Here is a 57,671-nt window from a genome sequence, read left to right as displayed (position 1 = left end):
TTTATTTACATCAATAAAAAAGAGCACATCCCACAGAATGTGCTCTTTCTATACTCTTTATATTACTTTTCGTTCTCTTCTTTTTCTTTATCAAACCATAACAGCTCATCGTTATCAACTTCACCATTATAATTGATTAAAATTTCTTCTCCTGCTTTTATATCTTTATAAGCATAGAAGTTAAATGTATGATTCTCAAAAACGATGTCATACGTTGCATTCGGTGTATATGAATGATTAAATAACATACCATATCCTAAAAGGATTGCCGTATGATTGATTCCATACTCAAATGCGTAATCAGCAAGTAACGTTTTCTCAATATGTTCATGCTGTTCATTCGGATAAGAGATAACTGGTGCTGCGTGTATCAACTCACCCTTTTTAATATCACGAGTTGCAAATACACCTCTATTAAATTCTCCATCACTAAGTTCAGAAGTCTTAACTTCGATCATATGCGTCACCTATATAATTCTTTCTTTGAAGTATTTTATTCCGCTATTTGCGGATAGCTTGATTGGTGAGGGCTAATAATCAGTATGTACTAGTCTCACTTTATCTCCTTAAGCTTGGCAGAAAACGCGCAGAAAAGCAATTAAATTCCTATCAAGTATTCGTTTCAATGAAAAAAGAGCACATCACTCGTGCTCTTTCTAAGCAATATTACTTTTCTAAAATATCTTCTAACAACTTCACTTGCTCGCTAACAGTTTGTAACGTCTTCACTGACGTATCATTTCGATGTTTTTCTTCTTCCACACTCGCTAGCACTTCTTCTGTAGCTGTAGAAGTTTGCTGAATTACGTTAGAAGCATGCGTAACATCCTTTACAATATTCGTCGTTTTAACTTGGAAACTTTCTTGATGAACAACAACCTCTCGCATTACTTTATTAATCGCATCAATAAACTTCCCTAAATCAGTTACATTTGTTAAAACACTTGCTAACATCTCGTTACATTCTTCTTGTACTCTTTCTGACTTCTCTACTTGCACTTCTACCTTACTTGCTTGATTACTAAACTCCTTCAAAATCCCTTGAATTCTTCCCGCAGAACGATTTGATTCTTCAGCAAGCTTTAACACTTCACTCGCTACAATAGCAAAACCTTTTCCATGCTCGCCTGCCCTCGCAGCTTCAATATTTGCATTTAAAGCTAGCAAACTCGTCTGACTTGAAATATTCGTTATTACATCTACAATTTCATTAATTTGTTTCGATTGCATCATTAAATCTCTAAATATAATTCCAGACTGTGAAACAACATCATTTAAACTTCTCATGTTAGTTTCAAAATTTCTTAGAGTATGTACACTACCTTTTGAAATTTCTAAGCTTTCATCCACATGAGCCGATGCAGTTCTTACTTGAGAGATGATTTGCTCAATATTTCCCTCCATATCATTCAATACTTCTACCGAACGATACATCATCTCTGATTGTGATTGCGTACCAACTGCCACCTCTTCAAAGGCAAAATTAATTTCACTCATCGATTCCATCGACGTGTTCATATTTTGTCTTAAATGATTGAAATTACTATCTAGTTTCACAACTGTTTCTTCAATAAGTCTTTGCGTCTCTTCTAACTCCTGAGCTTTTCTCATTACTTCTTGCTTCTCATCACTTAAACGAAGGAGCAGATTAGAACCGATTTTCGTGACGCCCCACATAGCGATTGTTACAATCGCTAACAAACTTGCGAAATTAGCAGCTTCAGATGAGGCTGTATAAGCAAAAAATTGCTCCGGCCAATAGCTACAAAGGATAAATGTGATCACAACAGCTACCCCGCCAATAATTAAAATGAGGCGCTCGCTTAAATAAATAAGTGAAACAGCTAATGTAAAATAGACCATTTGAAATACAGCCGGGCTTTCATTAAAAGCTTGTACCATAATGTAAGACATTGTAAGCAACATAAATGTCATGATATATTTATACGCTGATTCCATACTTTTTATAAAAGTAAAAAGCGTTCCAAATGCAACGACAGAAATACCACAAATCCAAAATGCTATGGCTCTCTCTGTAAAAATATATCCATAATACCCAATTGCGATTATCCCAAGGAAGAAACTACAAATCGTTATAAACAGTAATAAATGATTTTTCTGTGATTCTTTCTCAAGGTTAGAAAAACAAGTCCTCTTTAACCACTCCATATGAAGCCCCACCTTCTACTTATACATATCAATTACTTCAGTTTAAATACCGCACTTACTGGGTTATGATCGCTATTTTCAAACTTTAAATCTTTCCCTTGTACATTTACAATCTCTACATTCGGTGAAACGATAAAGCCATCAATAATAGTGACGAAATTTTCACCTTCTACATATTTCTTTACATCATCTCTTACAGTCATAACAGACGGATCTACAGCCCATTTAAAGCCACCGTCTGTAAAGTCCTTCGGTAACTCTACTAACCACTCAGGACGCTCTTTCACGAACTTCGGATCACTTAATTGAGCGTTCGAAACCAATTGATTCCAATCTCCACCCATTATTACGTAATCACCATTTTCATAATGCTTGTTCATATATTCTTTTAAATACTCTACTTGCTGTTTTCTAATTTTCCCGCCTTCATCATAAGCAGACAAATGTAAATTTACGAGTCTAACATGTTTTCCATTATTAACAGGAATTTTATATTCCACAATTGCTCGATCTAAATCAAACAAACGCTTTGGCCAAGGCTCCATTCCAGGCAGCTGGAACCTCTTCGCTTCTTGAACAGTGTATTTAGAAAACGTACTTAATCCAGCCTCCGCATATCCCATTGGATTTGTTATTGGCACTGGAACCCATTTCGTATCGTAGTTCTTGCCAAATGACGAAACATAATCAGGTAATCCTTTTTTCAAAAATTCATGTTCATTTACATCAAATGAACGAAGTGACTTTATATCAACTTCTTGTAATAGTGCAAAATCACTATTCTCATTTTGTAAAAACGAAAGCATATTCTTTAAATTAGTTTCCGTTTGCTCTTTACTACTTGAACCAGATCCCTTTCCACCATCCATAAAGAAATCTTGATCCTTATCTAACCCAGCATATCCAATATTAAATGTTGTAACTTTAAACTCATTTCCAGTCGCTAATACGCGCTCCTTATTATTCTCTACCTTCAAGCTTATAACATCAGCAGGCTGTTCTTTAGTAAGTGTCATATAAGCTAGAAATCCTCCTACAATGCCCGCTACTACTAAAACACATGTAAATACGATTTTTAAAAATTTCTTCAAATAAATGACTCCTTTTCACGCAAATTTATTTTTCTTTATTTTCAGTCAAATAAAACAAAACGACACACATAAGAAACATTTTATCATAATTAAAACCGTATATCACTATATTTAGTTGATAAGTAATCGATCCCATTTTAATTACTTAAAAAGCCTTCAGACATCAAAAAAAGAAAAGTTACACCCTCCTCCTCACTGGAAATTAAACGGTATATTTAGTACACTATATGTAATAATCATAGGCGATGGAGTTCGCCATAAACGCTGCTTAGCTAATGACTCCTACCAGTATGGATACTGGTAGGAGTCTATTTTTTTGAGCAAGCTATTTAAAGAGGTGAGAAAATTGATTTATATTATCGTTGGCATTGCTGGTATATTAGGAGCTCTTTCTCGTTATTATTTAGGTCTTAATATCAACACATTTTGGCATCATTCATTTCCATTGGCAACATTACTCATTAACTTAATCGGTTGCTTTTTCTTAGCGTGGCTAACTACTTATATCGCTCGGCTAAACATCTTACCTTCAGAGGTTATCACAGGCATCGGAACTGGATTCATCGGTTCCTTTACGACTTTTTCAACATTTAGTGTAGAAACTGTGCAATTGATCAATCATTCTGAGTGGAGCATAGCCTTCTTATATGTATCATGCAGCATACTTGGTGGCCTCATTATGTCTGGCCTTGGCTATACACTTGGAGATTTCTTAATTAAGAAATCTCTTACAGAAGGTGATTACTCATGATAGAAGCTTTATTAGTCGCAACAGGAGGATTTTTCGGTGCGATTACACGATTTGCAATTAGCAATTGGTTTAAGAAAAGAAATAAAACACAATTTCCAATTGCTACATTCCTTATTAATATAACAGGGGCATTTTTACTTGGGTATATAATTGGCAACGGAGTCACTACAGGCTGGCAACTATTATTAGGTACTGGATTTATGGGCGCATTCACTACATTTTCTACGTTTAAATTAGAATCTGTTCAGCTTCTCAATCGTAAAAAACTATACATCTTCCTTTTATATTTAAGTGCTACTTACATAATTGGTATCGCCTTTGCCTTCCTTGGAATGAAGTTAGGCGGAATATAAAAAAGCGACTCTATTGAGTCGCTTTCTTTCATAAGAAATATGTCCCGCCATATGGAATGGAAAATAAACCAGCTGGATGTACATCGTAATGTATAATTTGCATCGGAAGTTGTGAATACGGCATATACTGAATTTGCATCATTTGTGCAAAATATGCTTGTTGCTGCATTTGAATAGCTTGATTCACAGCATGAATTGTCCCTTGTGCCCCAGCCAGCGTAATAGCAGCTCCTACTTGTCTACCATTATAAAAATAATGATTCATCATGATTCATCTCACTTATTCTTTTTCTTCCATATGGTATGTTTCTATTTCATAGTGAGTGTTTTGTCCCTATCTATTGCCCTTTTTCAGCTTTGAAGTAATAAATCCAAATAGCAATATACCAATACCACTAAGGAACAATATATAACTTATCGGTACTAGGAAAAAGAAAGGTTCTTCAAGAAATCCATCCGCTCCTACTTTACTGTTTGAAGCATGTATCGTTAAAGAAATAATCGCTAAAATCATGAAAGAAATAGCTACTACGTATTTATTTTTCATTTCACATTCTCCTCTACTTATGTAATTCCCCTTAGATTCTTACCATCATATTATCTAAAAAAGAATTAACAGTCAATAATTATTTATTGTTAAACAATAAATAATTATTGACTAAACAAACAACAAAAAGGTTTGCAAAGCATCTTAAATCACTTCGCAAACCTTCTAAATTATAAATATTTACACTTCAAACCTCTTGCTTAATACAATATACATTGCGCAAAATAGCACGAATATCCCAGCATAAATTAACAAAATCTCTACACTAAACATATCCGACAACGGACCAAATATTATCATTCCTAAAGGAAGCGCGCATGAATTCGCAATTTGTACAAGGCTAAACATCCGTCCGTGCATTGATGGTTCTACTTTCTCCTGCAATAACACAGTAACTGGTGTATTGAAGCACGGCATTGTTATACCAATTAAAAAATTAAAGACTAAATACATAATAAATATCGGTGCTATTCCGAGTCCAATCATAAGCAGTCCATATAATGCACAAGCTAGCGCTGTTGTATGCATACGATTACGAAAACCACCCCACGCTGCAATCAATACGCCACCAGCTGCCGCACCCGCACTAAAGGTCATCTCACTAGCAGTAAGTCTCCACATTTCGGCCCCGAAAGAACGAGTTACCATTAAAGGTGTTAAAAAAGCAGCTGGACTTATTAAAATCATGACGATAATCAATAAAACGATTAGCCTTTTAATAAATACATTTTCTTTTAAATAAGTGAACCCTTCTTTAATTCCTTGTAGATTAGATTTTTGCTTACTTTCTACATTCACATGTCCTTCCACATGAATGACAAACATAATACTAATTCCAATCATAGCTGTAATAACATCAATAAAAAATGTTGTTTCAATGCTGGCAATAGAAAGAATCGCAGCACTTGCTGCTGGAGAAAGAAACATAATTAAAGATGTAATACTGCTATTTATTCCATTTACTTTCATAAGATACTCTTTCGGAACGATTTGCGGAATTAATGCATTCACAGCTGGCGTTTGTACTCCTGTTCCAGCTGAACGAATGAGTAACACAATAAAAAGTAACCAAATACTTTTATATCCTGTTAAAAATAAAATTGCTAAGACTAACGTCGCAATCGCTATAATTCCATCCGATAACATAATCATCTTTTTACGGTCATAACGATCAATCCAAACACCTGCAAACAAAGATATCGCAATTTGTGGTAGAAAACCGCAAACAGTTGAAATAGTCAACATCACTCCTGATGATGTTGTAAGGGTGATATACCATATAATCGCGTATTGCACGAGAGAGGAACCGAACAACGAAATAGTTTGAGCGGTCAAAAATAATATAATTTTCGTTTTCCAATTGTTTTCACTCATATGTTTCACACCCCCTTAACTAATCCCGTCTCTATATGAAAGATGCTATCTGCCCAATCAAGATAAAAACTTGCTTCGTGAGATACGAGTATAATGCTGCCCTTAAACTTAATTAACGCCTTTTGCAAAGCTTCCTTCGCTTCTGCATCCAAATGATTTGTCGGCTCATCTAAAATTAAGAAGTTACAAGGTGATAGTAATAATCCACACAGTTTCACCTTCGATTGTTCACCACCACTTAACGTACGAATTTCTTGCGAAACGTGCGTATCCTTCACTCCACACGCAGCTAAATGATGGCGTATTTCCTTCATATTCAGTTTAGGAAACTGTTCTGAAATAATTTGAAGCGGCGTTAAAGAATCATTGCTCCAATTTAAATCTTGCTCATAATATCCAATCTTTATTTGCTCTGAAAAGTGAAACTCTCCAGAAATACTAGCAATATTTCCAACGATTGTTTTTAATAAAGTAGATTTCCCTACTCCATTGAAACCTGTAATGACAAGTTTTTGCCCACCCATTACTGAAAAATTCAACTTTGGTAAGAGAGCGAAGTCGTAACCAACTTCAAGATTATTTACTTCAAGAACTGTCTGAACTGAAATGGGAAGTTCCTGAAAATGAATAGACGGTTTATGAGTAAAACTTGGTGGCGCAATTCTTTCCATACGCTGTAATTGTTTTCTACGACCTTGCGCTATTTTTGAATTCACCCCAGCAATATTTCTACGAATATACTCTTCCGTTTTTTCAATTTTCTTTTGCTGTGCATAATATTGGCGAATATAATCTTTTCGCAAATGCTCCTTTTGTCTTACAAAATCTGAGTATTTGCCGTAATACTTCTTAACTGTTCCGAACTCTACATCACATATGCAAGAAGTTACCTTTTCCAGAAAATCAAAATCATGTGATACGACAATAAACGCTCCTTCAAAATTCATTAAATAATTAGCAAGCCACTCCACATGCTCCTTATCGAGAAAATTCGTCGGTTCATCTAGCAATAAAATATTAGGCTCTTCTAATAAGAGCTTCGCTAAAATTACCTTTGCACGCTGCCCTCCGCTTAATTCACCAATCACACGATTCATCCCAATCACATCAATACCTAAACCGGCTGCCACCTTATTCGTAATACTATCTACTGAATAAAAATCACGAGCCTCGAGCAGTCCTTGAATTTCTGCCGCTTTCAATAGTTGATTTTCATCTCCAGTCATCGCACTTTCTTCATATAACTTGTTCATTCTCTTTTCCATTGCATACAAATCATAAAAGGCTCTCTTTAAATATTGTGAAATGGTATAAACCTCATCAATTTCTGCGTATTGATCAAGATGTCCAATTTGAATATTAGGTTGCCACTTTATGTCTCCCTTATCAGGAATATTTTCCCCCACCAATATTTTCATTAATGTGCTTTTTCCTGCACCATTCTGTCCAACAATTCCCATATGCTCCCCTTTATGCAAATCAAAAGAAGCATTTTCGTATAATACTTTATCTATAAAACTATGTGATAAACTTTCCACTTTAAGTAAACTCATTTTTATTCCTCTTTTCCTGAAATTAAAAAAAGCAGAGAGATAGCGTCATTCGACACTAGCCCTCTGCTTCGTGGTTTTTCCTATACTACTCCAATTTATAGTAAAGACTCATCGGAATAATATACACAAAGGGCCATAGACAAAGCATTGTCTATGGCCCCTTAATCTATTTTATACACCAGCTGAAAAACCATAACGAAATAAGCATAGATACACTATACTTTTTTAGAAAAGTTATTCAGCCGATGAATATAGGGGATTTATACCCCTTGATTAAGCTCCGTACAACGCTTCACCGTATACATTTGTGCGGAGCAAAGTTTTCTAATGAGTTTTACAAATTTTATATAAAGCATATTATGCACCTTCCTTAATACTTAAAAAGGATTTTAGCATACGGTTTTACGAAGCGTCAACATTACTTCCGAATCTTTCAACTACTTGTTTTCAAAATATTGCTTCTGAAACATACACATTCTTATCGCATTATGATAGTTACCATCAACGAAAAACTCATCGATAAGCTCACCTTCTACCATAAACCCAACTTTTTTATAAACATGTACTGCCTTTTCATTTTCCTTATCCACAACTAAATAAATCTTATGCATATTTAGTACGGAAAAAGCGTAATCCATTGCTAAACGCGTCGCATCCACTGCATAACCATATCCTTGATAATTCGGATCAATAATAATTTGGAATTCTGTTCTACGGTGAATATAATCGATTTCTACTAACTCAACTAATCCAACCATTTCATTGTCTTTCTCAACGATAAATCGGCGTTCGCTTTGATCATGTATATGTTTATCATATAAGTCTTGCAGCTCCACAAATGCCTCATACGGCTCTTCAAACCAATACGACATAATATGCGCATTATTATTCAGTTCGTGTACAAACTTTAAATCTTCTCGTTCTAATGGACGTAACTTCAATTCCTGATTCATTCCTATAACCTCCAAGTAAAAGAAACCTCTTCACTTAATTTCTCAATTTTTTTCGATTTCAAACGCCCTAATTTCATTGTAAACTTTCAAGCAACTTGAAGGTCAAGATGTAAAAAAGTAGTGCTGACTTATGTCTGCACTACTACTCTTTTCTCAAATCTCTCATATTTGATATGTATAAAGCAATAACTAAAACAAGAATTGCTCCTGCGTATAATAACGTCTCCATCGGTTCCTCATGAGACACAATAATTAATCGAATTAAGGCCGTAATTCCGATATAAATAAAATAACGTAACGGGAAATGATAGTTCGATTTAAAATACTTAATAATTAATGCAATGAACTCGAAGTATAAGAAATAGACGATGATACTTTCAACCAATTTATAAGACGTATACTCTTTTGCCGAAAAAATATACTGCACGAACGTAATTGTCTCATTCACTAAGAAAATTGATAACACAATGGATAATATAATTAAGGCTATATTTAATATCCATTGCAAAACACTAGCTATAACATGATCGATATTAAATGACTTCATACTCTCTTTAGACTCCCCTTCGTATAAGTACTTATTTATTATAGCAAAATTACGATTGGAAAGAAGTTAAATCATATATTCGTCCTTTGTTATTGCCAGTGAAGGTGATGTTCATTGTTTGGAGGAGTCTTTTAACCGCAGAACTAGATTCCATATTAAGAAATTCCCTCAATTCGCTATTAGTAGTTATCACACTAAACAGAAGTGTGTAATCTTGTACAGCACGTAAATGAGCATGTTTAGACATACTATTGCAATTTGAACAACGCCATCCCTGTCTTTCTTTTAACATTGCCATTGTAAAACATTCCTCACACTGTACACCCTTTAGCAATTCCTCTTTTTTAATTTTATATTGCGCAAGAACATTTTGACGTTGCGGAATGTGCTCATTCATAATCTGGCCTATAAGTCCATTTATATTATCAATCACTTTTTCTTTATATTGATTTTTAATCTGTTTTATTCTATTAGGTAAATTTGCACTGTGGATAATTTTACTAGACAGTATTTCATCTGAAGTTTTAATAATTGTACGAGGGGAACTAATTACAACGAGGGCTTCAATCGGAATATTATGTAAATCATGTAGATTCAGCCATTTTCTCAGTTGCATCTCTTGCCGTTTCAGTTGTAAAAGCGGATCTGGGAATCCTTCTTCCGTATTACCATCTACTATTCGAATAAGTTGATTGAACTTTGTATCAAAAATTAATGTACCAATAATATTTTTTATTTCAAAAAAAAGAAGAAAATAAGATGAAACTATGAGGGTATCAATTTGGAAATAATGTTTTTGATCAAATAACCTAATATCATGTAAAATATGGTATTCTGCTTCGGATAGAAAACTCAGCGGATACTCAATCGCCTGCTCTCCTTTATAGCCGGCCATAAATTTCGCTAGACTTTCAACCACCACATTCCTTTTTGGATGATGAGCAGGCAATCTTCTAAGTAAAGCTTCTAATTGCAGCAAATATACGGGCATTTTCCGCTCTTTCACAATCATTTTTATCCCCCTCCAAAATATATCAGCGATTTTTCAAATATATCAGCACAACTCCAAATATATCGGCGATTTTCGAAATATATCGGCGCAACTCCAAATATATCAGCGATTTTCGAAATATATCAACTTACCGACAAAAACCGACACAACATACACACATAAAATCTTATACACAGTATAACATCACATCTAAAATCTCAATGTAAGCATAATGTGTATACCCCAATGTGATTACGCCATTTTCAAAATAAGAAATTTACATTCCCCCCATGTAAAAGACCTTTTTATAAGTATGAAAAAAATTTAGGAATTAGTTTATCTTTTTTTAATGTTTTATTTAGAGGCAGTTTATAGTCGGGGATTAACATAAGAAACGTAGCAATTAAGTTTATATATGACGCACTGCTACTATAATCGCTAACCGTACTACTTGAAATCATAAAATAAGGAGACGATAAAACATGAACAAAAAAACAAAAGCACTATCATCCGTACTGCTCGGATTCACATTAGCATTAACAGGGTGTGCTGGTACTAAAGCTGAAGAAAATCATGGGAAACAAAAGCAAGAACAAGTTGCTAAAGAAACAAAAAAGGAAAATAAATTAACTAAAGGGCAAAAAATGGCTAATATTCTTAGCGAGACAAATTGGCAAGGTACACGAGTGTATGACAAAGATAAGAATGACTTAACAAAAGAGAATGCAAACTTCATTGGTCTTGCAAAATATGATGCGAAGTCCGGCAGATATGAATTTTTTGATGCTAAAACAGGTGCAAGTCGTGGCGATAAAGGAACTTTCTTTATCACAAATGATGGGAAAAAGAGAATATTAATTTCAGAATCAATGAAGTATCAAGCTGTCGTTGACATGACAAAACTAAATAAAAATGTATTTACTTATAAACGAATAGGGAAAGACGCTAACGGTAAAGATGTAGAAGTTTTCGTTGAACATGTTCCATATAAAGAAAAAGAACTTTCTTTCACTGATCCGGACAAGCAGCTGAACACGACTACAGGAGATATTGTTAAAAACGTTGATGGAGATAAAATTTTAGGCGGTACCCTTTGGCACGGAACAAAGGTATTAGACGAAACTGGTAACGATGTAACACAGTTTAATTCGAATTTTATAAGTCTAGCAAAATTTGATGACAAATCTAATAAATATGAGTTCTTCAATAGCGAAACAGGTCAAAGCCGCGGTGATTATGGCTACTTCGATGTTGTACACGAAAATAAAATAAGAGCCCATGTTTCAATTGGAAATAACAAATACGGTGCTGCTCTTGAACTTACTGAACTAAATAAGAATAAATTTACGTATAAGAGAACTGGTAAAGACCAAGCTGGTAAGGATATAACTATATTCGTTGAACATGAACCTTATAAAGGTGATATGAAACCACAATTTAGCTTTTAAAAACGTTTGATTAAAGATCCTGTACTGAGTTACAGGATCTTTCTTATTAAGCAAGAGAACAAAAAGACGAAAAACATGTAGCTTTTCGTCTGCACAATATTCCCACCTTATAGTTGATGATTTACAAAACTTAAAAACATACCGATACAAAATAAAATTTGTGACCAAGTAAAAAGCGCCCTACTTATAGGGCGCTTGTTTTATACTTAATGACTAATACTAGCTGTTGGGTATAATGTTGTTCCTCCAATTGAAACTTTTATTTCATTTGTTAATGGAACATTTTGTTCATTAATAATTGTTCTCCACCATTCCCATGCAAGACCTGTACATTCTCTTGCTACAATTTTTATATTTTTTGAATTTGGTGGGAGTGGGATAACTGTAGAGTAATGAGCCGTTTTGTCTTTTCCGCTACCATCCCACGTTTTATGTGTTAGTACTTCGTTACCCTTTTGGTCAAATGTGAATTCATCCCAAGATACATCAAATTGAGCAACGTAAGCACCGTAATGATCAAGTGTCATTTTAGCACTTGAATATTCTGTAGTTGTCGTCTCAATATAATCTGTATTGTTATGAACAGCAGCAGTTGAATTATCTTTTAAGAAAGTGCTTGTATATGAAATTGGGTATGCTGGATTTTTAAGACTTAATTCAGCATTATCTTTAATGATATTTCGGATTTCATTGAAATCTTTAGTAACAACCTTGTTATGCTCTTTCGCATCTCCGCCTAATACTACAGCAGTAAAGGTACTTTCTTCAAAAATATCTTTATACTGTCCACTTGTTTCAACGCTGTTATTCTTAAGTAAGGCTTTAAAAGCAGCTTGTACATCTTTGCTCTTAGATGTTGTTTCTAATTTTACATAAATCGTTCTACCATAAGCTACATTTGAAACCATAACAGGTGGAGCCGAATTACTTACGCCTTTTCGAGTTAACTCGTCAAAAGTAACGCTATTATCAAAAAGGTCGGATGGATTGTTAGGTAGTTCAGCACTTACCGTATAAAATATTTGCTTATACGCCGCTACCATCACTTTTTTCTCTCCATTTGCAACCGCATTAAAATCAATGTTTAGACTGTTATCAAGATATTTAGCGTTAACATTAAGAGCACTTGCTATTTGTGATTTACTATAAACCATAGATTCCGTATACTGCATTCTTGCAGGTAACGTATGTGTTGTAGAATACTTTTCATTCCAAGTAGATACTAAATCGTCTACTGCTCCAGCTACATTACCATATGTCGGATTTTGGACAGTGATTGTATTTTCTTTTCTCATGCCCGGTAAGTCTATACTAATATTCAAAGGCTTTCTCTTAGCCACTAATAAACTTGGTTGATTGTCTGCAAAAGCTTTATTTGCAAGTTGTACAGCTCCTGGATACGTGCGATTCACTACAGAATCAATAATTGAAATATCGACTGGTGACGTTGTAAGTGATTTTTTCTCGCGTTCCACTACTACAAATTTACCATTTGAATTGATACTTTCTTTCGGAACAAAACTTTCTACTTTATCACCATTTACAGCTAAAACCTCTTGATTATTATATTTAAGATTTGCTATACCAGTATCAATGCCACTAGCATTTTTGGTTACATCAGTTGCATTACTTGCTTGTGTTTCTGCGAAGGAAATAGATGAATAATTAATAGTGCATAAACTAACTAATAAACATGCAAGGAACTTTCTTCTTTTAGTGTTTTTCTTAATATTCAGAAAAATCACCCCGTTCTTTTTTAGTAAAATATGATAATGATCGATAAATGATAGCTAACTAATAAACTTACATAAATGCTTTTAAAAGTTCTTGAATTAACGGGATTACGCCACCTACAAATTTTAAAACTGTCATTGCGATTTCCATATTATTTCCTCCTTTTTATTGCTACGAAAATGTGATTTATCTTTATGCCCTCATTATAGTGACCCCTTACACTTTTATCAATACACTCTGATATGCAATATTACATATCAAAAAACAAGCTGAATTCTTTTAAAAAGTTATACAGGGATATTTTTTTCGTTTAGTACATACTTGAAAAGGTGAAGCATTCTTTTGCATTTTATGAGTAGTCACATAAAAAAGCTGCTGCCTATAAAATACAGACAGCAACTTCAACTAGAGTAGCTTGCATAATCTACACAAGCTACGGTATTTTTTCACATTTTATAACTAATAAACTGCGATTGGCCCATAAGGACCATTAATAATTTCTATTTTTGTTTCAAAAATATCTGTCAAAAGTGTTGAGTCCATAACCTCTTCTACTGTTCCAAAAGCAGCAATTTGTCCATCTTTCATAGCACAAATTTTATCCGAGTATTTAGCTGCAAAATTTATGTCATGCATAACAGTCAAAATTGTTCTTCCAAATTCATTAGCTGCACGTCTTAAATGCTCCATCATTTGAACAGAACGAGCAACATCAAGGTTGTTCAGAGGTTCGTCCAAAAGTACATATTCCGTCTCTTGGCACAATACCATCGCTACATATGCCCTTTGTCTTTGACCACCAGAAAGCTCATCTAAATATCTATTCTCTAAACTAGTTAAATCTAAGAAATCGATATATTTAGAAATGATAACCTCATCTTCTTTAGTCAATCTTCCCTTTGAATAAGGAAAGCGCCCAAATCCAACTAATTGTCTAACTGTAAGCCTAGTTACAAAATGATTTTCTTGTCGCAATATAGTCAAAACTTTTGCTAAGTCTTTTGATTTGGATTCAGAAACATCCATATTTGCTACCTGAATTTGGCCTTCATCCATATCTAAAAGTCTACCAATCATCAAAAGTGTCGTGGACTTTCCAGCACCATTTGGCCCAATTAAAGAAGTAAAGCCCGCTTTTGGTATTTCAATATCCAAAGGTCCTATTTTTACCTTATCAGTATAGAACTTTTTAACATTATCAATTTTTATCATAAAGCCCTCTTCCTTAAAACTATAGTTAAGAATATAATTCCACCAAATAATTCAATAATAACTGAAACTACACCTTGAGCATGGAATACATGATACATTAAAAAGTATGCGCTCGTCATTATTAAAAATCCTATAGCAAAAGCCATTGGGAAAATATATCTATGATCATAAGTTGACGCCGCCTGATAACTCAAAGTTGCTACTAAAAAGCCGTAGAAAGTAAGTGGCCCAATTAGAGCGGTTGAAATGGACATCAGAATAGCAACTAATACAAGTGTATAAATTACACTAGGTTGATATTTAACTCCAAAAGAAGTAGCAACATCCTTTCCTAGTGACAAAACATTCAAATTCTTAGAATGAGCAAAAATTAATACTGCTACAATTATGATCATCGGAATTACAATAGGAAAATATGCAGGATCTGCATGATTAACAGAACCAAATAATCTTGCTTGTAAAATATCAAATTCTGAAGGCGCAAGTAGTTTTCTCATGAAAGTTGACACAGAATTTAGCCCGGTACCAATAATAATTCCAACTAAAAGCATAAGTTGTAAATTCCCGTATTTACCGGAAAGTAACCATCCATAAAGTATCAAACTCATGAAGACCATAACAACAACTTGGAATAAAAATGATCCAATTCCATTAAAATTTATTAACGCACTAGCACCAAAGAAGAATACTGTACTCGTTTGAATTGCTGAATAAAGTGATTCGAAACCTAAAAGTGAAGGAGTAATAATTTTATTATTCGTAATAGATTGGAAAGCAACTGTCGACAAGCTATGGCAAACCGCAGCAATAATCATTGCAACAATAGCTACTATCCTTCTCTTAACGACTGGGATAAAAGAAGGTGAATCTATCGGAACTGGATTGTTATAAACTAAAAGTCCATATGAAGAAAGAAGACCTAAAGCAATCAATGTTATGAGTAAAATCCAATAACGTCTTGCTTCCTTCTTAGACCGAAAAGCGCTAGCTGATCTACTTTCATTATGAAGGCTAGAATCGATTTCGACATTTTCTTTTTTTCTATATTCTAATGTGATCATCGTAGCCTCCTTGGTTTTCTTTGTCTCAATAAAATAGTAATAAACACGACTGCTCCCACTGTTGCAAGTATTAAAGAAACAGGTAATTCAAAAGGCTGTATAATTGTTCGAGAAATGATGTCACAGGCAGTTATTGATCCCATTCCGATCACACAAACCCAAGGTAAATTACTCCTAAGATCATCACCTCTAAACATTGAAACGATATTTGGCACAATTAATCCTAAGAAAGGTAAGTGTCCAATAACAGCTGCAACAATTCCAACTGCAACAGAGATAAGAGCAGTCCCAAAAAGAACAATTCTATTGTAATTAACTCCAAGACTTGTTGCGACATCTTCTCCTAGTCCAGCTAAAGTCAATCTATTAGCATACATAAAAATAAGAAAAGTAATGATAACAATCAGCCATAAATATTCATATCTTCCCACCTGAATGTTAGCAAATGAACCTACAAACCAAGTTTCAATACTTTGCGTCTTTTGAAAAAGGAGTCCTAAAAAAGTGGACACTGCAGAAATTACTGCTCCAAGCATCAATCCGATAATCGGAACAATTAAAGACGAACGAAGCTTAACTCTTCTTAAAAATAGAAAGAAAATCATAGTTCCTATAAAAGAAAAAATGATTGCACCAGTCATTCTTTGAACTAAAGTTGGGGCAGGAAATAATAAATACACAAAAAGCAGGCCTAAGCCTGACCATTCAATCGTCCCCGTTGTAGTAGGTTCAACAAAACGATTCTGTGTAATTAATTGCATTACGAGTCCTGCCATCGCCATTGCAGCTCCAGTAAGCATTAATGCAACTGTTCTCGGAACACGAGTGATGAAAAACATCTCCATTCCGTCCTCTTGTCCACGTATATCATAAACTCCAGTAAACAGTGATATAATCCCTAAAATTATAACAACTATAACCGCTATTATAAAAGGTTTTGTCCATATTTTATTGTGATTATAAAACTGGGGTTGAGAAATATTCTCAACCCTAGAAATCATATTTTTTGACACTGTTTCGTACCCCTTTACACTACTTAGCTAAAGTTTTTGCAAGATTTCCAAATAACTCTATATAAGTTTGAATTGATTCATTTGTGTAAGTATCTTCTGGTGCATAAACAACTTGTTGTTTAGAAACAGCAGTTGTGTTTTGAAGAGCTGGTGATTTAGAAATAACATCCTTAGCAGGTGTTGACTTAGCTGCATCAGATGTTGCAGCATCACGATCTAATACGAAAAGCCAATCAGGATTTGTTTGTGCGATAGCTTCAACAGAAACATCATCACCTTTATGACCTGCAGTAGAATTCGAAACTTCTAATGCTGGAGTCCAACCGAAAATTTCATACATAGGTCCCCAAACGCGACCAGAGTGCGGCGCAGCAAAGCCAATATTTCCACCAGTAACGATAACACTCATAACTTTATCTTTTCCGTTATAAGCAGATTTTGCCTTTTCAATAGATTTATCGAAATCAGCTACTAATTGTTTAGCTTCTTTATCTTTAGCAAAGATTTTACCTAAAGTAGTTGTAGAATCTTTAAGTCCTTTTACTAAGTTTTCTCCAGGCTTAGTAGCCTTCTCAGAAACATCAAAATTAAGATCAATAACAGCTGCATTTGGCACTAATTTTTTGATTTCTTCATAATGATCAGCAAATCTTTGACCAACGATTACAAGATCAGGGTTTGCCGCTGCAATAATTTCTAGATTTGGTTCACGGTGATTCCCAATATTTTGAACTTTTTCATCCTTTTTATATGCTGAATCAGCAGGCATGATATCCTTTGGAGCAGCCGCTAATTTAATTCCCCAATCAGATAAAGTTTCAAAAGTTCTGTTATCCAAAGCAACTACATTCTTTGGGTTTACAGGTACTTTAACAGTTCCATGAGCATCAGTGATTTCAACCGTTTTTGGCTTATCACTACCATTATCTTTATTATTAGCCTTCGAAGTTTCTTTACTTGAATCTGAGCAAGCCACTAACATTAAAGTAAAAATTGCTAGAATACTCACTAATTTTAAAAGCATAGATTTTTTCATATGTATACTCCTTATAGTGTGATTTATTTCGAAAATGATGACATCCATAGATTGAATTAGAAAGTAACTTTTATTCAATTGAATCGCTATTGATAATCATTTTCATTTGAACATCCTGTTAATTAGTATAGTCATTAATTCTGTGAAAATCTTGTGAATCGTATCAATTCATAAAATCAAGCATAAAAAGTAATATGTGCGGTCAGGACTGTTGATTAGCCTTCATTAAATACTTTCTCAACGAATACGGGACAGAGACCTTCCCTTACAAAATACGCGCAGTAATAGCTAATATTTCACAGAAACTACTTTATTATCTTATTTTTATCATTCAACCATTGAATAGCCTCTGCCATGTATCGTTTGAATATATCTATCTTTCTTCTCGCACTTTAGCTTTTTTCTTACATACCCAATATATAAGTCTACTACATTCGGATTTACTACTACGTCATATCCCCAAACTTGATTCAAAAGCATTTCACGGCTTAATATCGTATTTTTATTCTTAATTAAAAATACAAGTAAATCGTACTCGCGCTTCGTAAGCGAGAGATTTTTGCCACCTTTTTTCACAATATTGCTAGATGCATCAACAAAGAGATCTTTAAACTGAAAAAAGTTTGTCTCATTTTGCTGGTTATAGTCACTTCTTCTTAAAATAGCTTGAACTCTCGCTACTAATTCTTCCTTCACAAATGGTTTTCTAATATAATCATCTGCTCCTGCTTGTAACCCTGCTATGCAATCCTCGCTAGAAATATTGTTGGTCACAATAATGATTGGTGTCGTTTTAACAAGTCGTATTTGTCTACAAATTTCTGGTCCCGATATACTTAATGAATCCCAATCCAATATGATAATATCCCAATCTTGCTCATATGCTATATTTAAACCTTGGTTTTCATTGTGAAGTTTTAAAATGAAATGGCCCTCTTGCGTTAAACCGCTTACGATTTTCTTTGCTGAAGACCGTTCATTTTTAATCACCAACACCTGCTTCACCGATGGTTCACCTCTACTTCAATATAAATTATTTAGATAAAAAATTATCCCGAAAAAACAATTTAAGATTTATAAATTTAAAACCCCTAAATAATCCATTAAAACAGTTTATTAGGAGAACTCTATATAATCTTACAATAGGTATGGATAAAAACACAAAACATATGGAGATTCAAATAAAATGAAGTATTAATTAATCAAACAGAGATGTTCATCCCCACTAATTATCAGTCCTCACCAATCGGGCTTTGACGGGATAAAATTGTGATCATTAAGGGATAACACACAAGATACATTGAGGATGTAAGTGAAAGAACCAAAGAATTAGATACATTCTATTTTTAGAACTATAACCTTTCCAGAAACAAAAAAGAACCATAACCTCGCCAACCTGGCAAAGTTATGGTTCATATCATACAATGTCATTTTACCTATAAGTTGGCCGCAGTTGGAAGCATAAGTTGGCCAGAAAACACTTATTTTTGTAGATAATCATCTAATTATTCAACCGAATCGGAAGCATAAATTGACCGTGTGTTAATTATTAACCCATAAGCTTGCCGTGTGTTTTATTAATGTAGCTTTGGAATAATGTTTGGCCAAATTGATACTAATAACCTTAATAAACGAGCAAATGGAAGTGACGCTTTCGTTAGTTAATAGGTCACTTTGCTCTCTTGATATGCTTTCTTTACCCGTTCAATTTGAGCGAGGTGTCCTTGTATATATTGAAGATCTTTCAAGGGCTAGAAGGGGCACCTGTGCTGGGAAGTGCAAAGTAGATTCCAGTAAAAGGATAAAAAGTGTACGGTGCACTTTTTAAAAAGGTTTTTTGTAATCATTTTGCAGCACGTTAAGGTATTCATAGTGCTGCAAATATCTATTTTCTATTTCGCTACAAATATCACCGTATTATCGAAAATTAATTTGCAACACAATATATGCAACGTTATGGCGCCATAAAAATCAAGCCCAAGTGGAGTGTTGCATAAATGTTAATTTTTGCAACTGTCGATGCATCACGTATTACATTTTCTGTAAATTACTTTACACTTCACGGCACGGTTCCTAACGCTTCCCCTAGGGGGAGCGTTAGGAAAATGCGGATTTACAACGTTAAGCCCATTTTTAAAACGATTCCCTAATACAAAATATTTCTCAATACTTATTTTATTTAATCCTTCATATATTTGAGTTGAATCATTGTTATAAAAAATTAATATAAATTTATTAAGAAAAGAGGAATTAATATGCCGGAACAATTAATTGCAACTGTTTTATCACAAACGTCTCCTTTAGAAGGACAAAGCAATCGTTCAAGTGGAAATTTTAGTACGGAATCTCTTCCAGTTGGAACACAATATTTAAAATGGGTAATAACTGATGGAGGAAACCCAGATATTATTAGTTTTAATGTTATGAAGGATGTATCTAGTGGTACGGATCCTATCATTTTTTCCGCTGTATTGAATGGTAATAGAACAACTGTAGAATCAGCGAGATCACTTTATATCGCTAATCCTAGAAACGCTGCAGACCCATTCAATGTAAGTGTATATGCAATTTATTAGAATATCGAAAAAAACGAGGGGGCTGTCTGGACAGCCTCCTTGTTTTTTTAAAATTTTGACCACTAATAGGGGTCACCTTACATGCCCATCAACTTAAGAATTTTCACTACCCCCAAGTGTCAAAAAAAGTTATCCTTTCTAAAAAGCTAGCTAGAAAGGGTGACATTTTTTATGAATCTTTCGATTCAAGATGAATTACAACTATTTTCTGAAGAGCTGTATCGTCATTTAACTCCCTCTCTTTTGGAAGAACTCGCAAAAGAATTAGGGTTTGTAAAAAGAAAACGAAAGTTTTCAGGAAATGAATTAGCTACCATATGTATCTGGGTAAGTCAACGTACAGCGAGCGATTCTCTCGTTCGACTATGCAGTCAATTACACGCAGCCACAGGCACTCTTATGAGTCCAGAAGGACTCAATAAACGCTTTGATAAAAAAGCAGTTGAATTTTTGAAATATATTTTTTCTGCATTATGGAAAAGTAAACTTTGTAAAACATCAACTATTTCAAGTGCAGCACTCATGTATTTTCAACGCATTCGTATTTTAGATGCGACGATTTTCCAAGTACCAAAACATTTAGCTCATGTATATCCTGGATCAGGTGGTTGTGCACAAACAGCAGGCATCAAGATTCAATTAGAATATGACTTACACAGCGGACAGTTTCTAAACTTCCAGGTAGGTCCAGGAAAACATAATGATAAAACATTTGGAACAGATTGCTTAGATACCTTACGGCCGGGTGATCTGTGTATTCGTGATTTAGGCTATTTTTCATTGGAAGACTTAGATCAAATGGATCAACGTGGAGTGTGCTATATATCAAGACTTAAGTTAAACCATACCGTCTATACGAAAAATCCGTTTCCGGAATACTTTCGAAATGGGACAATCAAAAAACAATCACAGTATATCCAGGTGGATTTAGAGAACATTATGCACACGTTAAAATCAGGACAAACATATGAAATAAAAGAGGCGTATATTGGCAAGAATCAAAGATTAGTTACAAGAGTAATTATCTACCGATTAACAGAGGAACAAATACTGGAACGTAGAAAAAAACAAAGCTATACCGAAAGTAAAAAGGGAATTACGTTTTCAGAAAAAAGTAAACGATTAACAGGTATCAACATATATGTTACGAATACGCCTTGGGAGATGGTTCCGATGGAACAAATCCATGATTTTTACTCCCTTCGCTGGCAGATAGAAATCATATTTAAAACGTGGAAATCTTTATTTCAAATTCATCACTGGCAAACTATCAAGCAAGAGAGATTAGAATGCCATGTGTATGGAAAGCTCATTGCCATTTTTATCTGTTCTTCTACGATGTTTAAGATGCGCCAACTTTTGTTGCAAAAGCACAAAAGAGAATTAAGTGAATATAAAGCAATTGGGATGATTCAAGATCATCTATCCCTGTTATATCAAGCAATACAGAGAAACACCCAAGAAATAGCAAAGGTCTTAATCCGCCTGTTTACCCTACTACAGAAAAATGGCCGGAAATCTCATCGATATGAGAAAAAGACAGTCTTTGATATTATGGGTGTTATCTATGAGTATAGTGGATATAGAAAACAAAAGAAAGTTGCATAAGTTAAAAAATGAAACCCGTTAGGGTTTATTTCGTATACTCATTTTTAATGGAATTATATTATTTCAAAGTTTTTTCATTTTAATCAATGGAAAGCCGCGGCGTTTCTATCCTTAAGTTGATGGGCATGGGGTCACCTTATCAAAAAAAGAAAATTGTACGTTATGACACAATTTGGACACTGCTGATTTTTTAAATGTTGATAGAACCACTATTTATCGCACATTAAAAAGAAATGGTTATTAGAAAGATGATTAATAAATTCTATTTATATCTATATAGGTGATGTACACTCATGAAAAAATATAAGTTTTACTAAAAGACTTTATAACAATAAAAGGAGCTAAACGATATATGTTTGCTCCTCTTATTTACAAATAATTTAATGATAAAGTTTTCTAATTAGTTATTGTTCTTACTAGTGTTTGATTCGGGTCTCTTACAGTCCAAGAACTTGAAACAGCTGAACCGTCTGTTCTCTTTAACGTATATTTTGTCACCAGTTGATATGCTGTATATCCTGTATCTTTACCAGATATACTTGTAATAGTCTTCTCCTCTGTTGATTCCGTTGATTCCGTAGAAGTTGTACTAATTTCTGTTTGCAATGTTTTTGAAATACCATATTGAAGCGACGCAGATACGGCCTTAAATTTAAATCCTAAATCTGCTCCAAAGTTCATAGAAAGCGTATCAGTCATCCTTTGTTGATCTTCAGTACTTACACCTGTTGTAACAGTATACTTACTAGAGCCACCAGCAGGAATAATTTCTGAACGTACTTTCTCCCAATATTCTTCTTTTACCAAAACATAATATGGTGAATTGTGTATTTTGGTATAGTCACTTGCTTGATTATCATTTACCATAATACATGGTATTGAAGTTGCACCAACAACAACAGAACCTGAAGTTTGAGGTAACTGTTGATCAATAGGCCCAGTTGGATTATACTCTGGAGCATTTGGTCTAGATCCTATAGTTGGTAAGGTTGGTAGTTGAACACTAGCACCAGCATCGGAAATTTGGAATACCCTATCTGGATCATAAGGATTTGAATCATCCAAATCTACATACTCTGCATTCCCATTTCGTGCATAAGATGCAACTTTCCCAGTTGCTTGGTGCACAATTTCATAATAATTATTTCCCTGGTTTCGTAAATACCATTGTTCATTAGAAGAACCAGTCCAACTATATTGAGTCAATATATTGGATCCACTTTGAACTGTTACAGGTTTTCCACTATTTTTATTTACAATTGCATATAATCCTCCATCAAGTGGAAAAAATGTGAATTTTTCATTTTCATTATTGCTTCCACCCCATAAACGAATTGTGGGACCATTATTAGTAGATGCTCCCTCTACATTCCACTTTAACCATGTATTAGCTTTCAAATTAATATTATAATATTTATTGTTCTCTGGAGTTGCTGCTTGACTTTCCGGAGCCCAGATAGATAAAGCCATTGCTCCGACAAATAACCCTGTTATAACTTTTTTTGGTAACGGCAATCTCTTAATCTTCTTTTTTTTCATAAATAAATCCCCCTTATTATGATTTGGTACACCTTAAATATACATCCGAACAACGAAACATGAAATATATGGAAAATTTATAAATAATAAATGTAATATTCTGTTATTTTTTTTACATAGAGCGAGTAGTTTGCGACTTCTTATTTCAGCAATTGTATTATGGAATACGGTATACATATCACGTGCAGTAGATGCTTTACGTGTAAAAAGCGTGGACATACCAGAAGAATATTTACAACATTTCCCTTCACTTGGATGGGAACATATTACGTTGAAAGGTGATTATGTTTGGAACTTAAATGAAAAAACAAATTTTAATAATCTAAGATCATTACGAGAGAAAAATTATATAAAAAAGGAGTAACGTAATTAGCTAGTTCCTTAACGTACAAGGTACCGGTTAATTTGTTTCTAAAATTTGTCTAAACGTACAATTTTCTTTTTTTGATATGGTGACCCCTAATACTTGAGCAATAAAAAAGTTCTCCTTGTTTTTGGGTGGAAGAGGACCATTTAGGGATAGATGGAGCTACTTTGCACTTCACAGCACGGTTGCTCCCTCTACCCCTTCAAATGAAAATAACCTAAATCTCGGATACATAATTTATTTATTGTTAAAATGGTTCTTTGTCAGGTTTATCCAAACATATATAGAAATATGAAAAAGTAAATTTTAATCTGACCAAAGGAGATGAAGAGATTGTTAAAAAAAGTCGGTATAGGAGTCTTTTCTACAGCAATTGTATTAAGTGCCAGTATAGGTTTTTCAGGTATTGTATCAGCAGATAGTTCATCTGCAAATGAACAAGTTAAGAATGGAGATTTTGAGGATGGGCTAAATAACTGGATTTTATCTAATCCTAATTCTTCTACCGAGAATATCGGCACTTCTGAACCAGGCAATCATTATCTCAAATTAATACATGCCGACACAGCCTATCAGCCTGTTACTGTAAAGCCGAATACAGAATATACATTAACATTTGATATAGCGGGAAGTATAGGTTCTCCATCAGAAGTAACAGTAGGTAATCTGAATGCCCATCAAGAAATCATTCCATTAACAAAAAAGCAATATTCAGGATTTAAGCCGGAACATCATGAGATGAAGTTTAAAACAGGGGAAGATGTGTCAAACTTTGCTGTCAAACTTGCTTCTACAGCAAATGGGAGGGTTAAGTTTGATAATGTACAATTAAATGAGAAGGAGAACCCTTATATTTTAAATATTGATTTTGACCACAATTCAAGTTTAGAACCTTTTAAACCAGCATATGGCTCTTTAATTTACAATATTGAAGAGCATGCAGGAGTAAATAATTCTAAAGGACTTCATTTTAGTTCAGGAGCTGGTCATCTTAAGGGAGACGTAACTTTGAAGCCTAATACTACATACATCATGTCCGCATCTGGAAAAGTATCGGGTCCTGAAAAAACCTTATTTGTAGGAGCACAGTCTCCTGGGGGAGAAAACACATTTGTTATGACGTTTACTTCCACACAGTATGAACAAAAATCGGTTGAATTTACTACTCTAAATACTAATAATCCATATAAGGTCATCTTACAAATTAATGGATATGTTAACATCGGTGATGCCTATCTTGATGATATCGTACTAGTTGAAAAGTAGCCATAATTAAAAATATATTTCTATCATTGACACATGAAAACAATTCTAGAAATGAGTCGCCATATGCCCATCAACTTAAGGATTTTATAACGCCCCAAAACGAAAAAAATGTACATTTTTTTCGTTTTGGGGTATTTGCTATTCTTAGATTGATGATGATGTGATGCTATCCCTAAAAGTCGCGACTTTATTTAAAGGCGACATTAAAAATATTCTTCAAATCCTGGAAGCATAAGTTGGCCGTAAACTAAAAGAAGCATAAGTTGACCAAAACGGCCATCTTATGCTTCCTGTTATAAAAAATAAAAAAACCACCAAATATGTATTGGTGGAGACGGTGGGAGTCGAACCCACGTCCAAAAATATCGGCACTTAAGCTTCTACGAGTGTAGTCGATATATTAGCATTTCGCGAACTCTTCGGCCTATCGACAGGCTTCCAAGTTGCTAGTCTGGTTGTTCTCTTCCTTTGTCCTCAGACGGCGAACTCCGGCGTAGTCCACTTAGTTTGAGTCCCTTACCCTACCACATGGACGATGGAGGGAGGAACCTTTAGTGCAATTAAGCAGCTAAAGAAAGATTGTTTTGTTTGCCAATTATAGGCTTTGACGTTTTAACGAGGCCGATCCCCTCGACTCGCAACCTAAGCTCGAACTATCCCTGTCGAATCCGTAACGTCCCCATGATAAAAATGGAGCATACGAAGAAAATATCGTGATAGCTACTAAGAGCTGTTTTTCAATGTGCAACAATCTTACATAAGTTATTATAACATACGCGCTCCATTTTACAAATGTAAATATCTGTATTACATCTTTTGGCGATCACGGAACGCGCGTGCAATTTCACGTTTAGCTTCTTTCTCTTTTAAATCGTGACGTTTATCGTATTGCTTTTTACCTTTTGCTAAACCAAGTGCCATCTTTGCAAATCCATTTTTCAAATAAATTCTAAGTGGAACTAATGCGTAACCTGTTTCTTTCGCAGCGCCCGCTAGCTTATCAATTTCTTTTTTATGCAGAAGTAATTTTCTCGTACGAAGTGGATCATGGTTGAAACGATTCCCTTGTTCGTACGTATTAATGTGCATATTATGAACCCATACTTCACCATTATGTACACGTGCAAACGCATCTTTCAAGTTTACGCGTCCAGCGCGAATTGACTTAATTTCCGTTCCTTGAAGGACAAGCCCTGCTTCGTATGTTTCTTCGATGAAATAATCATGAAATGCTTTTTTATTCTGTGCAATAACCTTACCTGTACCCTTTGGCATATAACGTCCCTCCTCTATTTTTACTATTGTAACAAATGTTAATAAAAAGCGAAAGTGGCTCGCTCTCAAGCCACGAAGAAAAAAGAAAACGGCCCCGCTTTTCATCAAAGCGAAGCCACTCTTTTCTTACTTACGCTTTTTCTTTTTCTTCTTGAATCCTGGTACGTTTTCGAAGAATGCTTTTTTCTTCTTACCGTTACCATCTTTTTTTCCTGGCTGGCTAGCAGAAGCGGATGCAGATGCAGATCCTCTTCCTTTTCCTTTGCCACCACGGTCAAATTTTCTACCTGTGCCACGTTCACCGCCGCGCTCATTACTGCGCTCGCTACGTCCACCGCGTTTCTTTCTGCCTGTTCTTGGCTGTTCGATAACGACTGGACGATCTTTGAACTTACGGCGAGGTGTGCCTTTCATGCCAACGATTTCAAAGTCGATTGCACGCTCGTCTTTGTTTACGTTAATAACGCGAATTGTAATTTCATCACCGATGCGGAATACGTTTCCTGTACGTTCTCCGATCATAGCGAAATGTTGCTCGTCATAACGGTAGTAATCATCCGTTAAGTAGCTAACGTGTACAAGACCTTCAATTGTATTTGGAAGCTCTACGAATAAACCGAAGTTTGTTACAGAACTAATCATACCGTCATACTCTTCACCGATCTTATCAACCATATACTCTGCTTTTTTCATCTCATCTGTTTCACGCTCTGCTTCAACAGCACGGCGTTCCATATTAGAAGAGTGCTCTGCAATCTCAGGTAATTTTTCACGCCATTTTGCTTGCGTTTCATTGTCGACTTTACCATTAATAATGTATTCACGAATTAATCTATGAACGATTGTATCTGGGTAACGACGAATTGGTGATGTGAAGTGTGTGTAGAACTCAGTTGATAAACCGAAATGTCCTAAACTATCCGCATCGTAACGAGCTTGCTTCATAGAACGAAGCATAACTGTTGAAATAACTACTTCTTCTGGCTGTCCTTGAACCATTTCAAGAATTTGTTGCAGCGCACGAGGGTGCACTTCATTCGCACGTCCTTTTACCGCATATCCGAAGTTCGTTACAAACTCGAAGAAACGCTCAAGCTTATCTTCTTTCGGATCTTCATGGACACGGTACATAAACGGTACGTTCATCCAGTGGAAGTGCTCTGCTACTGTTTCATTCGCAACAAGCATAAATTCTTCAATTAACTTCTCTGAAACAGAACGATCACGCATAACAACATCAGTCGGTTTTCCTTCTTCATCCACTAATACTTTCGCTTCTTTAAAGTCAAAGTCAATTGCACCACGGCGCATACGTTTTTCACGTAAAATTTGTGCCAATTGACCCATCTCTTTAAACATCGGTACGAGCGGCTCATAACGCTTAATTAACTCTTCGTCCTCATCTTCTAAAATGCTTCTTACGTCAGCATACGTCATACGCTCTGTCGTTTTAATCACACTTTGGAAAATCTCGTGTTTAACAACATCACCTAAGTTGTTGATTTCCATTTCACAAGATAACGTCAGACGGTCTACTTTCGGATTTAATGAACAAATACCGTTAGATAGACGATGCGGAATCATCGGGATTACACGGTCAACAAGATATACACTCGTCGCTCTTTCCGCTGCTTCAACATCAATTGGAGAGCCTTCTTGAACGTAATGACTTACATCCGCAATGTGAACGCCTAGCTTGTAGTTACCGTTCTCAAGCTTCGTTACTGTAACAGCATCATCTAAGTCTTTCGCATCTGCACCATCAATCGTTACGATCATTTGATCGCGCAGGTCGCGGCGATCTTTTAAATCTTCTTCTGAAATCGTTTCTGGTACACTGTTTGCATGCTCCATCACTTCCTCAGGGAATGCTAAAGGTAAATGATGTTTATGAATGACAGATAAAATATCTACTCCTGGATCATTTTTATGACCTAGAATTTGAATAACTTCACCTTCTGCACTTAAACGATTCTCTGGATAGCTCGTAATTTTCACAACTACTTTATGACCTTCTACAGCACCCATCGATGCGCTTTTCAAGATAAAGATATCACTCGTCCAGCGCTTATTGTCAGGTATAACGAATCCAAAGTTTTTCGATTCTGTATATGTACCAACTAGTTCTTTCGTTCCACGCTCTAAAATGCGTACAATTGAACCTTCTTGACGCGAACCGCTCGATTGAGAACTAAGGCGTGCTAATACTGTATCGCCATGAAGTGCACCGTTTAATTCTGTAGGCGGGATGAAAAGATCATCGTCTCCCGTTTTCTTCTCGTCTGGTACAACGAATGCAAAACCACGTGCATGTCCAATTAACTTACCTCTTACTAAATTCATCTTTTCAGGAAGACCGTAACGGTTGCTACGAGTACGAATAACAAGTCCCTTTTCTTCCATCGTTACAAGTGCCTTTACGAAATCTTTAAAGCCCTCAGAACCTTCAATCCCAAATGCCTCTTCTAACTCTTGTATCGTTAGCGGTTTATACGCTTCTTCTCTCATAAATAATAACAACTTATCAATATGTTCTTGTATGATTTCTTCCAAGCAAAAATACCTCCTTTAAAACCTTATATTATTTAGTGTATCCGAAAGATAGGGGATGTATAAAGTGAAACTTCAATACTCCCCTTATGATTTTTACAGTTTTCACAAAAAATTCCTTATGAAAAAAAGAGGCAACTAGATCTTACCAATCTAGTTGCTCCAAGAAGTTATATACATCCTCATGTAGCTCGTCACGTTGTTTATCAAGTGTAATGACATGCGTAGAGTCTTCATACCATTTAATGTCTTTTAACGTAGATTCTACACCGTTATAAATAATGTTAGCACTATCTGTATTAATCATTTCGTCATGACGTGCTTGTACAACAAATGTTGGCGCATAAATCATATCCACATTGTTACGTACGTCAGCAATTAATTGTTGTAATGCTTTTAATGTATTCATCGGTGTCTTTTGGAATTCCAACATTTCTTGTTCAATTTGTTCAGGTGATTTTTGCTCACGTTTTTTATATTCGCGGGCATATGCCAATATACCTTGGTACATCGTTTCTTCGCTCTTAATATACATCGGTGCACACATTGGTACTACACCTAAAACCGGTACTGTATAACCTAATTTTAAAGAAAATACGCCGCCAAGTGACAATCCAACAACAGCAATTTTCTCAAAACCTTTATCTTTTAAAAGCTGATATGCCTCCGTTACATCTTGCCACCAATCTTCAGGCCCTGTATGAACAAGCTCTTCTGGTGGTACACCGTGCCCTTTATAAATTGGCGCATGACAAGTATAGCCTTTCTTTTCTAAGAAACGCCCTAACATACGTACATCAGCTGAGTTCCCTGTGAATCCATGTAGTAATAAAACAGCGCGGTCTCCACCCTCAAATGTAAATGGTTTCGGAGATGCTAATTTCATCATGTATTTCTCCTCTTTCTCTTCTGTAATCTAGTCGTATTCTTTCTATATCTAGTGTACCATATTTGTATTTCTATAATCTAATTAGAAACATCTTTCAAATAGCAAAACAAAAAAAGAAGAACCATTAGTACCATTCACTAACGCTTCTTCTTTCAATTCTATAAATTGAAGTACGTAACACCAATTGTTAATACAAAGAACAATACAGCTAAAACAATTGTAATACGGTTTAATACCGCTTCAATTCCACGTGCCTTTTGCTTACCAAATAATTGCTCCGCACCGCCTGAAATTGCACCTGAAAGGCCTGAGCTATTACTAGATTGCATAAGTACCATAACAATCATTAAAATCGATACAATAATAAGTAAAACTGATAATAACGTATGCACTTGGCGTACCTCCTACAAAGATTCAGTTATTGTAACTGTAGCATAAATTCTATAGAAAAGCGAGAGCTATAGAGGCGCTCTCGCTTTTCTTCTATTACATAAACATCATCGCAAATAACGGTCCAAGTAAACATGTCAAAATTGCTGTTAATGTCATTGTTACCGATCCAATAACACCTTCATGTTCGTTATTTTTCATCGCTCTCATAACACCCATAATATGAGAAGCACATCCAAATCCGATACCTTTACCAACTGAGTTTGTAACACGGCTCCATTTTAATAAAAGAGGTCCTGTAATCGTTCCAGTAATACCTGCGATAACAACGAAAGCTGCTGTTAAGGAAGGTACACCACCGACTTGCTCAGAAACACTCATCGCAACTGGCATTGTCACCGATTTTGGTAATGACGATAAGATTAAGCTTTTATCCGTTCCCATAAGTGAAGCAATCGCAAAATCACTAGCGATTGCAACTGTTGTACCTACTAATACCCCGCCAGCAATCGGTACAACATATTTTTGCAGAACATGACGTTGTTTATAAAGAGGAATTGCAAATGCTACAACACCGGGTCCAAGTAGCTTTGCAATCCAGCCACCACCACTTTCCATATAATGTTGATATGGTATATCAAGCACGATAAATAGGAAAGCCATTAATCCAGTTGCTACAAGCATTGGAATGGTGAATGGTGTTGGAAATAATTTATAGATTTTTTTAGATAATTGATATAATAGCACCGTAAAAAGAACCCAACCGATTCCGATTAATATTTGGCTCATCGCGACTCTCTTTCCTTCCTATTCGCAAGATATTGTCCTGTATGTCCTGCGACAATAATAATTAAAAATGTACTCGCTACAACTGTAATGAAAAGAGAAATTCCTTTACTCATAAAAAAAGCACCGTAATTCATTAGGCCAAGCGTTGGCGGAATTAATAAAAACGGCATAATAGCAACGAGTGTTTCTGCTCCTAAATCGAACCATTTCACTGGAAGAACTTTTAGGCTAAGTAAAACAAGTAAGAGGAACATTCCAATCAAACTTCCTGGAATCGGAATATTTAACATTTCTTGCACCCAAGTTCCAACCATATAAAACACGTAAAGAGCAGCAATTTGGACAAGAATCTTTGTAAATTTCATGTTCATCATCCCTCATGTTTATACGATCTTCTGTTAATATCTTTATCATAGTATAAATTGTAAAAAGCTGCAATTTATCAACTTGACAGCAAAAACAGCCTATGTTATACGCTTACAACCTTGATATGACTGCATTTCTAAACGAAAATTACGTCAAAAACCTTGACCTAATATAAAAAGTTTTTATTTTCTGAATTTAAAAGACTATTATTTCAATAAAATAATCTTTTTATCCTTAAACTTACATATATATAAAGTGAAACTTTAATCATTGAGGTTTTCCTCATCCCCATTAATTATTAGCCCTCACCAAGCGGATTTGTACCGGATAAACAAGATAGGTGGTGAACATATGCCCAAAAAAGTTCTCATTTTTTGTGATCCTGGGATTGATGATACGATGGCTCTCCTCTTAGCATTCTTTATCGATGAAATAGAAATCGTCGGTATCGTTGCTGATTACGGCAATGTTCCAAAAAAAACGGCCGTAGAAAATGCTCATTTTTTTAATAACGAAACAAAGAATAGAAATATCAAGATATTCGGTGGTTCAGAACGTCCCCTTACTGGTGCCTCACCTGCGTTTTTTACGGATGTACATGGGAAACAGGGGCTCGGTCCAATTATTCCAAAGGTGAATGTGACTAACGGAGAAATGGAGAATTTTTTTGAAGTCATTCCTCTTATTGAACAGTATAAAGATGAATTAATCATTGTGAGTTTAGGAAGACTTACCTCCCTAGCAATTTTGTTTATCATGTGCAAACAGTTAATGAAACAAATTAAATCTTACTACGTAATGGGCGGTGCCTTTTTACATCCTGGTAATGTTACCCCTATTTCCGAAGCAAACTTTTATGGCGATCCTACTGCTGCTAATATAGTCCTTCAATCCGCAGTTAACATGTACATATACCCATTAAACGTCACTCAATACTCCATCATTACACCAGAAATGGCAGAATACATTGAGGCAAAAGGAAAAGCTCCACTTGTCAAACCGTTATTTGATCATTATTACTACGGATATTATAAAGACGCCCTACCACATTTAAAGGGGAGCCCCTTCCATGACACAATGCCAATACTCGCTTTATTTGATAACTCTATGTTCACGTATCATAAATCACCTATTGTTGTCATGACAGAATCCTCTGCACAAGGAGCAAGCATAGGGGAATTTCGTTCTCTAGTGAACCAGAAGCCATTTATTGATTGGCCGGTTCATCAAATCGCAATTGATTTTGACTATAACCGCTTCTTCAAACATTTCATGTCACTTATGACGGGTGAACAATTTTAGCATAAAAAAACAGACCGTGATTTCTCACGGTCTGTCGTTTATTTCCTACAATTATCGTTTGATGTTATAGAAAGATTTGATACCATCGTAAACAGCGATTTCGCCTAGTTCGTCTTCGATGCGTAATAATTGGTTGTACTTAGCAATACGGTCAGTACGGCTCATAGAACCAGTTTTGATTTGGCCAGCGTTAGTTGCAACTGCGATGTCAGCGATTGTAGCATCTTCAGTTTCACCAGAACGGTGAGATACAACTGCTGTGTAACCAGCACGTTTAGCCATTTCGATAGCTTCGAAAGTCTCAGTTAAAGTACCGATTTGGTTAACTTTAATTAAGATTGAGTTAGAGATACCTTTTTCGATACCTTCAGCAAGTTTTTGAGTGTTAGTTACGAATAAATCGTCACCAACTAATTGTACTTTATCACCGATACGCTCAGTTAATAATTTGTGACCATCCCAGTCGTTTTCGTCTAAACCATCTTCGATAGAGATGATTGGGAAGTCTTTGCAAAGCTCTTCATAGAAATCAACCATTTCTGCAGAAGTTAAGCCAGTACGGCCTTCGCCTGCAAGGTCATATTTACCAGTTTCTTTGTTGTAGAACTCAGAAGAAGCAACGTCCATTCCTAAGAATACGTTCTCGCCAGCTTTGTAACCAGCTTTTTCGATAGCTTCGATGATTACTTCTAAAGCTTCACGGTTAGAACCAAGGTTTGGAGCGAATCCACCTTCGTCACCTACTGCAGTGTTAAGACCTTTGTCATGTAATACAGCTTTAAGTGCATGGAATACTTCAGCACCCATACGGATTGATTCTTTGAATGTTGGAGCACCAACTGGTAAGATCATGAACTCTTGGAAGTCAACGTTGTTATCAGCGTGAGAACCACCGTTGATGATGTTCATCATTGGAGTTGGTAATTGTTTTGCATTGAATCCACCAAGGTAACGGTATAATGGAAGACCTACGAAGTCAGCTGCTGCGTGAGCTACTGCCATAGATACACCAAGGATAGCGTTAGCGCCTAGTTTACCTTTGTTTGGAGTGCCATCTAATTCGATCATAGCACGGTCGATACCAGCTTGGTCAGTTACATCGAAACCAGCGATTTCTGGAGCGATAATTTCGTTAACGTTGTTTACTGCGTTAACAACACCTTTACCAAGGTAACGAGATTTGTCACCGTCACGTAATTCTACTGCTTCGTGCTCACCAGTAGATGCACCACTTGGTACGATAGCGCGTCCGAAAGCGCCGCTTTCTGTGTAAACTTCTACTTCTACAGTTGGGTTACCACGAGAGTCAAGGACTTCGCGAGCATAAACATCAATAATTGTTGACATAATAAATTCTCTCCTTTTTATATAAGCAAATTATTTAATAATTGTTTTACCTGTCATTTCTTTCGGTTGTTCCACATTTAAAAGTGTAAGCATTGTTGGAGCGATATCTCCTAAAATACCACCTTCACGAAGCTCTACATCATTTTTTGTAACGATGAAAGGAACCGGGTTAGTTGTATGAGCTGTCATAGGACCGCCATCAGCAGTTAACTCCTGATCAGCATTACCATGGTCAGCAGTAATAAGTGCTACACCATCTTTTGCAAGAATCGCTTCTACAACTTTTCCTAAACATTCGTCAGTTGCTTCTACTGCTTTAATTGTTGGTTCCATCATCCCAGAATGGCCAACCATATCACAGTTCGCAAAGTTAAGAATGATAACATCATGTTTATCATTTTCGATTTCATTTACTAAAGCGTCCGTTACTTCGTAAATGCTCATTTCAGGTTTCAAGTCATACGTTGCAACCTTCGGTGAGTTAATTAAGATACGCTCTTCTCCTGGGAATTCAGCCTCACGACCACCGCTAAAGAAGAATGTAACGTGCGGATACTTTTCAGTTTCCGCGATGCGAAGTTGCTTTAATCCCGCTTGCGCAACAACTTCACCTAAAGTGTTATCAAGGTTCATTGGCTTGAATGCCACGTAACCATCTACAGTTTCACTGAAGTGTGTCATACATACGAATTCTGGAATGTGAGGTACTTTTTCACCACGATCGAACTCACGGAAGTCTTCGTTTGTAAATACACGAGCAATTTGAATTGCACGGTCTGGACGGAAGTTATAGAAGATAACTGCATCATCATCATTGATTGTTGCAACTGGCGTGTTATCTTCGTTAACAATTACAGACGGCAATACGAATTCATCATAGATACCGTTCGCATAAGAGTCTTCTACACACTCTTCTGCTGATTTATAAGTAGGGCCTTCACCATTCACCATAGCACTGTAACATTTTTCTACGCGATCCCAACGCTTGTCACGGTCCATAGAGTAATAACGACCAGAGATAGTCGCGAATTGTCCTACTCCTGTTTCTTTAATTACTTCATTCGTTGCATCGATATAACCTTTTGCTGTTTGTGGTCCAACATCGCGGCCGTCTAAGAATGCATGGATATAAACTTTCTCCACGCCTTCTTTTGCTGCTAAGCGAAGAAGAGCAAACATATGGTTCATGTGACTGTGCACACCACCGTCAGAAAGTAAACCGAATAAATGAAGTGCAGTACCTTTTTCTTTTACACTTTTAATTGCATTTTGAAAAGTTTCGTTCTTATCGAACTCGCCTTCACGAATTGCAACGTTAACGCGTGTTAAGCTTTGATATACTACGCGGCCAGCACCGATATTTAAGTGACCAACCTCAGAGTTACCCATTTGACCTTCTGGAAGACCTACTGCCTCGCCACAAGCTGTAAGCGTTGTGTGAGGGAATTTGTTCCAGTAACCATCAAAATTAGGTTTCTTAGCTTGTGCTACAGCATTCCCGTAAGTTTCTTCACGAAGTCCGAAACCGTCAAGAATGATTAAAGCTGTTGGCTTTCTCATTTTACCGCCCCCAGAAGACCTAAGAACGAAGCAGGCTCTAAGCTAGCACCGCCAACTAAAGCGCCGTCGATGTCAGATTGTGCCATATACTCTTTAATGTTTTCTGGTTTTACGCTACCGCCGTATTGGATACGAACAGCTTCTGCAGCTTCTGGAGAAACAGCTTCTGCAACAACTTTACGGATGTGCGCACATACTTCGTTTGCATCTGCAGAAGAAGAAGATTTACCTGTACCGATAGCCCAGATTGGCTCATAAGCGATAACAGTTGCCTTAACTTGCTCTTCTGTTAAACCTGCAAGTGCTTTTGTCACTTGACCTGCTACTAGATCAAATGTTTTTCCGCTTTCGCGCTCTTCTAAAGTCTCACCACAACATACGATTGGTGTTAAACCATGTTCAAATGCTGCGATAGTCTTTTTGTTTACTGACTCATCTGTTTCAGCAAACATTTCACGACGCTCAGAGTGGCCAAGTACTACATAGCCAACTTTTAAGTCGCTAAGTGCTACTGGGCTAATTTCGCCAGTGAATGCACCATTTTTTTCGAAGTGCATGTTTTGTGCACCTACTTGTAAGTCAGTTCCTTCAGTTGCTGCTACAAGGCGCTCTAAGAATAGAGCTGGAGAGCAAACTACTGCATCAACAGCTGAAGCTGCTGGGATTTGACCTTTAACTTCCTCTACGAAGCTAACTGCTTCAGATAGAGTTTTATTCATTTTCCAGTTACCTGCGATAATTGGTTTACGCATGCTTTGCACCGTCCTTTTTCTTTGGCTGCTACTTATTTGTCGTTAAGACAAACTACACCTGGAAGCTCTTTACCTTCCATGAATTCTAATGACGCACCGCCGCCAGTAGAAATGTGGCTCATTTTATCAGCCATACCGAATTTTTCAACAGCTGCTGCAGAGTCACCACCGCCGATAACAGAGTATGTATCTTCTGCATCTGCTAATGCTTGTCCTACTGCTTTTGTACCTTCTGCGAATGGAGTCATTTCGAATACACCCATTGGTCCATTCCATACAACAAGCTTAGAATTTTTAATTACATCTGCATAAATTTCACGTGTTTTAGGACCGATGTCCACGCCTTCCCAGTTAGAAGGGATAGAGTCGATACCAACGATTTTAGTTGTTGCAGTTTCAGAGAATTCCTCAGTGATTACAACATCAACTGGCATGTAGAAGTTTACGCCTTTTTCTTTTGCAAGTTGCATAAATTCTTTAGCTAGTTCGATCTTGTCGTCTTCACATAGAGATAGACCAATTTCATGACCTAAAGCTTTAACGAATGTGTAAGCAAGTCCACCACCGATGATTAAGTTATCTACTTTGTCTAATAGATGACGAATTACACCGATTTTATCTTTTACTTTCGCACCACCGATGATAGCTGTAAATGGACGTTCTGGGTTAGAAAGTGCTTTACCAAGTACATCTAACTCTTTTTCCATTAATAGACCAGATACTGCTGGTAGGTAGTCTGCGATACCTGCTGTAGAAGCGTGAGCACGGTGAGCTGCACCGAATGCATCGTTTACGAAGATGTCAGCAAGTGCTGCAAATTCTTTCGCAAGTTCTGCATCATTCTTTTCTTCGCCCGCATAGAAACGTACGTTTTCAAGAACTAATACGTCGCCTTCGTTCATTGCTGCAACCATTTCTTGTGCAACTGGTCCGAATGCTTCGTCCGCTTTTTTAACGTCTTTACCAAGAAGCTCGCCTAAACGTGCTGCTACTGGAGTTAAACGCATTTCTTCTACTACTTGACCTTTTGGACGGCCTAAGTGACTTGCTAAAATAACTTTCGCACCTTGCTCTACTAAATATTGAATTGTAGGAAGAGCTGCACGGATACGAGTTTCATCTGTAATTTTGCCTTCTTTCATAGGTACGTTGAAATCAACGCGGCAAAATACACGCTTACCTTTTAAATCTACGTCACGAATTGATTTTTTGTTCATTGGATTTCCCTCCGACTACTAGTTAGGATTGACAAAACCCACTCAAAAGCTTAACACATTTGCTTTTAAAACGAAAGAAGAGAGAGAGGGAACAAACCCTCTCCCTCGTTTTGTCATTGATAACTTATATAATTAAGAATTAAAGACCTTTTGAAGTCATGTAAGCTGCTAGGTCTACTACGCGGTTAGAGTAACCAGTTTCGTTATCGTACCAAGAAAGTACTTTAACCATGTTACCTTCCATTACCATTGTAGATAATGCATCGATTGTAGAAGAAGCTGTACATCCGTTATAGTCGATAGATACTAATGGCTCTTCGCTGTATCCAAGGATACCTTTTAATTCGCCTTCAGCTGCTGCTTTGAATGCTGCATTTACTTCTTCAACTGTTACTTCTTTGTCAAGTTCAACAACTAAGTCAACTAGAGAAACGTTAGCAGTTGGAACACGTACAGCGCCACCGTTTAATTTACCTTTAAGTTCTGGTAATACTAATGCTACAGCTTTAGCTGCACCAGTAGATGTTGGGATCATGTTTTCAGCTGCTGCACGAGCACGACGTAAATCTTTGTGTGGTAAGTCTAAGATTTGTTGGTCGTTAGTGTAAGAGTGAATTGTTGTCATCATTCCGCGTTTTACGCCGAATTTTTCGTTTAATACTTTAGCGAATGGAGCTAGACAGTTTGTAGTACAAGAAGCGTTAGATACTACGTTGTGGTTAGCTGCATCGTATTGTTCGTGGTTAACACCCATAACTACAGTGATATCTTCGTCAGAAGCTGGAGCTGAGATGATAACTTTCTTAACTGATCCACCTAAGTGTTTCTCAGCGTCTGATTTTTTAGTGAAACGGCCAGTAGATTCTACTACTACTTCTACTCCGTAGTCGCTCCATGGTAATTGAGCTGGGTCACGCTCAGCGATAACTTTAATTTCTTTACCGTTAACAACGATGCTGTTTTCGTTAGCAGATACTTCTGCATTTAAAGTTCCGTGAACTGTGTCATATTTTAAAAGGTGAGCTAATGTTTTAGCATCTGTTAAGTCGTTGATTGCTACTACTTCTACCTCAGAGTTGTTAAGAGCTGCGCGGAATACGTTACGTCCGATACGTCCAAATCCATTAATACCAATTTTAGTCATTTGAATTTCCTCCTTGGGGGATTATATTAAAGGGTAAAACCCTTTGTTAACTGTTTTGCTGCACCTTCATCTGTAATTAGAATTGAAGTGTGCCCTTGTTTAATTACAGCCTGTATTGCTTTTGCCTTTGAAGAACCTCCAGCGACTGCAACAACGTGAGATACATTTTGTAAGTCCTCTAGTTGCATACCAACCGTTCTTACTTTATGAACAACATTTCCTTCTTCATTAAAGTAGTAACCGAAAGCTTCGCCAACTGCTTCGCTTGCCTGAATCTTTAACCAATCTGCTTCTGAAGTACTTCTGCGACGTGCCATTGTTAACGCATCACCTATTCCATGAATGACGATATTGGAAGATCGAATCAACTCAAGAACTTCTTTCACGGAAGGCTCTGTCACAATAGACGCATATGCTTCGCTACTAACATGGTCTGGAACATACAATAAGCGATAATTACTCATCGTATTTTGCGCCATCTTGGCACAAATGGTATTGGCTTCTAATTCAACACCTTCTCCAATTCCACCACGTGCTGGGACAAATAGCATATGTAAATCTTTGCAATCAAGTTGCATCATGTCCGCAGCAGCAGCTAGCGTAGTTCCTCCAGCCACAGCAACGATATTATTCGCTGTCAGACGGTCTTTTATACAAGTCACACAAGCACGGCCCATCTCCAGTTTGACCCAAGGTGATTCATCACTATCACCAGGGACAACGAAAACTTCATCCAAGTCTAATGTTTCCTTAAGTTGCTTTTCTAAAACCTTTAACCCGGAAATTTCTTTCATAAAGTCTTCCAAAGCAAGAACTAAAGCTGTTCCTTCTTCTGTCAAAGTCATTCCAGAAGAAGCGACGTGAACTAAGTTTTGTTCTTTCAAAACTTGAACTTCACTTCGCAATACTCGTTCTGTCATACCGAGACTTGCTGATAAGTTTCTTCTTCCAATCGGCTGCATGAGCCTAATGTATTGAAGAATTTGCATTCTCGTTTGCATAACAGGTAGCAGATCAGGTAATAATTTTTTTGTATTCTGAATCCATGAGCGCATATCTTTTCTCCTCACTACATCGGTTCATTTTCCCTCGTGGTCACTTTACGTCCCGTAGTGACATTTTGTGTCCCACATAGGTTAAAAAAATAATCCCTGCTACGTGTATTATTGTAACAGGAGATAGAAACTTATTCAACTCTTAACTGCATTCTTTATATAGTTTATTATGACACCTTTGTGAATGTTACCATATTCTACTTGTTTTCCGTCCATTTCTACAACCGGAATCATTAAGTGATATTTTTCTAAAAGGTCATTATCTTCATATATATCTATTTCCTCGATTTGAAAAGAATATTCACATTGTACTTCCTGTAAAACTTGTTTCGCCTTCACGCAAAGGCCACAATCTTTTTTAGTATACAGTACAACTTTCATCTTCTTCACCTATCCGATCGTTTTTCGTAATGACGAAGCTGGGATATGCATTTGTTCTCTATACTTCGCCACTGTTCTTCGAGAAATAACAATTTCATGCTCTTCTTCTAATAATTTTGAAATCTTTTGATCTGAAAGTGGCTTTTTCTTATCCTCTGCCCCAATTAGCGTTTGAATAAATTGTTTTACACGTTTTGTAGAAACTGCTTCATCTTCAGTCGTCGAAACGGCATTGCTAAAGAACGATTTCATCTCAAATAAACCGTGTGGTGTTTGCACATATTTATTTCGCGTCGCACGACTAATTGTCGATTCATGCACACTTAACTCTTCCGCTACCTCTTTTAAAGCGAGAGGTCTTAAATACTCTGGACCTTTCCAGAAGAAATCACGTTGTTTTTCCATAATAATAGTCATTACTTGCAGCAATGTCTGTTTTCTCTGCTTCAAACTGCGCATAATCCACTGCACATGCTGATACTTTTCTGATACGTAAGATGCTACTTCACTTTCACTATTATTAAGAAGCGCACTATATTCAGAATGAATTTCAATTCTCGGCATATTTCTCTCATTCATTTGTAAAACGAGGCGATCGCCATCTTTTTTCACCGCCATATCAGGTACAATGTAAAGTGGTTTATCTGAAGAAAACGCAAGACCTGGTTTTGGTTGTAATGACGTTATACAATTTACCGCACTCTGCAATTCCTCATTACTACATTTCAACACTTGAACGAGCTTTCGCCAATCTTTCTTCACAAAATAAGCGAAATGATCTTCTACAACCTCTTCTGCTAATCCATTACGTCTTTGTAAGCGCTTCAATTGTAAGGTTAAACATTCCTGAATATTACGCGCCCCTACCCCTGCTGGCTCCAGTGATTGGACAAGCTCTACAGAACGGTCGACTACATGAATATGTGCAGAAAGGAGCTCTGCTAACTCTTCATTCGTTTCTTGTAAATATCCATTTCCATCCATGTTCATAATAATGAAAGAAGCTACTTTTCGCTCTTCTTCATCTATTTTATAATACTGTATTTGATTTAATAAATGTTGCTGAATCGTTGTAGAATCCACACTGTAGATCTCCATCTGATTCTCGACTTGTTTGCTGGTACTTTTACTGTTGTTAGAGCTCTTTTTCTTCTCCCTCTCAAAACCACCTAACTCAATAAGGGGATTCTCTAACGATTGCTCATACAAAAACTCCGATAATTCTTGTACATTATACTGGAGCATTGTAATCGCTTGCCTTAACTCTTGTGTCATTGCCAAACGTAAGCTTTGTTCTTGTAAAAGACTTGCCTTCAAACTAATCTCCCCCTTGTTTCTATTGTACAATAAGTTTGGTAAAAGGAGAATCCTCACGCAGACACCCATTCCAAAATATTATTAATTTATATGTATTAATGAGATTTACAACTTACAACCGAAATTTGAATAATATTGAAAGAAAATAATAAAATTAAAAATTATTATCAAGTACTAATAGTAAATCTTATTACTAGATGTAACAAGAGGTAAATAAAAAAAGTCCTAACCTACAAAACGTAAGTTAGGACTTTTTGACGCGCCCAGAGGGATTCGAACTAATAGCAAAACACCCCTTTTATATCAAGGCTCCTTTAGATTTCCAGAAGTAATCGTGCAAAATTCATGCAAAATTATTTCAGCGTGCAAAATCTACACAAAACAAGAGAGCACAGCGTGTATGTAAAGTGCTACGAACACTCTATATACCGTCCACCTGATTAGGCCAGGTAAACACTTGCTATACTCTCATGAGCTATTTTACATCATGCAGGGTCTATTAAGCAACGTTTACCAAATTGGTGACGTTGCTTTTTTGTTTCCAAAAAGGAGACAAACCACTATGGAAAAGAAACAAGGAATTACAATTATTGCAGGTAATGAAACATATAAAAATCTAGCAACATTCAAAACTATTGATGAATTAAATAAAACTGTTCGGGCGTACAAAGAGAAATTCGCCGATCAGTTAAACAAAACTCAATTAACTGTATTAAATAAATTACACAACTATTCTTCTAAGTTCTTTGGCGTATCTTTCAGAACGAAAAAACACATCGCTGAAGACCTTAATATTAGCCGTAGAACGGTTATTAGAGTATGCCTACACCTAGAATCTTTAGGTATTATTAAACAGCTAGAAATGAAGCGTAAAATCGATATGAGACAAACATGTAACGCTATTGTTATTCAACCAATCATTGTGGAGGAACAGGTTGTCACACAAGCACCTGTTAAAAATGAAAAAAAGTGTCACACCAATAAAACAAAACCTGTTTCCTTAAAACAAAATATAAAAGATATAAACAAACGTAATAGTAATGAGAATAGCAATACTCCAGAAGAGAATATGGAACAAGCTGACTTTGTTGCTCATTGGGTACCAGAGCGTTTTATTTCTTTAGTTGGCTCTTTCTACAGTGAATCTAAAACAATTCAAGAACTGTGGAAGGTCGTAAGACAGTGTAATAAAATTGTTAACCATACAACAGGTGATACAGCATTTACTAAAGAACAAGAGTTAACTATTGGCTTAAAAGCTATTAAAGAATTTGTTATGAAAATTAAATCCCGAGTAAAAATGAAAAAGGGTAAATTCGCTTATTTCAACGGGATTGTAAACAACTTAATGGACAAGTTCTACTTCGATAAAGAATTTATGGCCATATAAAAAACACCTAGCTAAATTAACTAGGCGTTGCGATTTTTAAAATATCCATGAATTGAATTTTATGTATTGCATTCGGTCCATCACTCACTACAATTCTATTCAGTTGTTGTTCAAGTTTGATTATTTTACCTCGGATAACATCTGGTTCTTTATATTTTCGATACACAGTAAATACTAATTCTGTATCATCTTGTACTGCCAATTGAATTAATTCAGCAGCCTCTTGTTGTTCGAATTCATCCATGTATGGTCTAGGTTCTTTTTTAGTAGCCTTTTTCTTTGGTGGTTTTGGAATTGCTGTTGACATATGACCTCACCTCATTATTTATTTTTAAGCATATTGGTATGTATTTCTTACTTTATCAACTGATAGTATATTAGCCAATTTCAGCATTCTAACTTGTTGTTTTTGCATGCAATACACTAATACACGATCTTCATATATCTTCCTAACAATTACAGTTCTTTGAGAGAAATCTCCAGAACTCTTTAAATAAATTAATTCGATTGGTATTTTTTGATTGAACGAACACTTAAGTAAGTGATTCATAAGATGACCTCCACAAGAACATTTGTTTGTATAAATTATAGAACAACTGTTCTGTTTCGTCAATATATTACAAACTAACATTTACAGTTGTTGTATGAAATTGGTATGATTTAGGTATAAATCTATGGAGGGAAACTATATGAAAAAACCGTTTTATAAAAAATGGTGGGTTTGGATTATTGCTGCACTAATAATAATTTTTGTTGCTGCTGGTGTTAGTGGTAATAAAAAGGATGGCACTAAACCTGCGGTTGCAGAAAATAAAGAGGCTAAATTAACAGTAGATGAATACACAAAAAGAGTAGAAAAAGCATTGAAAGAGATGGGAGAAAAAACAAAGCTAAAAATTAACTCAACTGAAATTTTAAAAGACGGGAGAACGTCTATTGGTTTATCAGACAATATTATTATTGTTTTAGAAACTGATAATAATAAAAATATAAAAAAAGCTTCATTAGCAATGACTCCAAATGCTTATTTTACTGAGATGGAAGACTTTAAATTCGCTTTCTTATTATTAATAGGAACGATGGATGATTCACTGAATTTTGGAGAACGCAATTTAGTTAAACAAGAACTTGGCCTTAGTGACGAAATAATATTTAGTAAAGATCATACAAAGGTTTATCAAAAGAATAAAATAAGGTATACATATAAAGGCAGTATAAAAGAAAACTTTATTCTACAAGCGGAATTGCGAAAGTAGGTGTTTAAAATAAAAAGAGATTCTAACGTTATGAAAGTTGTTAGCTCTATATTCAGGGGATTTCGTTTAATTAGCAGAATTATAAATCCAATATTAAAGGCATTATCTAAAAGTAAATTTTAATTACATAGAAATGACTCATTTAGCATATATTATTTATGCATCTAGAGAATCACCACATTTTTGACGCCTTCTTACCGGAGAAGGTGTTTTTTTGTTTTCACAGCATGTTAGGCACTTTAGAAGCATATAATAAACTGCTCCTGGCATGATGCCATTTTATATACAGAAAAACACTCCCGTTCACAACAGCAGGAGTGTTTTTCTCATATTTCAGTCTGTTACTACATAAAATAAAATCACACGTGTTCCTCTTGTATAGTAAGCATCCCATGTAGCCAGAGTACTCCTCAAGAGCACTCTGGTTTTTATTATTCATTTTAATAAAACTATTCTTTTGTACAGTAATATGTTTTATTTTTCAAACTTCACATATTCACCAGAAACCCATTGGTCGCCTCCAACATTATACCAACCGTCTCTATATCCCCACGTTTGATATTTTTCCCCTTGATACACATTTTTCACGATGCCATAGTTAGTTCCTGGACCTTTACGAACACGTAATACATCAGTTGTAATAGTCACTACACCAATGCCATCATTTAAAGATTTAGAAGGTGCTGGTACTTTTTCTCCTGTATAACGAATGTATGATGAATCATTATAAATCCACTGATCGCCACCAAGATTTAACCATCCATTTGATTGTCCCCATACTTCGTAGGACTCACCTTTACCTAATTGACGAATAACCCCGTATCCAGTACCTGGACCTTCACGGAGATTAACTCCATTTCCTTCAATATTTGCGACACCTGTTTCATTATTAAAAGGTGAAGTTGGCTTTGAGGTGATTAAACTACTACCTCCATTGTATGCATTTTGGACTCTTTCAATAAAGTTATTCCAACGTCCTTCCGCCAACATACGATGAGGACAGTACTTCCCACTCCACGATTGATGTGTACGGACTTTATTAATTGGAACATTGTACTGTTTCATTAGTTGAGCTACAAGGATAGCTGCATTGTCTTCCGCTTTATAATATCTATCTCCGCCGCTTAAAGAGTAGCAAATTTCAACCCCAATAGATTTACGATTACCATTCCCGTTACCGTCGCCAGTATGCCAGGCGTTACGCTCTAAAGGGATTCCTTGTACTGCTTCTTTATCATCTACCGCGATATGAAACGACACTTGGTTGTCATTACGAATCATATAAGATACTTCGTTTTCTGCTGTAGCATCGTTGTAAGTATTGTGGACTGTAATAAATTCCGGATTCATTGTATAAGGACACTTTATACCATATTTACTTGGGTCAACTAATTTTTTTCTAATTTCCATTATTGAACATCTCCCTTTTTCTCTTCTTGTTTTTGTTTACCACCTAAAATTTCGACTGCATTTGTTAAAGCTGAAGGCAAAGGTATTCCCATACGCCCTGCATTTTCTAAAAGTGAAAGCAACTCATTTCCAATAAAGAAAAAGATCGTCGCTTCACGAATGGCGCTATTGCTTCCTAGTGCCGAATCTAGTTGAGCTGCCGCTCCTACCAAAAGAAAAAGCACCACCTTTTTGGCGATGCCTTTGAAACCCACTTTACTTTTTAATTCTCCGTTATATCCTGCTGCAATCATGCCAGTTAAATAATCAATAACTGCCATCGTCACTAAGATTTTCAATGTTGTATCCCATCCTCCCAAGAAATACCCGCAAAAGCCACCGAAAGTGGCAATAAAGGTTTTTAATAATACATCAATACGATCCATCTTTTCATCTCCTTTTTTAGCAATAAAAAAAGACCAGCTATTGCTGCTCCTGCTCTGTTTGTATGTTATTTTCATTAGTTGGTGTTGGCGGTTCTTGAGATGGATAATTCCCTGTAAGTGATGCATAACACTCTAAACAAATATTCTTTTTCGCAAATCCCATATCTAGTGGGTACAAACGTGCTCCGCGTTTACATATTTCACATAGCGTAGCAATTCGAAACTTTACTGTCCCATCCATCTCTCTCCATACTTCAACCCTGCTAGTACCTTGTAGAATACCTGCATTATTTAACATATCAGCAGGTATTTGAACAAAAACCCCTGTCTCTGTGCGCTCTGCATCCACTAGCCTCCCCATAAAAGGAAAGCTTTCACCTGCTTGAAGTGGCATCATTTGATTTTCATTCATTCTTACTTCTCCTTTCTATCCAAGTGCGTTAAATTTCCAACCACTTGGAGTACTCGCATAAAAACCCGATCCCATATTACCGTCTGTAAAGCGAATATGACCCCATTGTTGAAATCCACCGCCACCTAAGTTAATCCCCTGCATTGCTCGTATATTCCGATAGATTTTAACTTCTTTTTCAGTACTTATATCAAACGTTTGTCCGTCTGGTGCTGGAGCTATATTGTTATTCACACCACCTACAGCAATTGCGTTAAACGGCTGAATGCCATCTGCTCTTTCTGCTGCAGCACGATCCCAATTATACATAGATGCATATTTGCCACTGTATAGCGTTACACCACTTACACAAATCGCTGTCCCTTGTCTCATATCAGCATTTCCAGAACAAACTTTAATAATCAATGCGTGTTGTTGCGGAATATAGTTTGTTGGCACTTTGAAAGTAAAAGAATACCTTCTGATTTCTCCGTAGAATGTAGACGGCTCAGGGAAGTCCATCTTTTGTTCACTCAATATGTCGTAACTTACGTTATCTCGGAATTTAACGCAGCATACTTGTAAGCGCGGCTTCCCTGTTTTACGTACCCCATTTATCATGGCTGTTCTAAAATGAGCAGATAATGTGTATTCATTTCCAGGATGTATCCCATTATTCACAATTGCTTCTGGATAGTTATACATATCTACCCTTGCAGCATTCACCATCTGCTCGTAATCGAATATATGTGTATTCTTTTCTATTACGACATTTCCCCAGGACTTCCAAGTAAGACCGTATCCACCTTCAAACCCATAATAATCGTTATGTCCAATGTTTTTCTTTGTAACACTAGAAAAGTCTGGATCTGCTATTAAGTTTCGTCTTGATACCGCAGTTGTTTTTGTCCCCCATTCATCTTGGAATAGGAAGTCTAGCATTTTAACAGTTACACCATCTTTATCAATGGTTATCTTATCACCATCAATTCTAATAAGATTCGTATCAATGCCTTTTGCAGTTAACCATTTCACCATTGTATCTGCATTAATATCTAGCTTTGCAGCATTGATTGTAATTTTCCCAGGGGACAAATTGATCGCAGTGACAATGCCGTCCTTTAAAATCTGCGCTAAAATTCCTTCATCTAACACTTCTAACTTAGATTCTGTTTTTTTTACATAGGCATTATAAGTCTCATTTATAAACGTTTCTTGTTTTCCAGAGATGATTGAAACGCCTTTTTCAGTAGCACTAATACTTCTTTCTAATTCAGTTACTTTTTTATCGTAATCTTTAGTTGCTATCTTATCGGCCAATTCTTCCATGATTTTATCTTTATCTACAATATCAACAGGGTTCTCCATGAATGAAGAAGGTTTATCACCAATTTGTAGCATGGGTTGTGCCATCCATAGACGACCATTTTTACGAACCCAAAACATTACTTTAACTTTTTTTGTACCTTCGACTAATAGCCCTGCCACATGTGTACGAATCCATGTTCCTTGTGAAATAGTTATTTCTTGCAAGTAACTTTTAATCATTTTATTGTTTACATCGTAACATTGGAGCTCGATAGCAGCTCCGGCATCTATACTAGCTTTGTTATCTGTATAAAAGTAAGCAGAGAAAACATAATTCCATCCAGGTCCAGCATTTATATACTCGTGCGATGCTCCTTTATACAAATTACTCGCATTACCTGTAGTAATAACACTAAGTGAATTGCATCCCTTATAAGTGACTTGTGTATCTCTTGTTGTGCCTGATTGAAGAACCCAATATTTTGTATCATTCTTCCAAAGAACATTCCGTAATACAGTTTGATTACCGATTCCACCTACATAAGCTTCAACATCTTTCTTTTTCATTGCTAGCTTCAATTCTTCAGATTGTTGCAGGATCGTTGTAGTAGCTTCAGTCAGTGTTTGCCCTTGCTGAGTTTGTATTTCCTGTATTTTTTTTACATCACTTGTTATCCCTTCGGCGTTCTTCGTAATCTCCGTTACTTTCTGGCTGAATACATTTTCTTTTACCCCATCTTCCGGAGACGGAGCGAATGCTTTCGGCATAGATCCTTTTAACACAGATACATTTTTGAAGTAGCATTCACTACCATCAGCAGAACGATCGCCATAAATATACAAGCTAAAACCTTTTTTCATATCTGATTTATCATGTAATTTCATTGTTGCATACACACGAACCCATTTTTTAACAGGTTCGATCGTTAATTCTGGCGTCCCCCCACTATGAAAGCCCATTGAAGTGTTACCCTCAATAAAGTGGTGTAATCCTACCGCTATTTTGTTATTTGCTGTTTCCGTCCATACATCTAAAGCGATCGTGTACGTATCACCTGGCTGGAAATCATTTCGGAAACTAGCTGGCATTTCTTGAGGCATTCCAAGCCACCTTTTAGCTTGACCGAATTGACCATTTTTGTTAATAACAGCAACTACAGGATACCCAAACTTTTTGTCATTAACGTGCATATGATAACCCTTTGTAGGATCTGTTGTTCCAGCGTTATAACCTGTTGCCCAATTACCAGCGCGCAAATTACCGTTTAGGTTCTTATCCCATTGCAGGTCGTTATCGGCCCAATAGTGTGTGAAATCTCCATTACGTACATAGTTACGATCACCAGCATCATTAATGATAGATTCCGTTTTTTCAATACGCTCTTTTACACCCTCGAAACTTTGCTCCAACTCATAAGTCGATTTTGTAAAACCTGTAGGAACAGAACCTTTTTCTAGTTTAGGTTTCTTGAAACGAAATTTCTTACCCTTTGAATTTTCGTTTCTTTCAAATCTTAATCGTAATCCCCATCCAGTTGCCCGCGCCTCAATTTTAAATGTAAATGATCTTCTAGACCAATTAGCGACAGGGAATCTATTGTACAAGTTTTCTGCCCAAACTCCATTAATAAATTGGAATACAATTAAATCAATAGGAACATCGTTTTGCATATCGATACTAAATGTCATATCTTTCTCTTTTTCGTAGTCACCCATCTTAGTATTATCTAGATGGAATTGGTAGAAAGAGTCGGTATGATCTGTACATTCTACAATCATGTAATCCTCAGTGAATGATTGAGTAGCTTTGTTGACTAGTGCACCTCCAGACATTCCAATTGTTTGTGGCTTTTGATTTCGCCCAGTATTGATTAGCCAGTTTTCAACACCCACTGTACGAGATTCAACCTGCTCCAATTTTTTAGAGATTCTCCCAGCCTCTTCTTTGATCTCGGTTGTTATCTTGGTGAAAACATTACCATCTGCAATATCTTCAGGAGCAGGTCGCCATGAATAATCTTTGCTTCCTATAGTCAATTGTGGTGAACTCTGCTGATACCAACAACCAGCAGGAGGGTTTGCATCAGGTTCTATACGTAAATGACTCTCATTATCTGTTCCCGTTGATGCCATCATGCCCGCTGTCACTACAAACGAAACACTTACACGTTGCCATTGATTAGTAGATTTATTTGGACGGATTCCAGTAGCCCCTGCTGCAAAATAGAAAGTGTGTTGTAAGTCTTGGCCATTCGGTAAACCTTTTACTCGAGTATGAATAGAATAGGTTACTTTATCTCCTACTTTGACAACTCCCCGATTCACCAAATCTTTGAAATTATAAGCCAAAGCAGTCCATGATGATTGAGTTTCTACGACTGCATTACCTTGAAAAACATCCTTTGAAATTTTAACTTTATCTGCTGATTTAAGCCACCAACGATTGTCTGCTTGTGCCCAGGTCAAAGCACCATCAAAAGATTTGGAACCGATTAACAGGTTTCTTACATCGTCATTAATGTTTGCTACACTTTCTTTAACTTCTGAAATAACTTTCGTATTTCCGTCCACATCACTTACTAAGGTGTTGACCTTACTTGTAGTCTCAGTACTATTTTTCGTTAATGTTTCAATAGACAATTTAAATTTCTCCGAATCCTGTTCAACCTGGGTTACTTTTTTATCAATCTCACCTTGATCTCTTTGTACATCAGAAATAGTTCTTGTAACTTTTGAAAGACCCTCTGTTACTGTATTAAATTGCCCAGTGGCTTCTTCTTGCGCTTCTTCCACTTTCTTATTTAATTCTTCTTTTGTGAGTTTAATATCCTTACTTACCTGCTCCAGTGTATCTTTTTTAATTGATTCCACATCCGGAATAAGAAGCTCCCACCCTTTACCATTCCACACTTTTAAAATACCAGGTTTACCGTTACTAATATCTCGCCATAATGTTTTACCTACTATAAGATTATCAATTGGTGGGTTTTTAGCTTCAATAATATTTACCGTATTATTTTTCAGGTTTTCCTGGACCTTTTCAGCAATTTTCTTAGCGGATTCAGATTCTTTTTGAGCATCATTTGCTGTTTCAGCAGTTTCTTTAACCAACTTATCTAGCTGATCTAAAATTTCTTGTTTACTACCTAATGAAGCCAGGACTTTATTATAGAGCTTGCGTAATTCCTCGTTTGGATCAACAATTTCACGGTAATCACCAAATACATATTTATCTTGCATCGGATCTTTAAATGACTCATCGCCAGCGATTGCTCGTGCTTCAAGGTATAACTTGGGTGTAAATCCAGTATCTTTGATGCGGATTGTATCGCCTTCATTAATTAACTCATGTGCCAATCCAAACACACGACCAATTGATTGTGCTTCAACTTCATAAGAAACAGATGTATTTACACGTTTTTTCATCTCTGTTTTCATAAGAGTCATTAAACGGTCTGGAGTTATATCTTCTTCTGTCTCTGGAGTATAGAATCCGAATTTATGCTTTCCTTTTTCATTCCAGCGCTGGAACGCAACATTATCTACAATGTACGGCAAACCATTATTAATACTCTCAACTGTAATTATCTTATCTCCTTCACCTTTAGCGAACCCTATAAGCGCTGTACAGATATTTTGAGAGTTTTCAATACGTTTGATTCCCATTAAATCTTTGCCAAGAGTTACTTCTTTACCTATTTCTCGACCGCGCTTCTTAACCATATCCACATAACGACCAATAAATTGATTACCAACAACTTCAGCGCGATACACAATTTCCAAATCAAAAAGAGAAGCGATATCCTTTAATAATTTAAGCGGATTGGTAGGTTCTTTAATAGTCATTGTATGAAAACCAGAGTATTCTGTACGACCTCGTTTCCACTTTGTCCCTGTTAAAGCTATGTCAATAAACTCATTAACTGTTTTCCCTTCAATTCGTTGAGGATTGATAACACCTGCTTTCGCTAATAAAATCCACTCACCAGATGCATAAGTAATTACGGATCTATCATTAGAAACTTTTTCAGCTTCAGTAATTACATACGGTACAATAACACCGCTACGCACTTCTTTTAACACTAAGTTTTGTTGCAAGAGTGTAGCTGCTTGTTCTGTACCATCAGCCGTTGTAAAATCAAACTTATCAATATTGTTCTTGATTTCCCAATGTCGTTTATCATCCCAATAGTCTTTAGATTGGATAGTGGAAACAATTTGTTCTGTTTGAAAATCAACAACATGAAGTATCCCACTTGGTGTCCTCATCTAAATCGCTCCCTATATTTAACCTTTGCTGTTCCTATATCAGAAGGAATAATTTCAAGTTTATTCATACCTTTATTGATAACAGGAAAATTACTAAAAATATCTTTTAGGTTTATAGCGTTTTTCCCTTCAATACTGACACGACTGTTTTCTGTATCAATCACGACTTTGTCACCAACATCGACTATATAAGGCGGTGTATTTTGATTATTTAAATTCACTTTCCAAAATTTCAAATCAGAAACTGTCATCGCTTCTACTGGCGGAACATCTTGCCACTGCATGATACTAATCTGTATTTGAGCTGCTTTTTCCATATGTTTATTGTCTTTATCAGTCCACCTTGCAAAGCGTTCTGAATCATCTTTTTCTGTTCCAGGAAGAAATTTTGAAATATAAGCCTCCCAATCGTTACCGGTTCTAGCGATCCACAACCTGCCATAATACTGATTCCATGTATTCAGATAATCACCACTCTCATAAATTAAACCTGTTTTTCCAGGTTTATTATCATATCCAATTACCATCGTTCCAAAATTTTGTTCAGCTTGCCAATAGAGGTCATTCATGGCAATTTTTGAAAGAACTTTGCTGTTTTCATCGAGTATCGCTATCTCAACTCGTCCCATTTCATTAATCGTTTTACTTTTACATGTAACGTGGGCTTGCATAATAAAATCTTGTACTGGCCCACCAGGGATACTCTTCTTAACAGCTGCGCCATGCCATCCATTACCTGATCCATAGTCCGAACAATAGAATTGGTAACTATCTGTTTTCATTTCACCAACTGGATTACCATCTTCCATAGAACTAACCTTACTCCACCCTACAGTTGTGGACATTTCATCCCATATAAGACGTTGATTTCTTTCTACAGGCAATTGCTCCATTTTTAATGGCATTCCAATACGGAAATAATCCGGTTCCTTTGAATATTTATCTTCAAACCATACATCTAAAAAAGTGTTTGGTTTCGTAATGTCAATCTCAATAATAGGATTAGAATGAACAGTTCCTTTGTTTTGAACATTTGCCGTTAACCCCAGCGTACCTGTTTGAAAATCTACTGTTCGAGTAGGTCCTAATTTATAAGGCATCGGACAAATAAACTTCAAAGTGCCTTTACCTAACGTAACAAAATCATCAGGATCAAACTCTTCATCAATCACAGCTAAATATGTTCTATCAGGAGTTACATCAAAAACTAGCTCAACTGCTTCTTCTGTAATTAACCAAGCTGCTATTTCTTCTTTTAACGTTTCTAAATCTGTTCCATCTGGAACGATAATTCCCACAGGAACAGGAAGTGGACGAGGATCTGTTTCCATTCCTAATAATCTCGCGCCTGGATATCCAGGTGTTTTTAAGAAATTACGTTTTAAAGGCGCCCATGTTGGTGGACTCCATCCTTTTTCTATTTGGATATATTCTTTTCGTTGATTGTTGAATGTAAAAGAGCTCATTTTGACACCCCGTTTCTTTATAAAATAAAAGAAACCCAAACCTAAAAGTCTGAGTTTCTTTTTGCTTCTCTTTCTTGATACTCGGTTGTATAGCGATAAGTACCGCGTGCCACGTCTCTTCCTTCTAAATTAACAGGTACTTCAATAACTAAATCTCCACCAAGCATTGGAATGACTCCACCGCCAGATGATCCTGAAGAATAATTAATCACTGGATTCGCAACACTAGCTGCCATAGCTTGTCTACTATTTGACATATTCCCATACACACCACTCATAACACTCTTTAACCCTGATAATTGACTCATTGAACTAGCCATCATCCGGCTCATATCACTCATTAGTTGATTCATAGTTCCAGTGATACCGAGGGATCTTTCTTTTGAAGATAACGGTGTAACTGTGATAGAATTCCCTCTTTTAGTAAACAGTTCGGGTCCTTTTTCTCCAGTAATAAATGAGCCATCTCCTACAGGTTTTCCGCCTTTCGCAAGCATTGGTACATGTGGAATAGTTGGAGCGCTAACTCCTGGTATATTGTTTAATAATTCTGCTGGTGTATTAAAGCCATCTATAAATTTATTTATGATACGAATAATTCCATTGATAGCTGTACGAATACCACTTTTAATACCATCCCATACGCCTAATACTGCTGATTTCATGCCTTCAAATGCCCCACTAACCGCATCTGTTACCCAACGAACAGGCGTCATAATGGCTTCTTTCAATCCATTCCAGACAGAAGATGCGGTTGACTTGATACCTTCCCAAATGTTTGAGAGGGTTGATTTAATACCATTCCACACGTTACTACTTGTGCTACTAATCATGTTCCAAACCGTTGAAATGGCTTCTTTGATGCTATTGAATACAGAACTCGCTGTGGAAACAATTGCGTTCCATAAGCTAGATAGATAGCTTTTAATCGTATTCCATACTGCACTTGTTGTGGAACTAATCGTATTCCATGTATTCACAATCCAATCTTTTATTGAGGTGAATATTGGCGTTACAAAAGCTACTAACCCGTTCCAGCATGATTGTAAGAAATTCTTAACAGCATTCCATACAGACATTGTTGCTGAACTGATTGTATCCCACACAGTGATGATCCAAGACTTGATTTGTTCAAAAATCGGCATAACAAATGCTACAAGTCCATTCCAACAGGAAACTAAGAAATTCTTAATTGTTTCCCATACAAGACTTGTAGTAGAACTAATGGTATTCCAACATTCAGAAATGAAATTCTTGATACTTTCAAATATTGGCGTGGCAAAGTATAAAATGGCCGTCCAAATCGCTTGTAAGTATTGTGTAATAAAATTCCATACAGTTTGAATCACTGTTGAAATGCCGTTCCAAATCATAGAGAAGAAATCAGCAATTCCTTGTAAAATAGGAGTTAGAAAGGCAACTAATCCATTCCAAGTGTTAATGAAAAACTCACTAATCGCTGTCCACACTTCAGAAGTAGTTTGACTGATGCCATTCCAAACTTCCGATAACGTTTCAACTACTCCATCCCATATTCCAGTCAAATACTCCACAATGGAATTCCATATTTCTGTAGTCGTTTCAACAATAGAATTCCATATTTCATATAAAGACTCAACTATTCCATTCCATACCTCTATTAAGTATTCTTTAATCGAGTTCCAAACTTCCGAAGTAGATTCACTAATACTATTCCATGTTTCACTTGCCCATTGTACAATTCCATCCCATATCCCTACTAAGAACTCTCCTATTGCATTCCAAGCATCAATGGTCCATTGTTTGATATCATCCCAATTTTTATAAATTGCAACACCTAGAGCTACAACAAGTGCTACTATTATCGGAATAATAGCAACCAACCCTGTCATCGCCCATCCTATACTTGTTATAACAGCAACTATTGGTGCTAAAGCCATGAATGCTCCTGCAATTACACCAATAGCAACTGCGATAGCTGCCAAAGTAGCTGCTAATTCAGGATTATTGGAAATCCATTCAGAGAATTTAGAGACAATATCTGCTATAACTGCAAGAACAGGCTGAAGAGCAACTTGTAAATCTTGCATTGCTTGTTGAAATTTAACCTCTGGAGATGCATCTATTTTAGAAGTAGCACCCTGTAAGTCCTCTACTCCTTTTTTTAAATCGACTTGTTTACCTTCCGCTTTCAAAATGGTGTCGATAATTTTCTTCCCTTGGTCTTCCCAAAGAGTACCGAACATCTTCGTGCCAAGTGCATTTCTGTCTGTTGCATTTTCAACACCTGCTAAAGCCTTAGTTGCTTCAAGCATAGCCTTTTGTCCATTTTCACCACCGCCAGCAATTGCCTGACCCCATTTTTCAAACTGATCCGCCGAGATTTTTGTTTTATCTAAAACCTCTTGCATAGATTTATCTACACCCGCACCAAATTCGGCCATTTTAATACGACCTTCTTTTACACCCGATATGTTCAACAGGATTCGCAACATCCTGCCAGTTCTCTGATGAACTTCTGTACATCACTATACAGACCAGACTATATCATCATCTTTTATATAAGATGCTCCCCATTTCGGATGTCATCAGCTTACACCCTACGCTTTTCAGCTAGTCGTTGCACGTTCCTTTGTTAAAGGCTTCGCTCAGTATTGTCTCTTTTGAGAGTTCCACTGAATTAAAGGAGTTTTCTATGAATGTCGCCACTCATAGGGACAATCATTTATCCAATAGGTTATCGATATTCCAACTTTTAGTATCTACTCCTGCTGACATGATTCCTTGGACTTCTTTAGCCGAAAAACCAGCTTGAACCATCTGATCCCCATATTCTGCGATAATATCTAATTGTTCTGGTGGAAATCCTGTTTTTAATAATGTATTCACTAACCCCAATGCTTCCTCGTTAGTAATGCCTAATGTTGCACCAATCTCATTGGTTTCTTGTATAAGTTCATTAAAATCAATTCCAGCATAGGATGCTGCAATGGTCGCTGCCCCTTTAACCACAGCGGCATTTGTTTCATCAGAAGCATCTTTATTCAATGCCCATTGTCGGCGAACACCTTCTAATGCTTCTTCAGCGTCAATACCATACGTACTAACGCCCCTAATAGCTTCTTCCACTGATTTTTTCGAAGACTCTGGAACATCAAAAATGATATCAATCTTAGTTTTCAATTTTGACATATCCATTGCTTTTTCTACTGCACTAGCAATACCGCCACCAGCTGCCATACCACCAATGACATTTTCCAATCCTATTTTTAATCCTTCAAACTTTTTCTCAGTTCTCCCAGCTTCTTGTTGTAAATCTCTCAGTTCATTTCGTACTTGCTGAATTGAATTCCCAGCATCCACAGATCGTAGCGCACGTTGTAACTTTTCAATATCAGCTTCAGTTCCTAAAGCTTCACGACCAATAAGACCGATTGCTTGTTCTAACTGTCGACTTGTAGCCGATCCACTTTTAATTGCATTTACAAGACGATTACCTAATGCGCCTGCAAAATCATCCACGCTTTTACCTGTAGCGCTAAACAACGTTTCTAATTGTCTTGTTGAACTTGCCACATTTTCTTGTTCAGCTTTCATATTACCAAGCTTATTTTTCAAACCATCAAGTGACCCTTGTGTAAATTCAATTTCACGTCTAAACGCACGATATTGTTCTTCCGATATCTTTCCGTTTTGGAATTGCGCTTGAACCTGCTGCTCCGCTTCTTTTAATTTATCGAGCTTTTGTGTAGTGTTTTCAATTTGTTGTGTAAGCAACTGTTGTTTTTGGGCTAATGCTTCCACATTACCAGGATTAAATTTTAAAAGGCGCTCTACCTCTTTCAGTTCGGTCGCTAAGCTATCACTCTGTTTATTTACATCTTTTAAAGCGTTTTGTAACGGCTGCGTATTCCCACCAATTTCAATCGTAATCCCTTTGATTTTTCCTCCAGCCATTCTTTCACCCCTTTCTTAGAATGAATCAAAGTCTTTTTGGTTTGCTTTTCTGACTTTTTCTTTGTCTGGATTCTCCATTTCAGCGAATTCTGCAATATAATCGAAACAATCTCCAATTGTCATGACTTCCAAGTCCCAATGCGTTAATTTCGCTTTATAACAAAGAGCAAGGAACGTATCAGTGGTTAATTCTTCATCACTGAACGTCCCTTGCTCTCCATTACTTTTCTTTATTTTTTTTTTGCGCCCATCGTACTTTGAATCATATCCATAATTTCTGGAATAATCTCTGAGATA

The 57,671-nt window shown here is 36.3% G+C and carries 50 protein-coding genes, 1 other RNA gene, 1 pseudogene and 1 riboswitch (1 of these 53 only partly in view); of the genes and pseudogenes, 10 read left to right on the top strand and 42 right to left on the bottom strand.

The genetic code is table 11. From position 1 onward, the window contains the following. Positions 1-62: 62 nt before the first annotated feature. From QCI79_RS15710 to QCI79_RS15700, 3 genes are all read right to left on the bottom strand, one after another. Positions 63-458: an SET domain-containing protein gene (locus tag QCI79_RS15710; protein ID WP_000573649.1), complete on the bottom strand. Its 396-nt coding sequence runs from the start codon at positions 456-458 to the stop codon at positions 63-65. 208 nt (positions 459-666) lie between these two features. Next, on the bottom strand, positions 667-2,169 hold the full coding sequence (locus QCI79_RS15705; protein ID WP_000455078.1) for a DUF4077 domain-containing protein: 1,503 nt from the start codon (positions 2,167-2,169) through the stop codon (positions 667-669). 32 nt (positions 2,170-2,201) lie between these two features. Further along, positions 2,202-3,260, bottom strand: coding sequence for an endonuclease/exonuclease/phosphatase family protein (locus QCI79_RS15700; protein WP_000714051.1), 1,059 nt, complete (start codon positions 3,258-3,260; stop codon positions 2,202-2,204). 232 nt (positions 3,261-3,492) lie between these two features. Beyond that, a riboswitch (Fluoride riboswitch) is annotated at positions 3,493-3,552 on the top strand. Positions 3,553-3,606: 54 nt separating this feature from the next. On the opposite strand from QCI79_RS15700, the gene crcB (QCI79_RS15695) reads away from it, so the two are divergent. Continuing rightward, on the top strand, positions 3,607-4,011 hold the full coding sequence (crcB, locus tag QCI79_RS15695) for a fluoride efflux transporter CrcB (protein WP_000639312.1): 405 nt from the start codon (positions 3,607-3,609) through the stop codon (positions 4,009-4,011). Continuing rightward, positions 4,008-4,364 carry a fluoride efflux transporter CrcB gene (gene crcB / locus QCI79_RS15690; protein ID WP_000568580.1) on the top strand — a complete coding sequence of 119 codons (357 nt, stop codon included), beginning with the start codon at positions 4,008-4,010 and terminating at the stop codon, positions 4,362-4,364. The genes crcB (QCI79_RS15695) and crcB (QCI79_RS15690) overlap by 4 nt, the downstream gene beginning before the upstream one ends. A gap of 28 nt (positions 4,365-4,392) precedes the next feature. On the opposite strand, the gene QCI79_RS15685 is transcribed toward crcB (QCI79_RS15690), so the two are convergent. From QCI79_RS15685 to QCI79_RS15655, 7 genes are all read right to left on the bottom strand, one after another. After that, positions 4,393-4,632: a DUF3947 family protein gene (locus QCI79_RS15685; RefSeq protein WP_000980954.1), complete on the bottom strand. Its 240-nt coding sequence runs from the start codon at positions 4,630-4,632 to the stop codon at positions 4,393-4,395. A gap of 66 nt (positions 4,633-4,698) precedes the next feature. Beyond that, positions 4,699-4,911, bottom strand: a complete 213-nt coding sequence (locus tag QCI79_RS15680; RefSeq protein ID WP_000792610.1) for a DUF3955 domain-containing protein — start codon at positions 4,909-4,911, stop codon at positions 4,699-4,701. A 180-nt stretch (positions 4,912-5,091) separates the two neighbouring features. Then, entirely contained in the window at positions 5,092-6,285 is a 1,194-nt protein-coding gene (locus QCI79_RS15675; protein WP_001293750.1) for an MFS transporter, read from the bottom strand. Positions 6,286-6,290: 5 nt separating this feature from the next. Beyond that, positions 6,291-7,838 (bottom strand): ABC-F family ATP-binding cassette domain-containing protein, encoded by a 1,548-nt coding sequence (locus tag QCI79_RS15670; protein WP_021727828.1) that lies wholly within the window; start codon positions 7,836-7,838, stop codon positions 6,291-6,293. Between the two features lie 437 nt (positions 7,839-8,275). Continuing rightward, the gene (gene speG, locus QCI79_RS15665) at positions 8,276-8,791 is read right to left on the bottom strand and encodes a spermidine N1-acetyltransferase (RefSeq protein ID WP_001071092.1); all 516 of its coding nucleotides are present in this window, start codon (positions 8,789-8,791) and stop codon (positions 8,276-8,278) included. 142 nt (positions 8,792-8,933) lie between these two features. After that, positions 8,934-9,338 carry a phosphate-starvation-inducible protein PsiE gene (gene psiE, locus QCI79_RS15660; protein WP_000834708.1) on the bottom strand — a complete coding sequence of 135 codons (405 nt, stop codon included), beginning with the start codon at positions 9,336-9,338 and terminating at the stop codon, positions 8,934-8,936. 49 nt (positions 9,339-9,387) lie between these two features. Next, complete coding sequence (locus QCI79_RS15655; protein WP_000635745.1) at positions 9,388-10,350, bottom strand: nuclease-related domain-containing protein; 963 nt, start codon at positions 10,348-10,350, stop codon at positions 9,388-9,390. A 461-nt stretch (positions 10,351-10,811) separates the two neighbouring features. Here QCI79_RS15655 and QCI79_RS15650 point away from each other — a divergent pair, with 461 nt between their 5' ends. Further along, positions 10,812-11,777, top strand: a complete 966-nt coding sequence (locus tag QCI79_RS15650; RefSeq protein ID WP_001036620.1) for a DUF4822 domain-containing protein — start codon at positions 10,812-10,814, stop codon at positions 11,775-11,777. Between the two features lie 206 nt (positions 11,778-11,983). Here QCI79_RS15650 and alo read toward each other — a convergent pair whose 3' ends face one another. The 6 genes from alo to QCI79_RS15620 all read right to left on the bottom strand — a co-directional run bounded on the left by alo (position 11,984) and on the right by QCI79_RS15620 (position 18,838). Continuing rightward, on the bottom strand, positions 11,984-13,522 hold the full coding sequence (gene alo / locus QCI79_RS15645; RefSeq protein ID WP_000576729.1) for an anthrolysin O/cereolysin O family cholesterol-dependent cytolysin Alo: 1,539 nt from the start codon (positions 13,520-13,522) through the stop codon (positions 11,984-11,986). 448 nt (positions 13,523-13,970) lie between these two features. Next, positions 13,971-14,723 (bottom strand): iron ABC transporter ATP-binding protein, encoded by a 753-nt coding sequence (locus QCI79_RS15640; RefSeq protein ID WP_000590071.1) that lies wholly within the window; start codon positions 14,721-14,723, stop codon positions 13,971-13,973. Next, positions 14,720-15,784, bottom strand: a complete 1,065-nt coding sequence (locus QCI79_RS15635) for an iron chelate uptake ABC transporter family permease subunit (RefSeq protein WP_000631245.1) — start codon at positions 15,782-15,784, stop codon at positions 14,720-14,722. Before QCI79_RS15635 ends, QCI79_RS15640 begins: the two co-directional genes overlap by 4 nt. Then, positions 15,781-16,797, bottom strand: a complete 1,017-nt coding sequence (locus QCI79_RS15630) for an ABC transporter permease (RefSeq protein WP_000042063.1) — start codon at positions 16,795-16,797, stop codon at positions 15,781-15,783. Before QCI79_RS15630 ends, QCI79_RS15635 begins: the two co-directional genes overlap by 4 nt. Before the next feature lie 19 nt (positions 16,798-16,816). Next, positions 16,817-17,833: a siderophore ABC transporter substrate-binding protein gene (locus QCI79_RS15625; RefSeq protein WP_000749436.1), complete on the bottom strand. Its 1,017-nt coding sequence runs from the start codon at positions 17,831-17,833 to the stop codon at positions 16,817-16,819. Between the two features lie 327 nt (positions 17,834-18,160). Beyond that, positions 18,161-18,838: a response regulator transcription factor gene (locus QCI79_RS15620; RefSeq protein ID WP_000815809.1), complete on the bottom strand. Its 678-nt coding sequence runs from the start codon at positions 18,836-18,838 to the stop codon at positions 18,161-18,163. A 1,250-nt stretch (positions 18,839-20,088) separates the two neighbouring features. Between QCI79_RS15620 and QCI79_RS15615 the strand changes: the two genes are divergently transcribed. Both QCI79_RS15615 and QCI79_RS15610 read left to right on the top strand, forming a co-directional pair. Beyond that, positions 20,089-20,409: a hypothetical protein gene (locus tag QCI79_RS15615; protein ID WP_002101540.1), complete on the top strand. Its 321-nt coding sequence runs from the start codon at positions 20,089-20,091 to the stop codon at positions 20,407-20,409. A gap of 171 nt (positions 20,410-20,580) precedes the next feature. Beyond that, the gene (locus QCI79_RS15610; protein ID WP_042991529.1) at positions 20,581-22,017 is read left to right on the top strand and encodes an IS4 family transposase; all 1,437 of its coding nucleotides are present in this window, start codon (positions 20,581-20,583) and stop codon (positions 22,015-22,017) included. A 396-nt stretch (positions 22,018-22,413) separates the two neighbouring features. Here QCI79_RS15610 and QCI79_RS15605 read toward each other — a convergent pair whose 3' ends face one another. Beyond that, complete coding sequence (locus QCI79_RS15605) at positions 22,414-23,556, bottom strand: RICIN domain-containing protein (RefSeq protein WP_000727409.1); 1,143 nt, start codon at positions 23,554-23,556, stop codon at positions 22,414-22,416. 112 nt (positions 23,557-23,668) lie between these two features. Here QCI79_RS15605 and QCI79_RS15600 point away from each other — a divergent pair. Together QCI79_RS15600 and QCI79_RS15595 are read left to right on the top strand one after the other, a co-directional pair. After that, positions 23,669-23,920 (top strand): annotated as a pseudogene (locus tag QCI79_RS15600) (Tn3 family transposase); the annotation flags it as partial. A 336-nt stretch (positions 23,921-24,256) separates the two neighbouring features. Then, entirely contained in the window at positions 24,257-25,189 is a 933-nt protein-coding gene (locus tag QCI79_RS15595; RefSeq protein ID WP_000915084.1) for a carbohydrate binding domain-containing protein, read from the top strand. A gap of 326 nt (positions 25,190-25,515) precedes the next feature. Here the strand turns inward: QCI79_RS15595 and ssrA are convergent. From ssrA to QCI79_RS15560, 7 genes are all read right to left on the bottom strand, one after another. Then, positions 25,516-25,870: a transfer-messenger RNA gene (ssrA, locus tag QCI79_RS15590) on the bottom strand. A 126-nt stretch (positions 25,871-25,996) separates the two neighbouring features. Further along, positions 25,997-26,464: an SsrA-binding protein gene (gene smpB, locus QCI79_RS15585; RefSeq protein ID WP_001123919.1), complete on the bottom strand. Its 468-nt coding sequence runs from the start codon at positions 26,462-26,464 to the stop codon at positions 25,997-25,999. 126 nt (positions 26,465-26,590) lie between these two features. Then, complete coding sequence (rnr, locus tag QCI79_RS15580; RefSeq protein ID WP_000391096.1) at positions 26,591-29,017, bottom strand: ribonuclease R; 2,427 nt, start codon at positions 29,015-29,017, stop codon at positions 26,591-26,593. 142 nt (positions 29,018-29,159) lie between these two features. After that, positions 29,160-29,900, bottom strand: coding sequence for a carboxylesterase (estA, locus tag QCI79_RS15575; protein WP_000761976.1), 741 nt, complete (start codon positions 29,898-29,900; stop codon positions 29,160-29,162). A 161-nt stretch (positions 29,901-30,061) separates the two neighbouring features. Next, a complete protein-coding gene (secG, locus tag QCI79_RS15570; protein WP_000557264.1) occupies positions 30,062-30,295 on the bottom strand; it encodes a preprotein translocase subunit SecG in 234 nt (77 codons plus the stop codon). 94 nt (positions 30,296-30,389) lie between these two features. Then, positions 30,390-31,082 carry an LrgB family protein gene (locus QCI79_RS15565; RefSeq protein ID WP_000078304.1) on the bottom strand — a complete coding sequence of 231 codons (693 nt, stop codon included), beginning with the start codon at positions 31,080-31,082 and terminating at the stop codon, positions 30,390-30,392. Continuing rightward, positions 31,079-31,447 carry a CidA/LrgA family holin-like protein gene (locus QCI79_RS15560; protein WP_000673222.1) on the bottom strand — a complete coding sequence of 123 codons (369 nt, stop codon included), beginning with the start codon at positions 31,445-31,447 and terminating at the stop codon, positions 31,079-31,081. Before QCI79_RS15560 ends, QCI79_RS15565 begins: the two co-directional genes overlap by 4 nt. 352 nt (positions 31,448-31,799) lie before the next feature. Here QCI79_RS15560 and QCI79_RS15555 point away from each other — a divergent pair, with 352 nt between their 5' ends. After that, positions 31,800-32,750, top strand: coding sequence for a nucleoside hydrolase (locus tag QCI79_RS15555; protein WP_001125064.1), 951 nt, complete (start codon positions 31,800-31,802; stop codon positions 32,748-32,750). Positions 32,751-32,801: 51 nt separating this feature from the next. Here the strand turns inward: QCI79_RS15555 and eno are convergent, their stop codons facing one another. The 8 genes from eno to rpoN form a co-directional block, all read right to left on the bottom strand. Continuing rightward, positions 32,802-34,097, bottom strand: a complete 1,296-nt coding sequence (eno, locus tag QCI79_RS15550; RefSeq protein ID WP_000103951.1) for a phosphopyruvate hydratase — start codon at positions 34,095-34,097, stop codon at positions 32,802-32,804. A 30-nt stretch (positions 34,098-34,127) separates the two neighbouring features. Next, positions 34,128-35,657 (bottom strand): 2,3-bisphosphoglycerate-independent phosphoglycerate mutase, encoded by a 1,530-nt coding sequence (gene gpmI, locus QCI79_RS15545; RefSeq protein ID WP_001231158.1) that lies wholly within the window; start codon positions 35,655-35,657, stop codon positions 34,128-34,130. Continuing rightward, on the bottom strand, positions 35,654-36,409 hold the full coding sequence (gene tpiA, locus QCI79_RS15540; protein ID WP_001231038.1) for a triose-phosphate isomerase: 756 nt from the start codon (positions 36,407-36,409) through the stop codon (positions 35,654-35,656). Before tpiA ends, gpmI begins: the two co-directional genes overlap by 4 nt. Positions 36,410-36,441: 32 nt before the next feature. Further along, positions 36,442-37,626, bottom strand: coding sequence for a phosphoglycerate kinase (locus QCI79_RS15535; RefSeq protein WP_001036350.1), 1,185 nt, complete (start codon positions 37,624-37,626; stop codon positions 36,442-36,444). 139 nt (positions 37,627-37,765) lie between these two features. Then, the gene (gap, locus tag QCI79_RS15530; RefSeq protein WP_000161236.1) at positions 37,766-38,770 is read right to left on the bottom strand and encodes a type I glyceraldehyde-3-phosphate dehydrogenase; all 1,005 of its coding nucleotides are present in this window, start codon (positions 38,768-38,770) and stop codon (positions 37,766-37,768) included. A 26-nt stretch (positions 38,771-38,796) separates the two neighbouring features. Then, positions 38,797-39,825: a gapA transcriptional regulator CggR gene (gene cggR, locus QCI79_RS15525; protein ID WP_001258185.1), complete on the bottom strand. Its 1,029-nt coding sequence runs from the start codon at positions 39,823-39,825 to the stop codon at positions 38,797-38,799. 135 nt (positions 39,826-39,960) lie between these two features. Continuing rightward, on the bottom strand, positions 39,961-40,206 hold the full coding sequence (locus QCI79_RS15520; RefSeq protein WP_000869730.1) for a glutaredoxin family protein: 246 nt from the start codon (positions 40,204-40,206) through the stop codon (positions 39,961-39,963). 9 nt (positions 40,207-40,215) lie between these two features. Continuing rightward, on the bottom strand, positions 40,216-41,523 hold the full coding sequence (rpoN, locus tag QCI79_RS15515; RefSeq protein WP_000647955.1) for an RNA polymerase factor sigma-54: 1,308 nt from the start codon (positions 41,521-41,523) through the stop codon (positions 40,216-40,218). A 562-nt stretch (positions 41,524-42,085) separates the two neighbouring features. Here rpoN and QCI79_RS15510 point away from each other — a divergent pair. After that, positions 42,086-42,913 carry a helix-turn-helix domain-containing protein gene (locus tag QCI79_RS15510; RefSeq protein ID WP_048549466.1) on the top strand — a complete coding sequence of 276 codons (828 nt, stop codon included), beginning with the start codon at positions 42,086-42,088 and terminating at the stop codon, positions 42,911-42,913. Between the two features lie 16 nt (positions 42,914-42,929). On the opposite strand, the gene QCI79_RS15505 is transcribed toward QCI79_RS15510, so the two are convergent. Together QCI79_RS15505 and QCI79_RS15500 are read right to left on the bottom strand one after the other, a co-directional pair. Further along, complete coding sequence (locus QCI79_RS15505; protein ID WP_048549388.1) at positions 42,930-43,220, bottom strand: YolD-like family protein; 291 nt, start codon at positions 43,218-43,220, stop codon at positions 42,930-42,932. Positions 43,221-43,244: 24 nt separating this feature from the next. Beyond that, on the bottom strand, positions 43,245-43,463 hold the full coding sequence (locus QCI79_RS15500) for a hypothetical protein (RefSeq protein WP_001016120.1): 219 nt from the start codon (positions 43,461-43,463) through the stop codon (positions 43,245-43,247). A gap of 139 nt (positions 43,464-43,602) precedes the next feature. On the opposite strand from QCI79_RS15500, the gene QCI79_RS15495 reads away from it, so the two are divergent. Next, the gene (locus QCI79_RS15495) at positions 43,603-44,169 is read left to right on the top strand and encodes a hypothetical protein (RefSeq protein WP_021727794.1); all 567 of its coding nucleotides are present in this window, start codon (positions 43,603-43,605) and stop codon (positions 44,167-44,169) included. Positions 44,170-44,643: 474 nt separating this feature from the next. Here the strand turns inward: QCI79_RS15495 and QCI79_RS15490 are convergent, their stop codons facing one another. The 8 genes from QCI79_RS15490 to QCI79_RS15455 all read right to left on the bottom strand — a co-directional run. Then, the gene (locus QCI79_RS15490; RefSeq protein ID WP_021727795.1) at positions 44,644-45,579 is read right to left on the bottom strand and encodes an N-acetylmuramoyl-L-alanine amidase; all 936 of its coding nucleotides are present in this window, start codon (positions 45,577-45,579) and stop codon (positions 44,644-44,646) included. Further along, positions 45,579-46,004 carry a phage holin family protein gene (locus QCI79_RS15485; RefSeq protein ID WP_000373898.1) on the bottom strand — a complete coding sequence of 142 codons (426 nt, stop codon included), beginning with the start codon at positions 46,002-46,004 and terminating at the stop codon, positions 45,579-45,581. The genes QCI79_RS15490 and QCI79_RS15485 overlap by 1 nt, the downstream gene beginning before the upstream one ends. A 37-nt stretch (positions 46,005-46,041) precedes the next feature. Continuing rightward, positions 46,042-46,416, bottom strand: a complete 375-nt coding sequence (locus tag QCI79_RS15480) for a hypothetical protein (RefSeq protein ID WP_021727796.1) — start codon at positions 46,414-46,416, stop codon at positions 46,042-46,044. 15 nt (positions 46,417-46,431) lie between these two features. Beyond that, positions 46,432-51,972 (bottom strand): phage tail spike protein, encoded by a 5,541-nt coding sequence (locus QCI79_RS15475; RefSeq protein ID WP_021727797.1) that lies wholly within the window; start codon positions 51,970-51,972, stop codon positions 46,432-46,434. Then, on the bottom strand, positions 51,969-53,438 hold the full coding sequence (locus tag QCI79_RS15470; RefSeq protein ID WP_021727798.1) for a distal tail protein Dit: 1,470 nt from the start codon (positions 53,436-53,438) through the stop codon (positions 51,969-51,971). The genes QCI79_RS15475 and QCI79_RS15470 overlap by 4 nt, the downstream gene beginning before the upstream one ends. A 41-nt stretch (positions 53,439-53,479) precedes the next feature. Further along, on the bottom strand, positions 53,480-55,861 hold the full coding sequence (locus QCI79_RS15465) for a phage tail protein (RefSeq protein WP_021729404.1): 2,382 nt from the start codon (positions 55,859-55,861) through the stop codon (positions 53,480-53,482). A gap of 277 nt (positions 55,862-56,138) precedes the next feature. Further along, positions 56,139-57,374, bottom strand: a complete 1,236-nt coding sequence (locus QCI79_RS15460) for a hypothetical protein (RefSeq protein WP_021727800.1) — start codon at positions 57,372-57,374, stop codon at positions 56,139-56,141. A gap of 230 nt (positions 57,375-57,604) precedes the next feature. Further along, a protein-coding gene (locus QCI79_RS15455) for a hypothetical protein (RefSeq protein ID WP_021727801.1) crosses the window boundary here: on the bottom strand, positions 57,605-57,671 show its 3' portion. The gene runs 296 nt beyond the window's last position; 67 of the gene's 363 nt are visible here — the last part of the coding sequence; its start codon lies off the right edge, out of view — the gene reads right to left on this strand; it ends in the stop codon at positions 57,605-57,607.

The sequence above is a fragment of the Bacillus cereus group sp. MG1 genome (genome assembly GCF_040460035.1).
GTDB lineage: Bacteria > Bacillota > Bacilli > Bacillales > Bacillaceae_G > Bacillus_A > Bacillus_A cereus.
The sequence above is the reverse complement of the archived record's forward strand: the minus strand, read 5'-3'. Positions and strand labels throughout refer to the sequence as shown.

Coding starts and splice junctions, on each gene's coding strand:
- QCI79_RS15640 (WP_000590071.1), bottom strand. CDS start 14,723: ATGATAAAAATTGATAATGTTAAAAAGTTCTATACTGATAAGGTAAAA.
- QCI79_RS15675 (WP_001293750.1), bottom strand. CDS start 6,285: ATGAGTGAAAACAATTGGAAAACGAAAATTATATTATTTTTGACCGCT.
- QCI79_RS15605 (WP_000727409.1), bottom strand. CDS start 23,556: ATGAAAAAAAAGAAGATTAAGAGATTGCCGTTACCAAAAAAAGTTATA.
- QCI79_RS15480 (WP_021727796.1), bottom strand. CDS start 46,416: ATGAATGAAAATCAAATGATGCCACTTCAAGCAGGTGAAAGCTTTCCT.
- QCI79_RS15680 (WP_000792610.1), bottom strand. CDS start 4,911: ATGAAAAATAAATACGTAGTAGCTATTTCTTTCATGATTTTAGCGATT.
- psiE (WP_000834708.1), bottom strand. CDS start 9,338: ATGAAGTCATTTAATATCGATCATGTTATAGCTAGTGTTTTGCAATGG.
- QCI79_RS15465 (WP_021729404.1), bottom strand. CDS start 55,861: ATGGCCGAATTTGGTGCGGGTGTAGATAAATCTATGCAAGAGGTTTTA.
- QCI79_RS15560 (WP_000673222.1), bottom strand. CDS start 31,447: ATGAAATTTACAAAGATTCTTGTCCAAATTGCTGCTCTTTACGTGTTT.
- QCI79_RS15505 (WP_048549388.1), bottom strand. CDS start 43,220: ATGTCAACAGCAATTCCAAAACCACCAAAGAAAAAGGCTACTAAAAAA.
- eno (WP_000103951.1), bottom strand. CDS start 34,097: ATGTCAACAATTATTGATGTTTATGCTCGCGAAGTCCTTGACTCTCGT.
- QCI79_RS15635 (WP_000631245.1), bottom strand. CDS start 15,784: ATGATCACATTAGAATATAGAAAAAAAGAAAATGTCGAAATCGATTCT.
- QCI79_RS15490 (WP_021727795.1), bottom strand. CDS start 45,579: ATGGAAATTAGAAAAAAATTAGTTGACCCAAGTAAATATGGTATAAAG.
- QCI79_RS15625 (WP_000749436.1), bottom strand. CDS start 17,833: ATGAAAAAATCTATGCTTTTAAAATTAGTGAGTATTCTAGCAATTTTT.
- QCI79_RS15500 (WP_001016120.1), bottom strand. CDS start 43,463: ATGAATCACTTACTTAAGTGTTCGTTCAATCAAAAAATACCAATCGAA.
- QCI79_RS15555 (WP_001125064.1), top strand. CDS start 31,800: ATGCCCAAAAAAGTTCTCATTTTTTGTGATCCTGGGATTGATGATACG.
- QCI79_RS15685 (WP_000980954.1), bottom strand. CDS start 4,632: ATGATGAATCATTATTTTTATAATGGTAGACAAGTAGGAGCTGCTATT.
- QCI79_RS15510 (WP_048549466.1), top strand. CDS start 42,086: ATGGAAAAGAAACAAGGAATTACAATTATTGCAGGTAATGAAACATAT.
- crcB (WP_000568580.1), top strand. CDS start 4,008: ATGATAGAAGCTTTATTAGTCGCAACAGGAGGATTTTTCGGTGCGATT.
- QCI79_RS15655 (WP_000635745.1), bottom strand. CDS start 10,350: ATGATTGTGAAAGAGCGGAAAATGCCCGTATATTTGCTGCAATTAGAA.
- QCI79_RS15475 (WP_021727797.1), bottom strand. CDS start 51,972: ATGAGGACACCAAGTGGGATACTTCATGTTGTTGATTTTCAAACAGAA.
- smpB (WP_001123919.1), bottom strand. CDS start 26,464: ATGCCAAAGGGTACAGGTAAGGTTATTGCACAGAATAAAAAAGCATTT.
- gap (WP_000161236.1), bottom strand. CDS start 38,770: ATGACTAAAATTGGTATTAATGGATTTGGACGTATCGGACGTAACGTA.
- QCI79_RS15610 (WP_042991529.1), top strand. CDS start 20,581: ATGAATCTTTCGATTCAAGATGAATTACAACTATTTTCTGAAGAGCTG.
- QCI79_RS15495 (WP_021727794.1), top strand. CDS start 43,603: ATGAAAAAACCGTTTTATAAAAAATGGTGGGTTTGGATTATTGCTGCA.
- QCI79_RS15520 (WP_000869730.1), bottom strand. CDS start 40,206: ATGAAAGTTGTACTGTATACTAAAAAAGATTGTGGCCTTTGCGTGAAG.
- tpiA (WP_001231038.1), bottom strand. CDS start 36,409: ATGCGTAAACCAATTATCGCAGGTAACTGGAAAATGAATAAAACTCTA.
- QCI79_RS15650 (WP_001036620.1), top strand. CDS start 10,812: ATGAACAAAAAAACAAAAGCACTATCATCCGTACTGCTCGGATTCACA.
- QCI79_RS15670 (WP_021727828.1), bottom strand. CDS start 7,838: ATGAGTTTACTTAAAGTGGAAAGTTTATCACATAGTTTTATAGATAAA.
- speG (WP_001071092.1), bottom strand. CDS start 8,791: ATGAATCAGGAATTGAAGTTACGTCCATTAGAACGAGAAGATTTAAAG.
- QCI79_RS15470 (WP_021727798.1), bottom strand. CDS start 53,438: ATGAGCTCTTTTACATTCAACAATCAACGAAAAGAATATATCCAAATA.
- QCI79_RS15460 (WP_021727800.1), bottom strand. CDS start 57,374: ATGGCTGGAGGAAAAATCAAAGGGATTACGATTGAAATTGGTGGGAAT.
- QCI79_RS15710 (WP_000573649.1), bottom strand. CDS start 458: ATGATCGAAGTTAAGACTTCTGAACTTAGTGATGGAGAATTTAATAGA.
- estA (WP_000761976.1), bottom strand. CDS start 29,900: ATGAAATTAGCATCTCCGAAACCATTTACATTTGAGGGTGGAGACCGC.
- QCI79_RS15615 (WP_002101540.1), top strand. CDS start 20,089: ATGCCGGAACAATTAATTGCAACTGTTTTATCACAAACGTCTCCTTTA.
- gpmI (WP_001231158.1), bottom strand. CDS start 35,657: ATGAGAAAGCCAACAGCTTTAATCATTCTTGACGGTTTCGGACTTCGT.
- QCI79_RS15535 (WP_001036350.1), bottom strand. CDS start 37,626: ATGAACAAAAAATCAATTCGTGACGTAGATTTAAAAGGTAAGCGTGTA.
- QCI79_RS15705 (WP_000455078.1), bottom strand. CDS start 2,169: ATGGAGTGGTTAAAGAGGACTTGTTTTTCTAACCTTGAGAAAGAATCA.
- QCI79_RS15485 (WP_000373898.1), bottom strand. CDS start 46,004: ATGGATCGTATTGATGTATTATTAAAAACCTTTATTGCCACTTTCGGT.
- cggR (WP_001258185.1), bottom strand. CDS start 39,825: ATGCGCTCATGGATTCAGAATACAAAAAAATTATTACCTGATCTGCTA.
- QCI79_RS15565 (WP_000078304.1), bottom strand. CDS start 31,082: ATGAGCCAAATATTAATCGGAATCGGTTGGGTTCTTTTTACGGTGCTA.